This window comes from Lacimicrobium sp. SS2-24, assembly GCF_002201535.1.
Lineage (GTDB): Bacteria > Pseudomonadota > Gammaproteobacteria > Enterobacterales > Alteromonadaceae > Lacimicrobium.
In genome coordinates this window covers 1-57163 of sequence record NZ_NIWW01000002.1, presented here as the reverse complement: position 1 = coordinate 57163, position 57163 = coordinate 1, and the positions used below count along the sequence as shown (strand labels likewise).

The following is a 57163-nucleotide window of genomic DNA, read 5'->3' as shown; positions in this document are numbered from 1 at the left end:
CGATGGTTTCCAGCATGACTGCCATCTGAAACGCATTGAGGCCTGGAGGTGGTTCTGTATACGAACCACAAATCAGGCTAAGCCGGTCTTTTTGTGACACGGTGTTTTTTTCCCGGACGGGTTTGTCGTTCAGGAAATCCTGTAATTTATTTCTGGCCTGGCGGAGCGATTCGCCACATTGCTCGAGACCGACTACTGAGACAAATTGCGGATCCTGCATCAGCTTCCATAAAAACGACCCTGACCCACATCCCAAATCCAGTACGTTGGTGGCCCCTGACGCTTTGACCAGAGCAAAGACTTTATTCAGTCTTATCTCGTGAAGAGCACTGGTCTGTGTATCCTGATGCATGAACATAAATAGATCTCTTTGACGCGCTCAACGTAGATTTTGAGCCAATATCAAGTGTAAATATTTACACAACGAAATTCTGGGTAGTGAGGCTTAAAGCTCGGCTCATCATCGCAGACCAGATTCTAAGACAGACACATCACCGACAATTAATGACAAATCCCATTGCCGTTTTCCGCGTCCTATCATGCCGCTAATTAGGTTGAATGACTATTGAAAAGTTCTGCGGTGCCTTAACAGCAACCGCCCGCACAATATTACAAAGGAGGCGCGAGGAAAGTCCCTGAAAGTCCGCTTGATAGAGTGACAGAGGGGAAAGAATCGATACCCGGATATTGAGGTGCATAAATTTACACATCGCTTATATAACAATGCATTGAGAGTCGTTCGAAAGCTTAATCAGGTACGATTTAAAGGTTTAATAAAACCGCATCTGAGCCCTTATCAAGCTTTTAGTCAACAACAAACGCTGATACAAAGAGTGTAAAAATTTGCACGAAGTCTGCTATGATCAACAGCGGTGTGAACGGGATATGTTTTTTCGTGCGGTTCACACTTTCTCTTACCCGTGACGAACTGGAAAACCAAAACGTGAAAATTATTGCACACGAAGATGACTACGAACTGATCTCAGCGCTACTTAACAGCTATTACCAGGACGAGCTGACACTGGGACAAATGCTGAAAATACTGCGCAAAGATTTGCTCGAAATGACCCAGGCGGATTATGCCAAGCTGGTCGGTATCAGTCGTCGATCTCTGTCAGATTTAGAGCAGGACAGAAGCCACTCTACCGCTCATATTCTTAATGCCGTGTTTACACCCTTTGGATTAAAAACAGGCCTTGTTCCAGCGAATCAAGTCATGGAAGTATACGCAACACTGAATAAATAGTAAACACTAACTTATATATGTAAGTACTCACTTCAAAATAGCTTTCTCGTTCAAAGATAAAAACTGAGTCAGTATCGATTCAGTTTTGGTTCACATCCTGTCGACCACACTCAACCCTATACCGACATGGAGATGAACAATGAAAACACTCACATTATTGGCATTGTTGTGTATGAGCTCTGTCAGCTTTGCACAAAACTGGCGTGCTGAATCGACTGAACGCCCAGCCCAACAGGCACAAGAGAACAAAGCGGACGCGATACAGAGTCCGGCGCGCGCCACAAATAAAACCCTTGTGTCGCGCACGCAGTACCATGGCAGTGAAAATATCTGGATTTATGATGCCTGGCTGGTGCTGGAACATGACCAGGACAGGGATGGCTATTATTCGGACTTCACTCTGACCTTTGATGCCGACACCGCCTATTCGGGCGCTGCGGTCTATGCGGTTCTATATCTGGGTACGGAAGATGAATTCATGGAATACCATGACTCTTCGGTGTTCACCATTTACGGGGAGTCCAGCGACGACACTTTTGAAGTGAATACACAATTGGTAGAAGGCTTTGCCAGCGACGATTACGAAATCCTGATTGAATTGTATGATGCTGATGATCATTCGTTGGTTGCAGTTTATGACGGCTATGCCGACAGCGACCTGCTCTATGTGCCTCTGGAGAGCTCAGACTACGAATATCAGCCAACCACCGTCGTGGTGAATGCAGAGGGCGGGACGTTCGGTATAGTCGCCCTGATAGCGCTTTTAGTTGCTCTAGTGTGGCGGAAGAGCCGGCGCTGAAACCCGGCCATAACGCCACCATGGCTGTTATTCGCCGGCTTTGGTTGCATGCCAGTTTATTGCCCGCCAATCGCCGTTCTGACGCACGAAGGTGCCACTGTTCAAATAGTATTGAGTGGTGTCACCAGTGCGGGAAACGAGTCTGAAATCCAGTTGTGCAACATCACCAAACAATCTGATGTGAACCTGATCGGCGCTGTACCAGGTTGTTACCTCAGATTCCTTTATCATGCCTGCGTCCTCGACACCCTGCATCAACGATGTTTTTCCGAAGCGATCACCCGCAGAACTGGTATACACCAAATCGGCATGCCAGAAATCATCATGCACTGATGGGTCATTGACGCTGGCCCCATATAAAAAACTGTCGAGTTTAGCGGCCAACTCTTGTTCAGATGCCTGGCTAAAGGAAGCAAACATAAACAACAGGACAAAGAAACAGCAGGAAGTATAGCGGGTCATGATACAGATCCATTTATTGAAACAGAAACCTAGCTTAGCGCTGGCAGGGTAAAATAAGAAGTGTCGATAACGATTTCGTCAGTACCTTAGCCTGTGCAACAGTTCGGACAGATCAGGCTGCCATCGAAAGTCCGCCATCGGAACCCTGTTGTTCAGCACTACAACCCCTTCTTGCTGCAACAAGCCTTGCTGACATAGGGCCATCTCACTGCCGGCAGGAAAGGCCAACTGACCATTGGATTTAATGACCCTGAACCAGGGCAGGTTAAGGTGCGTTGGCGTCTTACCCAGGGCCTTACCCACCAGACGTGCGCGGCCGGGTAAGCCAGCCAGGTCGGCCACTTGTCCATAACTGGCAACACAACCGGATGGAATCAGCTGCACAGTCTCCCATATCCTTTTATACTTGGTGTCGCTGTTAATGACCTGTCTCCAGAATGACCAGCAAAAGACTATATTGCCAAATTTGTCGCTATCCGCAATCTGTGTGCCTGTGCGCGGCCGTCCGACCCTTATCACATGAAACCAGAATTATTATTCTGCGACATCCTAGTGAAAGCAAACAGGCGAAAAACACCGTACCTTTGCTGCAACTGACGCTGCAGCATATCGACGTTTACGATGGTGAGACATCCCAAGACTTCAGGCATCTGCAATACCAATGTGAACAATCAGACTTACCCTGGGCTGTGATTTATCCTAACGCAGCGAGTCAATCAACTGGAGAAGATTAACAGCGAACCTCTGCTGAGTCTGTTGCGTGTGCGACAGCAATATCTGAGGCCAAAACAATAGACCGCCTGTTGGCGGCAAGTAGCGGTCGAGACTTAAGGGGTAAACGGGCAATAAAAAACCCGCCGATGGCGGGTCCTTTTTTAAGCGTATAGCGCTCGCTTACTTGCGACGCAAACTCTTAATCAATCTCAGCTGTGCAATGGCTTCTGCCAGTTCTGCGGCAGCCTCAGCATAATTAAGATCGCTGCTTGGATTGGCAATATGCTCTTCAGCACGCTTTTTGGCTTCCAGCGCGGCCTGTTCATCCAGATCATCTGCACGAACGGCCACATCGGCCATTACCGTAACCGTACCGGGTTGCACTTCAAGCACGCCACCGGCGATATAGATTAACTCTTCGTGACCATGCTGTTTTACCAGCCTGACCATGCCTGGCTTCAGGGTAGTCAATAACGGAGCATGTCCGGGATAGATTCCCAGTTCACCCTCGCTACCAGTAACCTGGATGGTTTCGACCCGACCAGAGAACAGGTTCTCTTCGGCACTCACCACGTCGAGATGTACAGTCATAGCTGCCATTTCACCTCCTAACGGTTAGTTTCTTTCCGCTGCCTGGGCAGCGGAAAACCCTTACATGCCCTTGGCTTTCTCGGCCGCTTCTTCGATTGAGCCAACCATGTAGAACGCCTGCTCTGGCAGGTCATCGTACTCACCATCTAAAATGCCTTTAAAGCCACTGATGGTGTCTTTCAGTGATACATATTTACCTGGCGCACCGGTAAAGACTTCAGCAACGAAGAAAGGCTGAGACAGGAAGCGCTGAATCTTACGAGCACGTGATACCACGCGCTTATCTTCTTCAGACAACTCATCCATACCCAGAATCGCGATGATGTCTTTCAACTCTTTATAGCGCTGCAACACAGACTGTACGCCACGAGCCACATCATAGTGTTCCTGACCGATAACCAGTGGATCCAACTGACGTGAAGTAGAGTCCAGTGGGTCAACAGCAGGGTAGATACCCAGTGAAGCGATATCACGAGACAATACAACCGTTGCGTCCAAGTGAGCGAAGGTGGTTGCTGGTGAGGGGTCAGTCAAGTCATCCGCCGGTACGTATACCGCCTGGATTGAGGTGATTGAACCTGTCTTAGTAGAGGTAATACGCTCCTGCAGAACACCCATTTCTTCAGCCAGTGTAGGCTGATAACCCACCGCTGAAGGCATACGACCCAACAATGCAGATACCTCAGTACCGGCCAGGGTATAACGGTAGATGTTATCGACGAAGAACAGTACATCGCGACCTTCATCACGGAATTTCTCCGCCATGGTCAGACCGGTCAAAGCAACACGCAGACGGTTACCCGGTGGCTCGTTCATCTGACCGTAAACCAGAGACACTTTATCCAGTACGTTTGAGTCGTTCATCTCATGGTAGAAGTCATTACCCTCACGAGTACGCTCACCTACACCGGCGAATACTGAGTAGCCGCTGTGCTCGATGGCGATGTTACGGATAAGCTCCATCATGTTTACGGTTTTACCTACACCGGCACCTCCGAACAGACCAACTTTACCACCTTTCGCGAAGGGGCAAATCAGATCGATTACTTTGATACCTGTTTCCAACAATTCTACCGCTGTAGACTGTTCTTCGTAGCTTGGTGCCTGGCGGTGAATAGACCATTTTTCTTCTTCACCGATAGGGCCCGCTTCATCAATAGGATTACCCAGAACGTCCATGATACGACCCAGGGTGGCTTTACCCACGGGTACTTCAATTGGACGACCGGCGTCTTCTACTTCGAGACCACGACGCAAACCGTCGGTGGTACCCATAGCGATGGTACGTACGACGCCACCACCTAATTGCTGCTGAACTTCCAGTGTCAGCCCCTCCAGTTCACCGGAGGTCACTTTCAGTGCGTTATAGACTTTAGGTACCGAATCCTGTGGAAATTCGATATCCACAACGGCACCTATAATCTGGACGACCTTACCTTTACTCATAATTTGTCCTCTTAATTTTAAACCTTTGCCTACACAGCTGCGGCGCCGCTGACAATCTCACTGATTTCTTGTGTGATTGCCGCTTGTCTGGCTTTGTTATAAACCAGTTGCAGTTCATCGATCAGGTTTCCGGCGTTATCTGTTGCTGCCTTCATCGCCACCATTCGGGCGGCTTGCTCTGAGGCCAGATTTTCTACCACACCCTGATACACCTGAGATTCAATGTAACGAACCAGAAGGGTATCCAAAATTGGCTTTGGATCTGGTTCATACAGGTAGTCCCAGCTGTGCTTATAATCTTCTTCTTCAGACTTAGGCAAAGGAAGTAACTGATCAATTCTGGGTTCCTGAGTCATGGTATTCACAAAGTTGTTAAATACCAGATACAGGCGGTCGATCTCACCCTCATCAAACGCGTTCAGCATGACCTTTACCGGGCCAATTACGTCGCTGACGCTGGGGCTGTCACCCAGTCCCGACTCAGCTGCCATTACCTTTCCACCAAAACGGTCAAAGAAACCACAAGCTTTGGAGCCCAAAGCAGCGAAATGAACTTTGACATCTTTGCCCTGCCATTCGCGCGCTTCTTTCACTACCGCTTTGAATTCGTTGGTGTTTAGTCCACCGCACAAGCCTCTGTCTGTGGAGATAACGATGTAGCCTACAGCCTTAACATCTCTCTCTTCCAGATAAGGATGACGGTATTCCAGGTTGGCATTGGCTAAGCGGCCGATCACGCTACGCATGTTCTGCGCATAGGGGCGGCTTGAAGCCATACGTTGCTGCGCCTTTTTCATTTTTGACGCGGCAACCATCTCCATTGCGCTGGTGATCTTCTGAGTATTTTTAATACTCCCGATCTTGCCTTTTATCTCTTTACCACCGGACATGACACTCTCCCGATTACTCAACGACAGATGCGCCTAGGCGCATCTTGTGATTACCAAGTTTGCGTTTCCTTGAACTTCTTCAATGCTTCGTTCAGAGACGCTTCGATTTCGTCGTTGTAGTTACCCGTGTCATTGATGGTTTTCATCAAATCGGCATATTCACTTTCCATGAAAGACTGTAAAGCAGATTCAAAGTCGAGGACTTTGTTCAGCTCGATGTCTTTAAGGTAACCTTTTTCAACGGCAAAGAGTGAAACAGCCATTTTCGCCACAGACATAGGCGAGTATTGTTTCTGTTTCATCAGCTCTGTGACGCGCTCACCATGCTCCAGCTGGGCACGGGTTGCATCATCAAGGTCAGAAGCAAACTGCGAGAAGGCCGCCAGTTCACGGTACTGAGCCAGGGCCAGACGGATACCGCCACCCAATTTCTTGATGATTTTAGTCTGTGCTGCACCACCTACACGAGATACCGATATACCCGCGTTAACGGCAGGACGAATACCGGCGTTGAACAGGTTGGTTTCAAGGAAGATCTGACCATCTGTGATTGAAATCACGTTGGTCGGTACGAACGCAGACACGTCACCGGCCTGAGTTTCGATAATTGGCAAACCAGTCAGTGAACCGGTTTTACCTTTTACTTCACCGTTGGTGTACTTTTCAACGTAGTCCGCATTAACCCGGGCAGCACGCTCCAGCAAACGGGAGTGGAGGTAGAAGACATCACCAGGGTAGGCTTCACGACCAGGTGGACGACGCAGCAGCAATGAAATCTGACGATAAGCAACAGCCTGTTTAGACAGGTCATCGTAAATAATCAGTGCATCTTCACCGCGGTCACGGAAGTATTCACCCATGGTACAACCAGAGAAAGGCGCCAGGTACTGCAATGCAGCAGATTCTGAAGCCGAAGCCGCAACAATGATAGTGTGGTCAAGGGCACCGTGCTCTTCCAGCTTGCGCACAACGTTTGCGATAGTAGAGGCTTTCTGACCCACCGCAACGTAAACACACTTAATGCCGGAATCTTTCTGATTGATGATGGTGTCGACAGCGAGTGCGGTCTTACCGGTCTGACGGTCACCGATGATCAACTCACGCTGACCACGACCAACCGGAATCATCGCATCGATAGATTTATAACCGGTTTGCACGGGCTGATCGACTGACTGACGTTCGATAACACCAGGAGCGATCTTTTCTACCGGCTCAAAACGGTCGGCATCAATAGAACCTTTACCGTCGATGGGTGCACCCAGGGTGTTTACCACACGGCCCAGTAGCTTTTCACCAACAGGGACTTCAAGGATACGGCCAGTAGATTTAACCTTTACCCCTTCCTGCAGATCCGCGTAAGGGCCCATAACAACGGCACCTACTGAATCTCTTTCCAGGTTCAGGGCGATAGCATAACGGTTGCCGGGCAGGGCGATCATCTCACCTTGCATGACATCAGCCAAACCGTTTATGCGAATGATACCGTCGGTAACACCGACAATAGTACCTTCGTTTCTTTCTTCGTTTACAACATCAAACTGCTCAATTCTTTTTTTGATCAGTTCTGCAATTTCTGTGGAATTCAGTTGCATGCTCTTTTCCCCATTATGCTTGCAACGCGTCGGCTAGACGGGTCAATTTGCTGCGGATGGAACCATCAATCACATTGTCACCGGCCTGGATTACCATGCCTGCCACCAATTCTGGGTCCACCTTACAATTCAGCTGTACTTTTCGTGCAAGACGTTTTTCAAGAGACGCGCTGAGATCAGCGATTTGTTTGTCGCTCAATTCTGTTGCCGAAGTCACTTCGATCGTAACTTCTTTTTCATAGTCAGACTTGAGCTGATTAAACATGGCCAATACATCAGGGAGCGTATTCAAGCGTCCGTTTTCAGCCATGACCTTTATCAGGTTCTGACCGTGCGGGTCGAGTTGTTCGCCACATACATCAATAAACAGCTGTGACAGCCTGTTGGCTGCCATGGCACTTTTCAATACCTGCTGCATCGAGTCGTTTTGTGCGACAGAAGCGACAAAACCCAGCATGTCTTGCCACTGGGCAATCGCCTTGTTGTCCACCGCATATTCAAACGCTGCTTTGGCATAGGGGCGAGCAATATTTGCCAGTTCAGACATAGGCCCAATACCCCTTAAAGTTCAGCGACCAGTTTTTCAACTATGTCACTTTGTGCCGCCGCATCAATCTGGCGCGCTAAAATTCTCTCTGCACCCGCAATGGCCAAGGTCGCAACCTGCTGACGCAGTTCTTCCTTAACACGATTACGCTCTGCTTCGACTTCGGCCTGACCGGCAGCAACGATTTTCTCGCGCTCCTGGTGAGCTCGCTGTGTTTCGCTATCCACGATTTCAGCAGCCCGTTTCTTGGCTTGTTCGATAATCTCAGCAGCCTGATGCTTCGCTTCTTTCAATTGCTCTTTCGCTTTTTCCTGAGCGATCTGCAGATCTTTATCTGCACGCTCAGAGGCAGCCAGACCGTCAGCGATTTTTTTCTGACGCTCTTCAATGGCCGACATCAATGGCGGCCATACAAACTTCATGCAGAACAGCACGAAGACGGCAAAAGCGATTAGTTCTCCAATTAGAGTGGCGTTAAGATTCACAACCCCTCCTCCTTATTAACAGTTGTTCGTAAAGTGACTAAAGTCGTTTTCTTACATTGCGAACAACATGTACATGGCGATACCCACACCGATCATGGCTACGGCGTCGATCAGGCCAGCAAGGATGAACATTTTAACCTGCAGGGAAGGCGCCAGCTCGGGTTGACGGGCACAGGCTTCGAGGAATTTACCCCCCATGTTACCAAAGCCCAGTGCAGTACCGATGGCACCGAAACCGATCAACAAAGCTACAGCGATAAGTTTAATTGCAACTGCGATTTCCATTGTTTTCTCCAATTATCAAAAGTTAAAGTTAAAGTAACGAGTTAAAAAATCAGTGATTGTCCGAACTGGCCATGCTTAAGTAAACAATGGTCAGCATCATAAATACAAAGGCCTGCAACACAATGACCAGGATATGGAACACCGCCCAGACAAAGTGAAGGGGCAACTGCATAAGTCCAATTGCGCCAATCAGGATAAATATCATTTCACCGGCATACAGGTTACCGAACAAACGCAGTGCCAGTGAAAACGGCTTGGCGACCAATGCGATCAGTTCGAGCAGCAGGTTGAAAGGAATCAATACAATCTGCAACGGCAGATTACTGGTGCTAAAGGGATGCAAGGTCAGTTCTTTTACGAACCCCGTTACCCCTTTAATACGAATGGAATAACCGATCATCAGGATAAACACACCCAGCGCTAAGGCGGCGGTCATATTGATATCGGTGGTCGGTACAATCTTCATATAGACGTCATGAGGATCCATACCGAAAGCCTGGGCACCCACCTGCTGTGCAATGAAAGGCAGAATATCTACCGGTACCAAATCCATCAGGTTCATCAGAAACACCCAGACGAAAATGGTCAGCGCCAGCGGTGCAATCAGCTTGCTTCGGCCGTGATAGGTGTCTTTGACGTTGTCAGCAACAAACTCAACGATCATTTCCACAAAGCACTGGAACTTGCCAGGCACGCCAGTAGTGGATTTTTTTGCCGTTGAGCGAAACAGCCATAAAAACAAAATACCCAGTCCAACGGACCAGGCGATGGTGTCGATGTGCCATGTCCAGAACCCTGCCTCACTACACGCTTTGTTAAAGCTGACACCGGCTTCGGTGGTACAGACTTTCGCGTTTGTCAGGTGGTGCTGAATATGACTGGATAAGGTCAGTTCTTCACCTGCAGCCATGTTTCATCCTAATTGTTTAATGTTTAAAGAAAAAAGGTGCTGTCCATTGTGTTAGCAGAGTAATTACAAACCCCGCAATAAAAAAGCCCGGCGCTAATGAAGACTGAGACAACACCAGGGCACACAACACAACAGTTAAAATTATTTTTAAGGTATGACCCCCTAACATCAGGGCCTTTACCCGTTCCGCATGCTCTGACGCAATGTAACGAAAAGCCAGATACGCGAACACAAAATTTGGTATTACCGCAACCAGCCCACCTTTAAGGGCTGATTTTGCTGCCAGTGGATCATAAAGCATCCAAACCACCGCACTGATGATGGCAGCAACCCCGGCCTGAAACAGTATTGCCAGATACGCTGATTTTCTTTCACTGGCCACGCTATTTTTTGTCAATTTGAAACCTTTCAGGCCCTCAAACAGGGGTCAAAAACCTGCCGAAGTATACTGATCTGCCTGGCTTTTGCAACCATATTCGGCCAGCTCAGACAAGGCTGCTGAACAGGCATTTTGCCCCTTTTAGCGGGCCTCTGACTTAAATTTACTGATAATACCATCCAATTCATCAAGACTGCTGTAGTTGATGGTCAGCTTGCCTTTGCCTTTCGCGTTGCAACTGATAGATACATTAGCCCCCAACTGCTCAGCAAGATCATTTTCCAGGCGCTTAATATCGGGATCTGTTTTTGGCTCTGTTTTAGGCGGTGATGGCTCCAGCAGTTTACGCACCAGCTTTTCCGCATCTCTGACCGTCATGCCTTTGGCCACCACAGTTCTGGCAGCCTCGGTCTGATTATCCCCTTCCAGCGCCAACAACGCACGGGCATGCCCCATTTCAATATCACCGTATTCGAGCAATAACTTGACGTCGTCTGCCAGATTGTTCAGCCGCAACAGGTTGGTGACACTGGCGCGGGATTTTCCTACCGCTTCGGCCACTTCCTGATGCGTCAAGTCGAATTCAGTGAGCAATCTCTGAAGCGCCTGGGCTTCTTCCATCGCATTGAGGTCTTCGCGCTGAATATTTTCTATTAGCGCAATGGCCACGGCGGCTTCATCAGGTACATTTTTGACGATACAGGGAACCTGATCCAGGTGCGCCATCTGCGACGCACGCCAGCGACGCTCACCGGCTATTATTTCGAATTTGTGTTCACCGGTCTTGCGTACAACAATGGGCTGGATAACGCCCTGGGAACGGATGGATGACGCCAGATCTTCAAGGGCTTCCGGAGACATGTCCTTGCGTGGTTGATATTTACCCGGATGCAAATACTCAATCGGCAGCTTCTGCAACTCTCCGGCCTGAGCGGAGGCCTGCTCTTCAGAGCTTTGAGTGTGTTTTTGCTGACTGCTGGTTGCCAGCAGGGCATCCAGACCTCTTCCTAAGCCGCGTTTCTTGGTGGACATGGGTTCCTCAACTACAAATTAGATCAACGGGAGACAGGACATCACTCATTGTCACCGGATTCAACGGTTGCCTCCTGACGTCGGTTCTTCACTTCCTGGTCACGACGCCTGAGAATTTCACCCGCCAGCGCCAGATAGGCCTTCGCACCGGTGGATGAACGTTCGTAATACATCGCTGGCGTACCAAAACTCGGCGCCTCAGCCAGACGCACATTACGCGGGATCACCGTACGATAAACCTGGTCTTTAAAGTGGCGCTTCAATTGTTCGGATACATCGTTAGCCAATCGGTTGCGCGGGTCGTACATGGTACGCAGTACACCCTCTATCTTGAGTTCAGGGTTAACCACCGAAGCCAATTTACTGATGGTGTCCATTAATGCGGTGAGGCCTTCCAGTGCATAATATTCACACTGCATTGGCACCAGTACCGAATCGGCAGCTGCCATGGCATTAACGGTTAATTGATTCAGGGAAGGCGGGCAGTCGATAAAAATAAAGTCGTAATAATTGCGCACCGACTGCAGCGCATTGCGCAACCTGACTTCGCGAGCAAATTGCTCCATCAGTTTAATTTCTGCCGCCGTGACGTCACCGTTGGCGGCAATCAGATGATACTTACCGCTGGTTTCAGTGATAATCACTTCATCGGCGGGTTTTTCTTCAATCAACAGTTCATAACAGGTTGCATCGACATTGTATTTGTCAACGCCGCTGCCCATGGTGGCATTCCCCTGAGGATCCAGATCGATAAGCAGAACCTTACGTTTGGTCGCCGCCATGGACGCCGCAACATTTACTGCAGTGGTCGTTTTCCCTACACCACCTTTTTGATTCGCTATGGCAATGACCTTTCCCAAAACCCCGTCACCTGTATTAGTTTTTCATCATTTTAATCAGATGGCGCTCGGCCTCCAGACCCGGCACCTCGAGTCTGAGCGTCTCGCTGATCACAAAGCCCTGTGGCACGTGCTCGATTTCTTCAGCCGGCAACTGACCCTTGAGCGCCAAAAAAGTCCCTTGTGAATCTACCAGATGCTGACACCAGTGCAACATATCTTTTATGCTGGCGAAGGCTCTGCTTAAAACGCCATCAAAGGGGACATCGGGTTGGTATTTTTCCACTCTGGACTGCACCGCAGTCACATTGGTGAGCCCCAGTTCAAATACCGCCTGCTTGATAAAGCGAATACGCTTACCGAGACTGTCGAGCAATACAAATTCCTGCTCAGGCATGATGATGGCCAGCGGCAAACCAGGTAAACCCGGGCCGGTTCCCACATCGATAAAACGCTTGCCCCTGATGTGAGGGGCCACCACTACAGAATCGAGAATATGGCGAATCAGCATTTCCTGAGGATCTCTTACCGATGTCAGGTTATAGGCCTTGTTCCATTTGTGAATAAGCGCCACCAGCGCAACCAGTTGTTGCCGTTGCATTTCACTGATGCTCAGTTCGGTTTGCGCTAGCAACTCACTCAGTTGTTGTTGTAATGCAAGAGTCGTGGTCATCAGGCGCTTTTCTTACCGTCTTTTCGCTGGCCGTTTTTGTGCAATAAGCCCTGTTTTTTGAGGTGCACCAGCAACAAAGAAATTGCCGCTGGTGTTACCCCGGAAATTCGGGATGCTTTACCAATGCTCTCGGGTCTGGCGTCATTGAGTTTTGCAATCACCTCATTGGATAAACCGGATATCTGACTGTAATCAAAATCCATGGGTAACAAGGTATTTTCATTACGCAATGCCCGCTCTATTTCCTCTTTCTGACGTTCGATATAACCGGCATATTTAATCTGAATTTCAACCTGTTCAGCGGCTTGCGGATCTTGCAAACCCGGTCCCAGTTCATCAATCTGCATCAACCTGGCATACGTCATTTCAGGCCTGCGGATCAATTCCTCCAGGGAATGCTCGCGACTGACCGGATTCTTCAACATCTGATTGAGCGCGCCCGTGGCTGCATGGGAAGGATGCACCCAACTGCCAGCCAGACGCTGACGCTCTTGCTCTATGGCTTCAAGCTTCAGATTAAACTGCTGCCAGCGGTAGTCATCGACCAGGCCCAGCTCGCGACCTTTTTCGGTTAATCGCAGATCGGCATTATCCTCACGCAACAGCAAACGGTATTCGGCGCGGCTGGTAAACATACGATAGGGTTCTTGCGTACCCATGGTTGCAAGATCATCAATCAATACACCGATATAAGCCTGGTCCCGACGGGGTGTCCAGCTTTCCTTGTCCTGCACCTGTAACGCCGCGTTCATGCCCGCGATCAACCCCTGTGCACCGGCTTCTTCATAGCCTGTAGTGCCATTGATTTGGCCAGCAAAAAACAGCCCCTGCACATACTTGGTTTCCAGTGATTGTTTCAGATCTCTGGGATCGAAGAAGTCATATTCGATGGCATAACCAGGACGGATAATATGGGCATTCTCAAAACCACGAATAGAACGAACGAGTTCATACTGCACATCAAAAGGCAAACTGGTTGAAATACCGTTAGGGTACATTTCTACGCTCGTCAGGCCTTCAGGTTCTACAAAGATCTGATGTGATGTTTTGTCGGCAAAACGAACTATTTTATCTTCGATAGAGGGACAGTAACGGGGTCCAATTCCCTCGATGACACCGGCATACATAGGCGATTTATGTAAATTGTTACGAATCACCTCATGGGTTTTTTCATTGGTATGGGTGATATAACACGGAATCTGCCGGGGATGATCCTCAACCTTGCCCAGGTAAGAGAATACCGGCAGAGGGGAGTCTCCTGGCTGTTCCTGCATCTTGCTGTAATCGAGACTGCGGGCATCGAGCCTTGCTGGCGTACCGGTTTTTAAACGTGAAATTCTGAACGGCATGGCACGGAGTTTTTGTGCTAATGCATTGGCAGGAGGATCACCGGCCCGGCCGCCCTGATAATTATTCAGACCAATATGAATAACACCACCTAGAAATGTACCCACGGTCATGACCACGGTTTTAGCATGGAATTTCAGACCCATCTGCGTGACTACCCCGGTCACACGATCCTGCTCGATAATCAGATCATCACAGGATTGCTGAAACAGTGTGAGGTTGGGTTGTTGCTCTAAAACACTGCGAACTGCATTTTTGTACAGACTGCGATCGGCCTGGGCACGGGTCGCTCTTACGGCTGGCCCTTTACTGGAATTAAGGGTTCTGAACTGGATCCCGGCACGATCCGCAGCCATCGCCATGACGCCACCTAATGCATCAATTTCTTTAACCAGATGGCCTTTACCAATCCCACCAATTGCAGGATTACAGGACATCTGACCCAGAGTATCGATGTTATGGGTAAGTAATAATGTTTTAACGCCCATCCTGGCACTGGCCAATGCGGCTTCAGTACCAGCATGACCACCACCAATGACGATGACATCAAATTTTTCGTTGTAAAACATCATTACCTCTTAAGTGGCCTGAATCGGGGCGCATATTCTATAGACTTTGTGGGCGAAACGAAACGATTAAAATTCGACCAGACTGAAAAAGGATCCAAGCTTATAGATCTAAGATCTTTATGGATCTATTAGCTTATTGTTATTACTTTTAAGCACGCCAGATCCTTTGGATAAGTGGTTATTATAATTATAAATCAATAAGTTACTATCAAACTAACCTTGTGTGTAAGATCTGATCTAATGAGTATAAGCTGGGATCAAACAGCTGTTTTATCCACAGGCGGATTTGTTTAAAAACTTATAAAGATAACAAACAGAGGTTTACCACAGCTTTAAATTGATTTTATCCACATATAGAAATTTTTTATAAGTTTTTTGTGGATAAACTATGAGTATGATCGGAAGGGAACGGGTGATCGGGTGCCAGATCCTCATGATCAGCGGTGGATAAGATCTGGTCCTGGTTCAAGGACAACGCCTGGTTGTGCAACGACGCTAATTCCTGCACAGAGCATAAAATTAACAGAGGAAACGTCCCGAAATGATGTTCCGGGACGAAACTAACCGGTTTTTAGCGTACCTGATTAGGTACGTAGCCACCGGTTTTGGGGCTGCTGGGAAGGTCATCCTGAACTGTTTTACGTCGGCTCGGGCCACTGAAACGAACCTTGTAGGTGTCGTACTCTTTTATCGACTCAAAGCAATACGGACCAACGGCCTGTTCGAGGCTGGCAAGGTCGTGATTGGTAATAAGAATACAGTTTTTATTCTGACTGTAGCGCTGTCGTAGCAGCGTGCCTAACCAACCCTGAGCGCTTTTTTTCAGCTGAGACTCATTCACACAGACTTCATCTAATATCAACAAATCCACTGTCATCAGTTCCTGTGTTATTTCGCGAAATCGCTGTCCTGCGTCATCTTTGGCATTGAAGTCATAAGAGAAGTAGCGCATTTCAAGCAAGCTGGAAAGCTGCCGGTAAAGCACGGATATTTCATATTTTTCAATCAGCTCATGGGCAATGGCACCTGCAATATGTGATTTCCCGCGGCCGTAATCACCGTAAAATAACATCATGTGTGATCCACTGCGTCGCCAGCTAGGGTCGCCGTGGGCGGCAATAAAAGACCTGGCAATACTGACGGCTTCTTTAACATCGGCGGTGTCTTCAATCAGGTTATTGAAGGTCCAGGCGGGATTCAGGTCTGAACGCCCGTGTATGTTTTCGATACGCTGCTTTTTGGCTTCGAGCTGCATCTGCAACACTTCTTTGTTGGCTTGTTCTTCATATTCTTTGCGCAGCGTTGAATAATCCTTAAGCGGGCCTTGTGGGGCGCTTTTCCCCATGGTTTTGGCCAGTTGGGCAATTTTATCTTTTAGGCTTTGCATGATATTTTTCCACCAGTTTTCGGGCATTATCGTCAGCTGTTATGCCTGCAATGGCGGGCACGACCTGATGTCCAACTCTGTGTTTGTTTGGTGCTGCCTGACGTCGGTTTTTAAGCTGTAATACAAATTTTTGCGTCCACTGAAACAGGGTCAGGTTTGTTTCAGGACGGGTTAACCAGTATGCGATAAACTCTCCGATATCTTCTTCACTGTAGCTTTTATCCAGCAACCCGACCAAAGACGCCAGTTCGTTAAAGAGTTCTTGGTGTGGCTTCCAGTCTGCACTCATGGTTTGCCATTGCAGGTGCAGTTGCTGATAACTTGGTGTCTCTTTTACCAGGTAGGGAAGCAGTAAACACTGTCCGTTAAGACTACGCTCACTGATCGACTCCTGTTCACATACGACCAAGCCGGCCTCGACCAGTTCTTGCAGTAACTGATTGATCTGCCTGCCCAAGGTAAAGGTTTTCTGCGTACTGTTGAGCAAGTTTAGTAGCGTGCGATACTGCAACGGACGGGTAACTCCGGTGCTGTGATCGGCCTCGGGTTTTAACCCCAGCAGGTAAAGTACTCTGGCCTCATTACTGATGGCTGAAGTAAGGGCCTCACGTTCTGCCGGACTCAAGGATTCACCTCAGCATTTTTAATGGCGCTGGCCAGATCTTCTTCCTTAAGCTTTTTGTCCAACCAGGCTGCTGCTTCTTCTTCCGGAATAGGATGGTGCAGTACATCGATAAACAGCGGTTCCTGGATACACTGTGCGCCCCGTTCTTGCATTAACCGGTGTAGGGTTTTCGCGGCCTCGCAAAAGGTGTCATAGCTACTGTCACCAAGGCCAATTATCAGATAACGGATATGCGCTAACTCGGCCTGCTGAAGTTGAGCTGAAAAAGACTGGATATTGTCTGGTAAGTCACCGGCACCATGGGTGGATGTACAGAGCAACCAGGTAGCCTGAGGATTGAGGTCTGCGAGGTCAGCATTCAGATGGATATGGTTGCTGATGTCATAGGAATCGAATTTTTCCGCAAGAGCATCGGCAACATATTCTGTTGCGCCGAGCATGGATCCAACGATGATTTCAACTGCGCTCACGTGTTTGCCTATATCTAAACGGGATACCATTATATCAGCGGATCGCAGGTCAGCGAGCCCGTGCTGAGATTAAATTTGATCTGCCTTTGTACAGGGAGTCTGATTCTCTACTGTCAGCATCAGTGTTTGGGCGCTATAGTAAAAATTCAATAGGTGATGTTTAACGAGGATTTCCACGGCTGATGACTCAATCTGATGAGCAGGACGATATACTCTTTTTTGAAGAAGACAGGCCTTCTGATGAGAAGCAGCAATCAGCGCCGCCCTGGACCATACTGATTGTTGATGATGACGATGAAGTTCATGTTATGACCCGACTGGTACTGCGGGATCTGGTGTTTGAAGACAGACCCGTTGAGCTGCTCAGTGCCAGCAGCGGTGAACAGGCCAAATCCCTGTTGCAACAGAAAAAGAACATCTGTCTTATCCTGCTCGATGTGGTGATGGAATCTGACGATGCCGGATTGCAGCTGGTGCACTATATTCGTCGCGAACTGAACAACAGTGCGGTGAGAATAATCCTCAGAACCGGGCAGGCGGGCCATGCTCCCGAGCAGCGTGTGATTCTTGATTATGATATCAATGACTACAAAGAAAAAACCGAACTGACGTCACAAAAACTGGTGACGGCAGTGATCGCCTCGTTACGCAGCTATGGTTTTATCCAACAGGTTGTTGAGCTGAATCAGCAATTAGAGCGCAAGGTCAGGCAGCGCACTCAGGAGTTGGAGCAGGCAAACCAGCGATTACAATCATCCTTGTCGGAGCTGGAAGAAGGAGAGCAGGCCGGTCGACGAATTCAGTTTAAGATGCTGCCAGATAACAACCTGGAGGTGTTGGGATTTAATTTCAACCACCTGTTACTGCCCTCTGATTATATGAGTGGTGATTTTGTCGATTATTTTGCCATTGATGACAGGTATGCAGGATTTTACATGGCTGATGTGTCAGGGCATGGCGTGTCTTCCGCTTTTGTAACAGTGTATCTGAAACGTTTTATTTCAGCGGCGCTTGAGCAATATACCCGTAAAGAAAGTACCATCATTATTGATCCGGCCGCCTTGCTGGATGAGCTTAATCAGACTCTGATTAAAGAGGATCTGGGTAAACATGTGGCGTTGCTGTATGGCGTACTGGACAGCGAAAAAGCGATGCTGCGTTATACTAATGCCGGGATTTTTCCGTGGCCTTTGTTGTGCCAGGATGGCAAACAGGAAGTGATGGAATGCAAAGGGACACCGGCAGGGTTATTTGATTTTACTCAGTACAACGAAAAACTCTGTATGTTGCAGCCGCATTTTTCTCTGTATGTATTTTCTGACGGTGTATTGGAGAGTATCCAGGCGCAATCATTAGACCAGCAATTGTCACAATTGCAGAAGATGCTTGATCCCATGCCGGTGGATCTGGCTGAACTGGCAAAGCGTGTTGGCGTCGATCAACAAAGCAAATTGCCTGATGATCTGACGTTATTGTCAATCAGCAGGTGAACGGCAATGCCAATCGAGGGTGGAGGGTGAGATGCAAGACAACCAGATACTTTATGCCAACCTGCAAGGAGTATGTTTTTTCAGGTTTGTGGGCGAGGTGAGACACAATCAGAGCAGTGGCCTCGAGGTGTTGATCAATAATCTGTTTAACGATGCAGAAAACGTCTGCGATGATGTGGTAGTGGATCTTAGCCAGGCCCGTTACCTTGATAGCACCAATTTAGGGTTACTGGCGATGATAGCAAGGAAAATGCTGGAGACACATCAACATAAGCCCACGCTCATTTCAACCAGCAAAGACATGACCACGTTGCTGCAGAGCATGTGTCTCGAGCAGGTATTTCACCTTATTGATCGTCCCCTTGATGCACCGGACGCTTTTGTTGAGGTAGCGGATCAGAGTACTGATGAAAAACAAAGGGCGAAAATGATTCTTGCGGCCCACGAAGAGTTACTAAAACTGGGTGACAGTAACCGACAGACATTTCAGCCGGTAGTGGACCTACTCAAGCAGGACCTGCAGGCAAGAGAAGAGCAAGATTAGGGGCTCATTTACCGATGCAGAAACTGGAGAAAATTCTGCCGAGGAGATCATCAGAGCTAAATTCACCGGTTATCTCGTTAAGGTGTTGCTGACACAGCCGCAACTCCTCGGCAACTAATTCACCGGCTTGGTTGTCGGTCAACTGAGTATAGGCCTGCTGCAAGTGAGTATCCGCCTGTTCCAGTGCATCCAGATGCCTTCGGCGAGCGATAAAACGCCCTTCTGATGCCGCATTAAAGCCCATGCTGTCTTTGAGGTGTGTGGCAAGTAATTCAATACCGGTTTTGTGACTGGCAGAGAGCCTGATCACAGTATGATCGGAGCACTTCTCGATGCCCGCAGCCTCACCGGAGAGGTCGATTTTATTGCGAATCACGGTCATTTTCATACCGGTCGGCAGGCGGTCGACAAATTCCGGCCAAATCTTATGGGGGTCGGTTTCCTGGCTTTGCTGACTATCGAGCATAAACAGCACCATGTCGGCACGGTCGATCTCCTCCCAGGCGCGCTGAATACCGATTTGCTCTACTTGATCAGAACTATCTCGTAAGCCCGCAGTGTCAATAATATGCAATGGCATACCGTCAATATGAATGTGTTCTTTGAGCACATCCCGGGTTGTCCCCGCAATATCGGTGACAATGGCAGCGTCTTTACCGGCCAGCGCATTGAGCAGACTGGACTTGCCGGCATTGGGTCTGCCCGCAATGACAACCTGCATGCCTTCGCGAAGAATACTGCCCTGACGGGCATGGTTACGTACCTGCTGAAGTCGCTCGATAATGGCGTTCAAATCACCCTGTACTTTGCCATCGCTGAGAAAGTCGACTTCCTCGTCCGGAAAATCGATGGCCGCTTCCACATATATGCGCAGATGAATCACCTGTTCTACCAACTGGTGGATTTGCGCGGAGAATTCTCCTTGCAAAGAGCGCAGGGCGGATCGGGCAGCCTGCTCAGAACTGGCATCAATCAGATCGGCAATGGCTTCGGCCTGAGCCAGATCCAGCTTGTCATTGAGAAAGGCGCGTTCGCTGAATTCTCCGGGGCGCGCCAGGCGGATATCGTTAATCTCAAGAATGGCACTGATGAGCATGTCCATGACCACCTGGCCACCATGCCCCTGTAGCTCTAGGACATCTTCACCGGTAAAGGAATGAGGACCACGAAAAAGCAGGGCGATACCCTGATCGATGACGCTGCCGTGGTTATCATAAAAAGGCAGGTATTCGGCTTTACGAACAGCGGGTAGGGTACCCAGTATTTTCTCGGCGACGGTGGTCGCGAGGTTGCCTGAGACCCTGACAATCCCCACGCCACCACGTCCAGGAGCGGTGGCTTGAGCGACAATGGTTTGCTGTTGTGCCATGGTATCGCTCAATCCCGGAAATTATTAAACTGGAAGGGCTGGCCGAGATTGGCTTCCTTGACCGCAGCGATAGCCTGCTGCAGGTCATCTCGTTTTTTGCCACTAACCCGAATTTGCTCACCTTGAATGGCAGACTGGACTTTTATTTTGGCGTCTTTGAGTAGCTTGATGATTTTTTTAGCCATGGGCTGGTCGATACCCTGACGAAAGATCAGGGCCTGTTTGTAAGTTTTACCGATATGTTCAATGTCTTTTTCTTCCAATGAGCCCGTGTCTACGCCACGTTTAGCACATTTACCGCGCAGAATGTCGAGCATTTGCTGCAATTGAAAGTCAGATTCGGCGACCATAGTCACCTGACCGTCGTTAAGTTCAAATGAGGCCTCAACACCGCGAAAATCGAAGCGGGTATCCAGTTCGCGATTGGCGTTATCAACGGCGTTTCTGACTTCAACTTTGTCGACTTCAGAGACGATATCGAATGAGGGCATGATCAATCCTTATTAGGCTAGGGTGACGGAATAGGGAAATTCTAACTAACACAAATAAAAAAGGCCCGTTTTTACGGGCCTTTTTACACTTTTATCGGAATTACTTGGTTTTCAGTCCACGCTTTTCCATTGAGGCGTAAATGAGTTTGGCCTGAATCAGGGTGATCACATTACTGATTAACCAGTAAAGCACCAACCCGGCAGGGAACCACAGGAAGAAGATACTCATCATGACGGGCATAAATTGCATAATCTTCTGCTGCATGGGGTCCTGAATCGTCATGGGTTGTAGCTTCTGAATCAGGTACATGCTCGCGCCGGTCAGAACTGGCAGTACAAAGTAGGGGTCTTTGACGGACAGATCAGTAATCCAGAGGAAGAATTCAGCATGACGTAATTCAACGCTTTCCAGCAATACCCAGTAAAGAGCCAGGAAAATGGGCATTTGCAGCAGCAGTGGGAAACAGCCACCCATAGGGTTCACTTTTTCCTTCTTATACATCTCCATCATCGCCTGTGACATTTTCTGACGGTCATCGCCATAGCGGTCTTTCAGGGCTTTCATTTTCGGCTGCAAGGCGCGCAGCTTGGCCATGGATTCATATTGCGCTTTGGTAAGCGGGTACATCAGACCTTTAACGATAATGGTAATGATGATGATCGCCAGTCCCCAGTTACCCACCAGACCATGAATAAACTTAAGCAGTGAAAACAGCGGTTGCGATAGCCACCACAGGAAACCGTAATCAACGGTCAAATCCAGACCGTTAGCCAGTTCAGCCAGTGATTCCTGATCTTTGGCACCGGTGTATAAGGTACTGGACAAGGTTATCGTATTCCCAGGCTGGACAGTGACCGGTGTGCCGGTAAAGCCAATACTGGCATAGCCACCCGGCAACAGACGGCTGTAAAGCGTGTTAGTCTGGTCCTGAGGCGGGATCCAGGCGGCAACAAAATAGTGTTGCAACATGCCTACCCAACCGCCTGGTGTGGCAGTACGCAGGTTTTTATCTGCGATGTCGTCAAAACTGTATTTCGTGTAGCGGTCTTCTTCGGTGGAATAGGCCCCACCACGATAAGTGGGCATAAACATGCTGCCCTCGTCGCCCATAGTGGTTTGTTTCAACTGCGCATACTGTTGCAGCTGGGCCACTTCAGAGCCGGTATTTTCGACGGTATATTCCACACGAAGATGGTGTTCACCCCGAGCGAAATGGAAGGTTTTGGTAACCTTCAAACCCTGTTCGGATTGCCAAACCAGGGGTACTGAAAGAGTGTCACCTTGCATTTCATAGGCCGTATTCTCTGCCTGATAAACCGGGCGACCCTCGGCTGAACCGTCGGGACCCTGTTTACCAATCAAGCCACTCTGTGCGATGTGATAGCGGCCTGGCTCAGGGCTGAGCAGAACAAAACTCTCATCACCGCCCTGTTCAATAGGAAACTGGGGTAACCGGGCTGATATGACATCGCCGCCACGGGTATCGATGCGGATATCAAGACTGTCGGTCTTTACCGAAATCCATTGTCCGGAACTGGCAGTGGCGGTGGCAGGGGCAGATGCGTCGTCAGCTCTTGGAACATCGGCACTTTGGGCTGATGGTGTTGACGATGAATCTTGTGGCGATACTTGGCTGGCAGGCTCAACAGGTTGAGGACCGTAGTCCAGTTGCCATTGTTGCCAGAGTAAGAAACTTACCAGGGCCAGACCGATGAGGAGAAAACTACGTTGGGATTCCATAACAGATTACTTATTCTCTTTGCTTCGGGACGGAACGGGATCAGACCCGCCCGGATGTAAAGGGTGGCATTTTAATATGCGTTTGATGCTTAACCAACAACCAATTATCACACCATGAACCTGAATTGCTTCGACCGCATAATGTGAACATGAGGGGGTGAACCGACATCTGGGCCCCAGTATAGGGGAAATCCACTTTTGATACTGTCGAATTATCCAAATACTTATGGATTGCAACGCTGACTGAGTTTTTTCCACAAGCGTTCCAGCAGACTGAAGAGTTGTTGATTGGATAATTGTGACAGACCTGATTTACCAACTACAACAATATCTGCCTGTGGTAAGTCGTGCTGATTAAGACGAAAGCTTTCTCTTATCACCCGTTTAAGGCGATTTCGGTCATGGGCTTTTTTGACACGTTTTTTGGATATGGTGATACCCAGTCTGGGATGGGTCTGTTGATTGGCTCTTGCAAGCAGGGTTAACTGAGGAGATACAGCCGGTACGGCTTGCTGAAAAACATTTTCGAAATGGGTGGGAGTAAGTAACCTTAGCTCCCTAGAAAACTGATTTTCACCCACTTCGATAAATGCAATTAGGCTGATAGACGTGCACGGCCTTTAGCACGACGACTGGCAAGAACCTTACGGCCATTTTTTGTCGCCATGCGGGCACGAAAACCGTGTGAACGTTTACGCTTTAAATTACTTGGTTGAAATGTTCTTTTCATAACCTAGTCCGCCGCTGTTTGTGACTTTAGTGTAGATCCCGAACACCCATAGGTGCTCAAAAAAGGACGCTGAATTCTAGAGATGCAGACAGCATCTGTCAATGCTTAGTTAGGCATTAGCGCGAATAAAAGCAAAGTTTTTTTACAAGGGCAAGGATAAATGTGGGTAAATATAAGATAGTGCACCGGGTTATCCACATATCAGTGCGATTATTCTGCTAAACGCTTCAATTTCAATAGGCTTTTTATCCACTTCTCGCGCTGGCGTCAGGAGGCTTTTTCCTCCCTCTTTTAAAATAAAACCTGATTTTAATCATATAGATAGCATCTTATTGCAAACAGAGCATAAATCTGAAAAAGATCAAGATTGAAGTTGTGGATAAAAGTGGGCAATATGCTCCTTCGCTGCCACTCAGGCGACATCAAATTTTATTTAAATACACACTATTAGCGCGGAACGGTGCCAGGCGTTCCGAAGAGGTTTTTTATTCATGGCTTTGTGGGAAAAGTGCCTGGAAAGGCTACAACAGGAGTTGCCAACTCAGCAGTTCAGTATGTGGATTCGCCCACTGCAGGCGCAGCACCAGAATTCAACATTAACCCTCTATGCGCCAAACCGTTTTGTACTGGATTGGGTAAAGGATAAGTACATAGGCAGAATCACGGAGCTTTTCGGCGAACTGTGTTTACCTGACGAGATACCCTCCTTACATTTCGATGTTGGGGTGGCCAGCGCGCCAATGTCTGCTAATGTTGCCGGAGAGGCAAACAGACCTTCAGCGACCACGCCTGCGGCACCTCCTTCTTATACCGCAAATAGTCATGCACCCAGTCAGACGCCCCAGCCCCTAAGAGTGGAGCACAAGAGCAACATCAACCGGACCTACACCTTTGATAATTTTGTTGAGGGTAAATCCAATCAGTTGGCCAGAGCTGCGGCGACACAAGTGGCTGATAATCCCGGTGGTGCCTATAACCCCTTATTTATTTATGGTGGTACCGGATTGGGTAAAACCCACCTGCTGCATGCCGTTGGCAACGGATTGCTGGCCAGAAACCGAGATGCAACTGTTGTGTACATGCATTCGGAACGCTTCGTTCAGGATATGGTGAAAGCGCTTCAGAATAATGCGATAGAAGAATTCAAACGTTACTATCGCTCTGTCGATGCCTTATTGATTGATGATATACAGTTTTTTGCCAGGAAAGACCGGTCTCAGGAAGAGTTTTTTCATACCTTTAATGCACTATTGGAAGGCAATCAACAAATCATCCTCACTTCAGATCGCTACCCCAAGGAAATTGATGGTGTTGAAGACCGCCTTAAATCGCGATTTGGTTGGGGGCTAACCATAGCCATAGAACCCCCAGAGCTAGAGACGCGGGTTGCCATTCTGATGCGCAAAGCGGTGGAGAATCGCATTCAGTTACCAGATGAAGTCGCATTTTTTATCGCCAAACGATTGCGCTCTAATGTGCGGGAGTTGGAAGGGGCCCTGAACAGGGTCATTGCGAATGCAAATTTTACCGGACGACCCATTACCATAGATTTTGTCAGGGAAGCATTACGCGATCTGTTAGCCTTGCAAGAGAAGCTGGTTACGATAGATAACATTCAGAAAACGGTGGCTGAATATTATAAGATAAAGGTCGCGGATGTACTGTCGAAACGTCGAAGTCGCAGTGTCGCAAGGCCAAGGCAGGTCGCAATGGCATTGGCAAAGGAATTAACCAACCATAGTTTACCTGAGATTGGTGATGCCTTTGGTGGCAGAGATCACACCACCGTTTTGCATGCCTGCAGAAAGATTGCTCAACTGCGCGAAGAGAGTCATGATATTAAGGAAGATTATCAAAATCTAATTCGGACCCTGTCGTCATAGAAATAATAACGAGTCGCTCATGAAATTTATAATTAGTAGGGAAAACTTCTTGTTGCCGTTGCAACTGGTAGCCGGAGCTGTAGAAAGACGTCACACGTTACCCATCTTATCTAACGTACTGATTAAGGTAAGTGAAGGCACACTATGGCTAACAGGTACGGATTTAGAGGTTGAACTGATTTCTAATGTGGTGTTGTCTGGTTCACAGGAAGAGGGTGAAGTCACCGTGCCAGCAAAAAAATTGCTGGATATTGTGAAAGGCTTTTCAGATAGCAGTGAAATACTCTTCAGCGTTGAGGGCAACAAAGCCATTGTGAAGGCAGGGCGAGGAAAGTATTCCCTTTCAACCTTACCGGCGTCTGAATACCCCAACCTTGAAGACTGGCAAGGTGAGGTAGAATTTGAAATATCTCAGGCTAATCTGAAACGCCTGATCGACAGCACCCATTTCTCTATGGCCCAGCAGGATGTTCGTTATTATCTTAATGGCATGTCCTTTGAGACCGAAGCCAATGTGATACGGACGGTTGCGACAGACGGTCACCGTCTGGCTTTGTGCCGTATAGGTTACGAGAATGGCACACTACCCGAGCGCCAGGTTATCGTTCCGCGTAAAGGGGTGATGGAAATTTCCCGCCTCATAGAGGACGAAGACAAACCACTGAAGGTGCAAATCGGATCCAATCATATCCGTATTTTTTCGACAGAATTTATTTTTACCAGCAAGCTGGTAGATGGTCGTTTCCCTGATTATCGTCGCGTATTACCAAAAGAAGGGGATAAGACAGTGTTGTCGTCGAAGGAGACCCTGAAACAGGCGTTCTCCAGGGTATCCATATTGTCTAATGAGAAGTTTCGTGGAGTACGACTGAATCTTGCCAGCGGCGAATTGAAGCTCACAGCGAACAACCCGGAACAGGAAGAAGCCGAGGAAGTGGTAGATGTTGAGTATCAGGGTGAAAACCTCGAAATTGGCTTTAACGTGGCGTACCTCATTGATGTACTCAACGCGTTGTCCTCAGAGAAGGTGAAGCTGACCATGTCAGATTCAAATAACAGCGCCCTTATCGAAGACGCTGCGGATGATTCCGCTCTGTATGTCATTATGCCCATGAGGCTGTAATTTTTACATTGTGTAGTTTTGTATGAGACTGGACGATGTCCAGATTACCCAATTCAGAAACCTTGCTGCTGTCCAGCTTCGGCCGACAGCAGCGCTTAATCTGATAGTGGGCGATAACGGGAGCGGTAAATCATCGCTGCTCGAAGCAATTCATTATCTCGGTTTTGGACGGTCGTTCCGCACCCTTAAGCATAATCATGTAATCAATAACGATGCGCACCATTTCACGTTATTCTGTCGGGCCACCGACAACGAGGGCCGTAAGATCCAGTTGGGATATCAGCGCGAGCGTAACAGTGAACCCGTAATTAAAATTAATGGCGAGTTGCTGAAGCGGGTGTCAGAACTTGCCCGTGTATTTCCAGTTCAACTTTTTATGCCCAATAGCAGCGACCTCATTACAGGCGCGCCAAGAATGCGCCGACGTTTTTTGGATTGGGGTGTGTTCCACGTGGAACATGGTTTTCTTGAAGCGTCCGTAGGCTATCAGAAGGTACTGAGACAGACTAATGCGCTGATAAGACAGAAGTCCTCCATAAAAGATGATATGTTCGACTATTGGCTGACCCAACTGGGCCAGGTAGGAATGGCGATTCATGAGTACCGAAGCAGGTTTTTTAGCTGCATTGAACCCTTCCTTTTAAGGAATCTGGCGCATTTTCTACCTGAGTTTTCCTTCAAAATCTCGTATCATAGTGGCTGGGAAAAAGGCAGGGATCTGACAGAGACCTTACTTGAACAACAAGAAAAAGACCGGCGATTTGGCCATATTTCAAGTGGCCCACATAAGGCGGACCTCAGGTTAAAAGCGAACGATGTTCCTGTACATGAGGTGCTATCCAGAGGTCAATTGAGAATGCTGGTCGCTGCTTTATTGCTAGCGCAGGCACAGTTACTACAACAGCAACAATCTCGCTCCTGTGTGTTTTTGCTCGATGACATTGGTGCTGAGTTAGACGCTGATCGCAGAAAGATATTTGTCGATGCTCTCTTACAGACATCGGCACAGGTGTTCATTACGGCGATTGAAAAAGAACAAATCAATTTCGTAGAGAATTATAAAGATAAGAAAGTGTTTCACGTGGAACATGGCCAGGTGAGAGAGGAGATAAATTAGAATGTCTGACAATACATATGACTCGTCCAGTATTAAGGTTCTGAAGGGACTGGATGCAGTGCGTAAACGTCCTGGTATGTACATCGGTGACACCGATGACGGTACCGGATTACACCATATGGTGTTTGAAATCGTTGATAACTCAATCGATGAAGCCCTGGGAGGGCATTGCTCAGATATTCGCGTCACCATACATACTGACGGCTCTGTGGGCGTCAGGGATGATGGTCGTGGTATCCCAACAGAAATGCACGAAGAAGAAGGCGTATCCGCTGCTGAAGTCATTATGACAGTGCTTCACGCTGGCGGTAAATTCGATGACAATTCTTACAAAGTTTCCGGTGGTCTGCACGGTGTGGGTGTCTCTGTTGTGAATGCTCTTTCAGAGAAGCTACTGCTGCGTATTCGCCGCAACGGAAAAATATTTGAACAGGAATATCACCATGGTGTCCCTCAAGCGCCGCTAAAGCAAATGGGCGATACGGATGAGAAAGGTACGGCAATCAGGTTCTGGCCAAGTCCGGCAACCTTTACCAATACTGAATTCCACTATGACATTCTGGCTAAACGTTTAAGAGAACTATCATTTTTGAATTCAGGGGTCTCTATTATCCTGCTGGATGAACGTGACGGCAAAACCGACCATTTTTGTTATGAGGGTGGCACCAAGGCTTTTGTCCAATACCTGAATCAAAACAAAACGCCGGTTCACCAAAAGGCATTTCATTTTATCACTGAGCGTGACGATGGCATCAGCGTTGAGGTGGCCATGCAGTGGAATGATAGCTTTCAGGAAAACATCTATTGCTTTACTAACAATATTCCTCAGCGGGATGGGGGCTCTCACCTGGCAGGTTTCCGTGGTGCCCTCACGCGTACACTGAACAGCTTTATGGAAAATGAGGGCCTGAATAAAAAAGCGAAAACCAATGCCAGTGGTGATGATGCTCGTGAAGGTCTGACCGCAGTCATTTCTGTTAAGGTCCCGGATCCAAAGTTTTCTTCTCAGACCAAAGACAAGCTGGTTTCCTCAGAAGTTCGTCCTGCTGTTGAAACCGCAATGAATGAAAAGTTGCAGGAGTTCCTTTTGGAAAATCCCGCAGATGCTAAGGTTATCGTCTCTAAAATCATTGATGCAGCAAGAGCCAGAGAAGCTGCGCGTAAAGCTCGGGAAATGACACGACGTAAAGGCGCCTTAGACCTTGCTGGTCTTCCGGGTAAGCTTGCTGACTGTCAGGAGAAGGACCCGGCTCTATCTGAACTCTATATTGTGGAGGGTGACTCTGCAGGTGGTTCGGCTAAACAGGGCAGAAACAGGAAGAATCAGGCAATACTCCCTCTTAAGGGTAAAATCCTTAACGTGGAGAAAGCCCGTTTTGACAAAATGCTCTCTTCACAGGAAGTGGCCACTCTGATTACCGCTTTGGGGTGTGGCATCGGACGGGATGAATATGACCCCGATAAACTCAGATACCATAGTATTATTATCATGACCGATGCGGATGTGGATGGGTCACACATACGTACACTGTTGCTGACGTTCTTCTATCGTCAAATGCCAGAGATCATCGAACGTGGACATGTTTATATTGCTCAGCCACCTTTGTATAAGATGAAAAAGGGTAAACAAGAGCAATACATTAAAGATGATCCAGCGTTGACGGCCTATCTGACATCTATGGCGTTGGATAACGCGGCCTTGCATGTCAATCCTGATGCTCCGGCCATCACGGGTGTTGCCCTGGAGTCTTTGGTGAAACTCTATCAAAGCACTGTGGCAATGATTGACCGTATCAGCCGTATTATGCCTAAGAACCTGCTTAATCGTCTGGTCTACACCGATGTACTGACCCTCGAGGATCTTAACGATACCACTAAGCTTGATAATCTTGGTCGGGTTCTGGTTGAACGTTTGGAAGAGTTTGAGAATGATGGTGCACTCTACAGCTATCATATTCGTGAAGATAAAGAGCGTGGTAACAATTACGTCGCCATTATTATCAGGCAACACGGTATAGATACAGAATACCGCCTCGACCATGACTTTATTGATTCAACCGAATACAAACGCATCCGAGAGCTGAACCTGGCTATCAATGGCCTTATCGAAGAGGGTGGGTATGTTGCCCGGGGCGAGAAGACTCAGCCCATTACTTACTTTGAAGAAGCGCTTGACTGGCTGCTGACAGAATCGAAGCGAGGCGTTTATATTCAGCGCTATAAGGGTCTTGGTGAGATGAATCCAAATCAGCTTTGGGAGACCACCATGGACCCGGAAGGTCGCAGAATGTTGCAGGTGACCATTGAGGATGCCATCGGTGCCGACCAGCTGTTCACTACGCTGATGGGTGACCAGGTAGAGCCAAGACGGGCATTCATCGAAGAGAATGCCTTACGGGTTGCCAACCTCGACGTTTAGTCAACAAGAAAAAAGAACAAAAAAACCGGGTAATGCCCGGTTTTTTATTTAAAATCAATAAGTTAAGTTAGTTAGCGACGCCGTCTGATTTTAACCCGAGGTGCATCTACATCGCTGAAGTCAATCAGGAACTGATAGACACCGGTTTCTTTTGGCGTGAACTTAAAGTTATTGTTAATGGTATAGCAATCTGCGCCTACTTCACGATTGAGTTTTATCACCTCATCCGTAGCTTTTTCTGCATAGCCACAATTTGCTCCCTTTGACCAATCTGCATCGGCGATTCTGAAGTCATAGGGTTGCCCATCGGCGATGAGTTCCGTTTCTGCGCTGTATAAGCGGTCACTGATCTTATAAAGCTTGAAAGACTCTTCTGCCTCCCACCAATTAAACACGCCCCGCAGATACAACTCTTCGGGGGGGGCCTCAGGCGTGATGACCTGAGGAAGTGAAGAACAGGCCGTAACGGATAATATCAACAGAAGCTGAACGGCGTTTCTGCATAGTGTTTTCATTTAAATGTCCTGAACAATTGCCAGTCCGTGGCCAAGCAACATCCTTTGACTAATTTAAAACAGAAATGTCGGCAACCTGCAAAAACAACCCGCGCAACTGTTGGAGTAGGGCTAGCCTGTTATTTCTGACGGCATCATCTTTATCCATCACCATGACTCGCTCAAAAAAGTCATCAACCGCCTGGTGTAACGCGGAGAGCTTTTCTAATGCCAGCTTATAATCAAGATTTTTCATGGCTTCGTTCACAGCCGTTTCTGTGTTACTTAACTGCGCAGCCAGAGCCAGCTCTGCTGGGTCGGATAAGAGCGTTGAATCGACCTGTATGTCGTGTGATGGCGCATTTTTCGTCAGTATATTCGCCACCCGCTTATTCGCGGCGGCCAGTGCGGCTGCTGAGGGAAGTGACTTGAAGTGCTGTACGGCTGCTATTCTGGCATCAAAATCCACCGGAGAGCTGGGCTGGCGACTTAGCACGGCCTGAATGACATCGGTCTCAATACCCTTTTCCTGGTACCAGGATCTGAAACGACCGAGAATAAACTCAAATACCTGCTGTTCGACGTCCCTATTGTTTAACAGGTCGCCGAATTCTTTAGTAGCGGCATGAATGAGCGCTTTGAGATCCAGTGACAGCCGTTGCTCTACACAAATGCGCAACAAACCAATGGCGGCGCGACGCAGTGCAAAGGGGTCTTTATCCCCTTTAGGTAATTGTCCTATGCCAAATATCCCGACCAGAGTGTCGAGTTTGTCAGCCAGCGCAACGGCACAGCCTACATCGGAATGGGGCAGAGTATCGCCAGCGTAGCGTGGATGATACTGAGTGCCGATGGCGGCTGCCACTTCTTCAGGCTCATTATCGTGCAGCGCATAATGCTGACCCATGGTCCCTTGTACCTCTGGAAACTCCATCACCATCTGCGACATCAGATCGGCTTTAGACAATAAGCCTGCGCGATAAGCGTGCTCCGTATTGGCATGTAGCAAGCCTGCGACAGATTTTGCCAGATTACCAATGCGTTGGGCTTTATCCTTTAGTGTGCCCAACTGCTTCTGGAACAGCACAGAATCAAGACTGTCCAGGCGAGAAGCCAGTGTGTGCTTCTTATCGGTATTAAAGAAGAATTCAGCATCTGCCAGTCTGGGCCGGATAACTTTTTGGTTTCCTTCAATAATTTGCCGAGGATCTTTGCTTTCAATATTGGTGACAAAAGCAAAAATTGGTAACAACTGCCCAGATTTGTCTATCAGCGGGAAATATTTCTGATCGCCTTTCATGGTGTAAATAAGGGCTTCTTTAGGAACCTGCAAAAAGTCTCTGTCAAACTCAGCGGTCAGAACAACCGGCCACTCAACAAGCGCGGTCACTTCGTCTAGCAACGCGTCATCCGTTGCTACTTCCGCGTCATGTTCAGTGCCAACCGCTGCCAGCCCTTCGCTGATTAATTTGCGACGACTAAAAAAGTCCGCTTCAACATGGGCTTTTCTGAGTGTATCCAGGTAATGTTCTGCATGCTCGAGTGCAACGGCTTCACTGTGATGAAAGCGGTGCCCCTGCAGCTTCTGTGAGCTTTGTATACCAAACAAGGTGCCGTCGATAAGTTGCGATCCGTAAAGCATACACAGTGTATGTACAGGGCGAATAAACGCGTGGGAGCTATTACCCCAACGCATCATCTTTGGTACTGGCAGGGCAGCAAGGGCCTTTTCGACGATTTGTGGTAAGACTTGCTCAAGGGTCTGACCTTTGACTTCTGCTTCGTATACCAGCCACTCACCCTTGTCGGTTGTCAGGCGGCCAGCATCCTCGAGATTGATACCCAGACCACGGGCCCATCCTTGCGCAGCCTTGGTGGGGTTACCATCGCTATCAAACGCGGCCGCCACAGCAGGACCGCGCTTTTCAACGGTTTTGTCTAATTGCTGATATTCCAATCGACTGACATACACGGCAAGGCGACGCGCAGAAGCGTAGAATTGTGCACCGTCGAAGTTAAGTTCGGCTTTTTTTAATCCATCACTGACCTGATCACTGAAGGCCTGTCCGAGTGATTTGAGCGCTTTTGGTGGCAGCTCCTCAGTTCCAATTTCTACCAGAAGATCTTCCTGACGCATTACACGGCCTCCTGTTTGCAAAGCGGGAACCCCAATTTCTCGCGGGCCTCATAGAAGCTATTAGCACAGGCTTTCGCCAGTGTTCTCACTCTGAGGATATAACGTTGTCTTTCAGTAACAGAAATCGCGTGACGGGCATCGAGCAAATTGAATGCATGTGACGCCTTCATTACCTGTTCATAGGCGGGCAGTGCCAGACCGGCATCAATAAGTCGCTGACTATCCTGTTCACACTGATCGAAAGTCCTGAACAGCGCCGGTACATCGGCATGCTCAAAATTATAAGCAGACTGTTCCACTTCGTTCTGGTGGAACACGTCTCCATAGGTGACCGTACCCATTGGCCCGTTTGTCCATACCAGATCATAAATACTGTCGACGCCCTGAATGTACATAGCCAGTCTTTCCAGACCATAGGTAATTTCACCGGTAACGGGTTTACATTCTAAGCCGCCAACCTGCTGGAAATAGGTAAACTGCGTCACTTCCATGCCATTGAGCCAGACTTCCCAGCCCAGACCCCAAGCGCCCAGGGTGGGAGATTCCCAATTGTCTTCAACAAAGCGAATATCGTGCACCAGAGGATCAAAGCCCATTTCTTTCAGAGAGCCGAGATACAGCTCCTGGATATCCTTAGGTGATGGCTTAAGCATGACCTGAAACTGGTAGTAGTGCTGCAGACGGTTAGGGTTTTCACCATATCGACCGTCTGTGGGGCGGCGACACGGCTGAACGTAAGCGCTACTCATTGGCTCGGGACCAATCGCCCGTAAAAACGTCATAGGATGGAAAGTACCGGCGCCCACTTCCATATCCAGGGGCTGTATGATGACGCATCCCTGACGCGCCCAGTAATCTTGCAGGGCAAGTATCAGGCCCTGAAAAGTCTTGATGTCGAATTTTTGCATAACATCCCGATTTGCTGGTGATTGCGGAAAAATGCTGCCAAGTATACCTTTTGCGGCGAATTGAATGTAGGCTAAATTGCACACAAATGGTGATGGATTGGTATGAGGAGGAGAAATGCCTGAATTACGCCGCTGTGATTGGGTTACCCCGGATCCGATTTACCTCGATTATCACGATAGGGTGTGGGGCAGACCCGTCACCGACAGTCAGGATCTCTTTGCAAAACTCTGCCTGGATGGTCAGCAGGCCGGACTGAGCTGGCTCACGATCCTGAAGAAACAGGCCAATTATGAACAGGCCTTCTGTGATTTCAATCCCTTTGAAATTGTCCGCTTCAATGACGACGATGTAGAAAAGCTCATGTGCAATACTGGCATTGTCCGCAACCGCTTAAAGATTCAATCCATCATCAGAAATGCCAGGGCGTATGTTGCAATGACAGAGCAGGGCACAGACTTCAGCACATTCCTCTGGCAGTTTACTGAGGGAAGAACCCTTCAGAATCACTGGCAGACTGGCGAAGATATTCCTGTTAACACGCCGGTCTCTGACGCCATGTCAAAGGCGCTAAAAAAACAGGGTTTTAACTTTGTTGGTAGCACTATCTGCTACGCCTTTATGCAGGCGGTGGGCATGGTCAATGACCATTTAGTTTGTTGTCATTGCTTTGATGAAGTGTCTGAACTTGGCAGATGACGCGCCATTAATTGCTCCACCTCTTTAAGGATCTGGCTTTCCAGCTCGGCTTCGTGGGCATCACGCTCGCGCTCCATTTCACGCCGCTGAGCTTTAGGCAGCGCCTTCCAGGCGTCATGAGTCGGCATATGTTTGATGCGGGAATACAACTCATGTAATGCGGGGTAGCTATCCGGGTAATGCTGCTGATCGTTTAGATGATCCAGAAGCACACAAAGACGGATGCTGGCTTCTGAAAGACTGCACTGCTGCTGTGCAGTGGCCATGGAAATGGTATAGATACTTTCATTGAGATAATGCCGGCGTGATGCATCGTTGCGTTTACGCGTTTTTGTCTGCATGTGCAGTAAATACAGCAAACGCCCGGCATAGAAAGCCAGCCCTATAACAATCAGGGCGACGATGATGATCAGGCTAAGGTGTATACCAGTCATTTATCGAGGTCTTTAATGTCGCTGTTAAGGAATTTGTCTAATAACGCGTCTTCATCATCGTTACGCGGTTTAGTGGTTTGAGGATCGCTCTCATCTTCCTCGCTGTGACTGTCAATGCCAAGTAACTCACATAGCTGACGATGTCTCGCCAACTTTTCATCAACATAAGCCTGTTCTTCCTGATTCAGAGGTAACCCTTGCTCAACTTTATCTAACAGTGATTCGAGTCGCGCATCCTGCTCAATGGCAGCCAGTTCTTTGGCCGGTGAAAAATACTTCTGTGGTTCAGCCTTAGGCGCTTCAGGCGCCTTCAGAGGAATCGGCTTCTTACTGCCGAATCTTGGGTCGGTACTGCCACCCTGGGCTTTTTGGCCACCATTTTGTGAAGCTTCACTGTGACGACTTCCGGCGGGATGACCTTTACGTTTTTTTGACTTTTTACTGGCAATGTTTGCCTGATGTTTCTTATCTGGAATACGTTTGTCTCTGGGAGCTTTTGCCATAATTATTTACTCTGACGACTTCGTGAGCCGTTTGTTGATGACCTTGTGTCGCCCTTATTGCGCAGACCAAGGTGCATAATGCATTCTTCCCATGCAGGGAGCTCAAGGATAACCAGGTTTTACTGGAGGCACCGCGGTTGACCTGGGGCAACAGCCTACACTTTGTCGCACACTGTTAACTGGACCCTTCTCTGGCCCATGGATTATAAGTGGCCTCGTTTATCTTTGCGGTTACCTATTCTACGTGAGCTTTTGCAGTAACACTACATCTGCACCCACGACTTCAAGGCGCATGTTAAAGTGCTGTGCCAGCCACGAGAAGGTATGATCACTGAAAAAACACACGTGGGTAGGGTCGTTCTTGTAGTGCCAGGCGGCAAAACGGTTCTTGTCGATAACCCTTTTAGTCATTATGGCCAACCAGCCCTGGTTGTTGAGCATGCTCATCCAGTCCTTCCAGATTGCACCAGGCTGATAAAAGTGTTCTATGGCTTCGGTACAACTGATAAAGTCATAGGGTTGTTGTAATACCTGTTTGTCTGGAAAGTAAAAGGGATCGTACACATGCACATTGTGTCCGGCTTCCCTGAGCATATTTGCCAGCACCGGGTTTGGCCCACAGCCGAAATCGAGGCCTGTACTTCCCGGCGGAAGCACCGCTTTCAGGGGGGTTGCCAGACGGCTGAGAAAGGTCACATAACCACAATCTTCAGAGGTATTCTGGTGCAGGTCATACTCAGCCTTTTCGGCTTGTGCTGATAGCCTTTGCGCAGGAGGGACATAGACCAGTAAGCATTGTTTGCATTGCCAATAGTCTCTGCGCTTATCCTGCCAATAATGCTGACTGGATTGGAATTGACAAAGGGGGCATTGCATTTTTGCTTACCACAAAAAGAAAAGGCGATAGTTTACCTATCGCCTCTCGTATAACCAAGTGCCAGATGACACTTCTCCCGTATTCCGCTTTTCCTTAAACGTGTCGCGACAACCTTATCTTAATGCTTCTCTTTTTCTTTTTGTTTGCGAAGCTTAATTATTATTGGCCTTCCTAGGCGCTTTATTAATGTCATCCCTGCGTTATTCAGAGTAGAGTCAAACACACGGCTTTCGTCTTATTCCCTTCCCGGGATACTGCTTCCCTGTTGTTTGAGGCGAAAGAATACAGCAACGATTTTATTTTACAACTCATTTACAAAAAAAAGTTGAACTTTTGTACCTATTTCTTGCCAGTCGTCGCTGTGCCTGACCTGCGCCAGAGTCAGGGTGTTGGGTTTTAATATAAGCCGACCAGATACTTAGATAAGATTTCAATCTCTTCATCGGTGAGGCGTTTTGCCACATCCCGCATCATGCCATTCATGTCGTTCTGACGCTTACCGGCGCGAAAATCTTCCAGTTGCTTCTTGATGTAGGTGGCGTGCTGGCCACTGATATCAGGGAAGTTAGCCAGGCTCATTCCGTCACCTCTTGGGCCGTGGCAGGCAGCACAGGCAGTCAGTCCACGCTCAACATCGCCGCCGATATACAGCTTATGGCCTTTTTCGATGACGTTCTCTGGTGCGCTACCTGGCTTAGGTTTTTGCTCGTTATAAAACGCGGCCAGATCGAGTATATCCTGGTCCGACAGCGGGGCCGCCATTCCTGACATGACCGGGTCGTAGCGACCTTCTTCACCACCGGTGCGAGAACCCAGGCGGAATTCCTGTAACTGTTTAATCAGATATTTCTGATGCTGTCCGGCCAGAGAAGGATACATGTCTACCGCACTATTGCCATCGGCACCGTGACAGGCTGCGCAACTGGTCGATTTCTCTTTACCTGCTTCTGCATTTCCTGTGGCAAACACAGGCAGTGTGAATAAAAGGCAAAGCATTGTGCATAATTTTTTCATAGTGATTCTCATTGAGCTATGTGTGGCTGGCTACTGGTCATGCAGTATTTTACACATTTAACGCCGAAGGAAAATAATTTCCATGGATTTATAGGGGTTTAGCCTGCACGCGATGGCGAGTTAAGGTGTTACAATGTACCTCAGAAGCAACAGCATAGCGGGTTCATGCCCGGTTGTAGTCAATTAACAAATAAGATGGAGTTACAGTGAGTTATTACAGTCAGGCCAGTTTTGTCATGAGTGCGCCGGATATTCGCCATCTTGGTGCCGATGAAGGCATTGAGGTGGCGTTTGCCGGGCGCTCGAATGCCGGTAAGTCCAGCGCACTGAATCGCATCACCCGCCAGAAAGGGTTGGCCCGAACCAGTAAAACACCGGGTCGAACCCAGTTGATCAATGTATTTGAACTGGATGAAAACAGGCGTCTCATTGACTTACCGGGCTATGGCTTTGCACAAGTGCCGCTGGAAATGAAAAAAAAGTGGCAAAAGTCCTTGGCAGAATATCTGCAAGCCCGAAAAAGTCTGAAGGGGCTCGTGGTATTGATGGATATCCGTCATCCCTTTAAAGAGCTGGATCAGGACTTGATTCGATGGGCAGTGAGCAGCGAACTGCCAGTGTTAGCGCTGCTGACCAAGGCTGACAAGCTAAAATCGGGAAAGCGTAAGGCACAATTATTGATGGCCAGAGAGGCAAGCCTCGCCTTTTGTGGTGATGTGACGGTGCATGCGTTCTCTTCCTTAAATGGAATCGGTGTGGCGGAAACCGAAAGCACATTAAATGACTGGTTTGGCATTACTCCGGCACAAAAAGAAAAGCCCTGACCGAGAAGGCCAGGGCCAAACACACACAGGGACACACATAAACCGTATAGTATGAGTGTGACGAATCCTTAAAGTTCATAAGAAAATAAATTTCTTTTATGAAAGTTTAAAACGATTCTGTGTGACATCACTTTTTCACGCGGGCATAAAAAAACCCCGGCAAATGCCGGGGTCAAAGCAAAGGTTTGAAAGATAGAACATCATACCTCTGTACCCTACGCAGAAAATACTAGAGTCAAACGACTAAAAGTGCAAGCATTTTCGTAATAAAGTTACATTATCGGTTGTGGGTATCAGTGCGCCTGATCCCAGTTATCACCAATTCCAGCTTCTACAAGTAGCGGTACATCTAGCGTAGAGGCTTTTTCCATCAACTCTACGATACGTTGACGATGGGCTTCAACATTCTGTTCTTTTATTTCAAATATCAGCTCATCATGTACCTGCATGATCATCTTCACATCCTGTGACGCGTCTTTTTTAATCCAGTCACTCACTGTTAGCATGGCTTTTTTAATGATATCGGCTGCCGTACCTTGCATTGGCGCATTGATGGCCGCTCGCTCAGCACCCTTACGTCGTGCGCCATTACTGGATTTGATTTCAGGCAGATACAGGCGACGTCCGAACACGGTTGATACATACCCCTGCGATTTAGCCTGCTCCCGCGTATCGTGCATATAGCGAAGGACGCCGGGATAGCGCTCAAAGTAGAGGTCCATGTATGCCTGTGCTTCGTGGCGAGGGATGCTCAGTTGCTGAGATAACCCGAAAGCGGACATGCCATAAATCAGGCCAAAATTGATCGCTTTGGCATTGCGTCTCTGTTCACTGGTGACGTCATCCAGCGGCACATTAAACACCTCCGCTGCGGTGGCTTTGTGGATATCCAGGCCCTTGGCAAAAGCGTTAAGCAAGCCTTTATCCCCTGAAAGGTGGGCCATGATACGCAGTTCAATCTGTGAGTAGTCAGCCGCAACGATTTTACAGCCTTTCGGCGCGACAAACGCCTTTCTGACTTTTCTTCCCTGCTCGGTGCGGATGGGAATGTTTTGCAGATTCGGATCGGTTGAAGACAACCTTCCGGTTGCAGCCACTGCCTGGTGATAGGAAGTATGCACACGACCGGTACGGTGATTGATCATTTTAGGTAACTTGTCCGTGTAGGTGTTTTTCAGCTTACTTAAACCGCGGTATTCCATTAACAGCTTCGGCAGGGGATAGTCCATTGCCAGGGTTTGCAGAACGTCTTCTGATGTTGAGGGGGCCCCTTTCGGTGTTTTCTTAACGACGGGCAACTGCATTTTCTCAAACAAAATCGTTTGCAACTGTTTGGTTGAGCCCAGATTAAACTCCTCGCCGGCCAGTTCGTGTACTTCTTTTTCCAGTTCCATGATGCGTGTGGCAAGGTGCTGACTTTGTTCCTTCAGCTGTTGGCTGTCGATCAGTACACCGGTGTATTCCATATCAGACAATACTGATATGAGCGGAACTTCAATGTCTTTGAGGATATGCTTAAGCCCGGTGTGTGGCTCTATCTTTGGCCAAAGCATCTGGTGCAGACGTAGTGTGACGTCGGCATCTTCAGCGGCATAATGCGCCGCGTGTTCAAGAGGGATCTGATTAAACGTGAGCTGTTTGGCCCCTTTACCGGCAATCTCCTCAAATTTGGTGGTCTGGATACCCAGATAGCGTTCGGCCAGACTATCCATGTCATGACGACCAGCAACACTGTTGTGCACATAAGATTCAAGCATGGTGTCAAAAGCAATACCCTTGAGGCTAATGTCATAGTTTGCCAGCACGTTTTTATCGTATTTAAGGTGCTGACCTACTTTGAGCAGGCTGGGATCTTCCAGTAATGGCTTAAGTTGTTGCAGCACCCAGTTCCGTTCAAGCTGTTCTGGCGCATCGGGGTAGTCATGAGCAACGGGCACATAGGCTGCTTCGTAAGGGGAAACGGCAAAACTCAATCCTACCAGCTCCGCTTCCATGTAATTGAGGCTGGTCGTTTCGGTGTCCAGCGCCACAAGAGGTGCCTGTTTTAGCTTTTCTATCCAGCTCTGTAAGTCGCTTTTGCTTAATACCGTCTGATAGTTCGTGTCCACACTATCCTGTGAACTTGATGCCGCTGTGTCGGTAACGGGTCCCTGACTTTCAACCTCTTCGAGCCAGCGCTTGAAGTTATAGCGACGGTAAAGCTCCGCCAGTTTTTTTGTGTCTGCGGTTGAGGGAACCAGTTCCTGCGGTGCCACGTGCAGGGTGACATCGGTTTTGATGGTGGCGAGTTCATAGGAGAGCCTTGCCTGTTCCTCATACTCTTGCATTTTCGCTGCCATTGTCTTTGCCCCTCGAAAGGAAAGGCTCTCAATCTTGTCCAGGTTTCCGAAGATCTCATCCAGTCCCCCAAGATTCTGGAGCATAGCCAAAGCACTCTTGTCGCCGACGCCGGGTACGCCGGGAATATTGTCTGATTTGTCGCCTTTGAGGGCGAGAAAATCAATAATCAGTTCCGGTGGGACGCCGAATTTCTCTTTTACACCCTCAGGGTCAAGAAGGGTATTGGTCATGGTATTAATCAGTGTGACATGGTCATCCACCAGTTGTGCCATGTCTTTGTCGCCGGTGCTGATTAACGTCGCAATACCGGCTTCACTGGCCTGGCGTGAGAGCGTGCCGATCACATCATCGGCTTCAACCCCTTCTTCAACGATGATAGGTAAGCCTAATGCCTCTATGATTTGATGCAGTGGTGCAATTTGCTCGCGCAGGTCATCTGGCATAGGAGGGCGGTTGGCTTTGTAGTCGGCATAAATCTCGTCGCGAAAGGTTTTCCCTTTTGCATCAAACACCACAGCAATGTGAGTGGGATTAATCTGCTTGATCATACTTCTCAGCATATTGATGACACCGTATATGGCGCCAGTATGCTCACCCTCATCATTGGTGAGATTGGGCATCGCGTGAAAAGCCCGGAAAAGGTAAGACGAACCATCAACTAAAATGAGGGGATTATCGGGAAGTTTTGCCATGTTAATTCGCTTTTCGCTGGAAATATCAATTAGGATGCCACAAGGGGACGTAATCAGCCACGTCACACAGGGATTATGCTTCTTGTGGATAACTTTGTTGATTAACCCTTCAGGCAGGCGCAATTACACCTCGTCAAACTTATCACGAAGTATTTGAAATGCTTGCATATAGCGGTTTTTGGTAACTAACGGATAACTGCGGGACCGTTTATAGTTTTTATTTTCCTTTGTGGATAACGTTTTGCGGCGATGTTTGACCTGCCTCAAAACGAAGCGATACTCTAACACAACCTCGTGATTTGAAAAGCGCCGATTAGTGAAAGCTTATAATTATTGGCTATGACGCTTTTTACCAAACGGCATAAGTAAGTAATCTTAGGAGCTGGAGCGCGATAATGAAAAATGTAGCAATTATTCTCAGTGGCTGTGGTGTATTTGATGGCGCCGAAATCTATGAATCGGTGTTGACGTTGTTGGCCCTTCACCGCAGAGGGGTAAATTACCAATGCTTTGCACCTGATATACCGCAGCATCACGTTATCAACCACCTTACGGGTGAAGAAATGAAAGGGGAGCAACGCAACGTATTGATTGAAGCGGCCAGAATTGCCCGCGGCGAGATCAAAAGCCTGGAGACCCTGAACGCAGACAATTTTGATGCACTGATACTGCCTGGCGGGTTTGGCGCAGCCAAAAACCTTTCTGACTTTGCTGTGAACGGGGCTCAATGTCAGCTCGAGCCTCAGGTGGAAAGCGTATGCAAAGCCTTTGCTGCTAAGCGCAAGCCCGCCGGATACCTTTGTATTGCACCAGCCATGCTGGCCAGAATCTATGGTCGTGGCGTTGAGCTCACCATAGGTAAGGATAAAGACACCGCCGCTGCGATAGAAGCCATGGGTGCCGTGCATCGCGCGTGTGATGTGAGCGATATCGTGGTGGACGCGAAGAACAAGGTTGTCAGTACACCGGCCTATATGTTGGCACAGAATATTGGTGAGGCAGAAAGTGGTATTAACAAGCTGGTGGACAGCGTTTTGGATATGGCCTGACGCTTTCCACAAGGACGGTTGCTTTTGTAACGCTTTGGTTATCTGAGGTAGAGATCTAAATCACGGTGATAGTTGGTTTTTTTCATTTAAGCCTTTTGATCTGAAGTCATACAGTCAATAATTAGGCAACTAACTTATCCGGGTGTCTCATGAATAAGCGTGTATACCTGGCTGGTAAGAATCATTCTTACTGGCTTCAGGAGCTGCAGGCTCAGGCTAAAAAGGCTGAGTTAACTCTCTGCTTTCGCTGTCCGGGGATGATGCCTGAATATGATCTGAACGATGTGGACGCCGTTGAAAAAATCCGCGAGGCCAGGTGTATAGGTGCTCTCAATGATGCGTTTATGAGCGATGCCGACCTGATCGTGGTCTGCGCGGATGGACCGGCGGACCAGGAGGCCAGGGTTGCCGCTGGGCAGGCCATTATTAGTGGCAAACCCGTGGTGTTGTTGCAGGGCCGCGGTTCGGTCGCAGAGCCGGAGGGTCTGGCAAAGGCGGTTACCGCGGTTGCCGCAGATGTGCATCAATTGCTGGCCATTCTGAGGTCCTGGAATAATCTAAAAGCGACAGATAAAAACTAAATGCAGTATCGCACAATCATCCGAATTCTCGGCCTTCTGGTTGCACTGTTCAGTGTCACCATGTTACCCCCGGCACTGGTCTCACTGATTTATGAGGATGGAGGGGGGCTCCCTTTTCTGCTGGCATTTTTTCTATGCCTGATTACCGGGATACTGGCGTGGTATCCCAATCGTCGTCATCGCTCCGAATTGCGAGCAAAAGAGGGTTTTCTCATTGTTGCACTGTTCTGGACGGTACTGGCCAGTTTTGCGTCTTTGCCGTTCATACTGCTGGAGCAGCCGGAGCTCTCGGTCACCGATTCGGTGTTTGAGGCCTTTTCAGGCCTTACCACTACCGGGGCTACCGTCATTGAGGGTATCGATTACTTACCCAAAGCGGTGCAGTTTTATCGCCAGCAACTGCAATGGCTGGGAGGCATGGGGATTATCGTGCTGGCGGTCGCTATCTTGCCGATTCTTGGCGTAGGCGGTATGCAGCTTTATCGGGCAGAAATTCCAGGGCCGGTAAAAGACTCGAAAATGACACCCAGAATAGCCGATACCGCCAAACACCTTTGGTACATCTATCTGGTGCTGACGCTGGCCTGTATGTTCGCCTACTGGCTAGCCGGAATGAGCTGGTTTGACGCGATTTGTCATGCCTTTTCGACGGTGGCAATAGGGGGGTTTTCCAATTATGACGCCAGTATCGGGCATTTTGACAGCTCACTGATCAATGCTATCTGTGTCGTGTTTCTATGGATATCTGCACTCAACTTCGCCCTGCACTTTCATGCAGTGAATAATCGCAGTATTAAGGCGTACCTTAGGGATCCTGAATTGCGCGCTTTCTTTGCGATTCAGGCGGTGTTGGTACTGGTTTGCTTTGTTACCCTGACAGCCCATCAGTGGTATGCAGATGTGGAAACGGCCTTTGATCAGGCATTGTTTCATGCGGTGTCTATCAGTACGACGGCCGGCTTTAGTGCGGACAGTTTCGCCGATTGGCCAGTGTTTTTGCCCATACTGCTAATATTTGCCAGTTTTATCGGAGGCTGTGCCAGCTCCACTGGTGGCGGTTTGAAGGTGGTCAGGGTGGTCTTGTTATTCCTACAGGGTAAACGCGAAGTAGACCGGCTCGTGCACCCCAAAGCAGTCTACTCGGTGAAATTGGGTAACCGCGCACTGCCTGATCGGGTGGTGGAAGCCGTATGGGGCTTTTTCTCCGCTTATGCTCTGATTTTTATAATTATCATGATAGCGATGGTCGCGACAGGCATGGATAACATCACCGCCTTCACGGCGACAGCTGCTTGCCTGAATAACCTTGGACCCGGGTTAGGGGCGGTTGCGGCCAATTTTGCGGATGTCACCGCAGCGGGTAAATGGTGGCTGGTGTTGGCAATGCTGTTTGGGCGTCTCGAGGTGTTCTCGCTATTGGTCTTGTTTTCGCCAACATTTTGGCGTAGTTGATGACTTTGGTAATGAATTCTGCTGGTTTTCTGTGCATCATCTGATACAGTCATCAGGAACTGCCTGGCGCTGTGTCAGGTAGGTTCAGGTCAAATCTCGTCTGAGGGTTACCCCCATGTTTGCTTATGTAGCCAGACATCCCATACTGGACACTGATAAAAATGTCTATGCGTATGAACTGTTGTTCAGGGATGGTCGCAAAAATTGTTTCCCGGATATTAAGCCTGATGAGGCCACATCCAAAATCATCACAGCCAGCCACTTAACCCTGGGTCTGGAAGATATTGCTTGTCATAAGACATCGTTTATCAACTTTCATAAAGAAACGCTGATTAATGGTTTTCCTACGATGCTGGATCCTGAGTCAGTGGTGGTGGAGATCGTTGATACCGTGCCCTCCGACAGTAGTCTGGTAGGGGCTTGTAAGCAGATAAAAGACATGGGCTATAAGCTGGCCCTGGATGATCACAACTTTGATCCCAGGTGGGATGCCTTTTTGCCCTATGTAGACATTATCAAAGTGGACACTTTGAGAAGTGACCTGGATACCATTGCTCGTAATCTGCCTAAGTTTCAGCAGGCCAAAGTGAAACTGGTTGCAGAAAAAGTTGAAACATATGAAGACTTCAACTGCTACCGGGACATGGGTTTTGACTATTTTCAGGGGTTTTTCTTTTCCAAGCCCGAGGTCATACGCCAGCGCAACTTGCCCACATCAAAACTTGCCCTGCTGGAGTTATTACAGGAGAGCTCGAACAGCGAATTCAGCTTTGAACGCGTTAACGCCATTTTTGAGCGTGATGTTGGCCTGTCCTACATGTTGCTGCGCTTTATCAACAACCCCACAATCAATAAACGCTATAAGATTTCTTCTTTGCGTCATGCGTTGAATTACCTGGGCGAATTAGAGCTGAAGAAATTTATCTCGATTCTGGCCCTTGCCAATATGGGTGAGGACAAACCCATTGAATTGTTGCACCTGTCTCTGGTGCGGGCGAAATTCTGTGAACTGGTGAGTGTGGCCAGAAAAGACAAAGATAATCCACCCAAGGGCTTTTTGGTGGGACTCTTTTCATTGCTTGATGCACTGCTGGATCAGGAAATGTCTTCACTGGTTGGTAAGCTACCCATTGATGATGAGATTCGTGCCGCCTTATGTGGCACCGAGGGTCGCCTGAAGAGCTACCTGGGACTGGCAAAGGCTTTTGAGAGTGCCAATTGGCTGGCATTGATAAAGCTCTCCGGACAGCTTGAGCTGAGTCAGAAGATGTTACATGGTCTGTTCAATGAGGCCATAGTATGGGGAAATGGGATAAGACAGACCATTTCGCCTCACTTTCCCAATACGAAGGTCAGAAATTAAGCGCTTGAAACAAAAAACTGTATCAGACCGTTGACTTTTTGCGGGCTAATCACTAAAGTACGCGCTCTTCTTGCCCAGGTGGTGGAATTGGTAGACACGCTAGCTTCAGGTGCTAGTGGGGGAAACCCCGTGGAGGTTCAAGTCCTCTCCTGGGCACCAATTCTTAAAAAAAGCCCTGACGATTTCGTCAGGGCTTTTTTTTGTCTGAATCCCGGCGGTTTTGACGCTGACGTCAACCGAAGAAGAAGGCACTGGGCTGGAACAACTTTTCCACATGATCGATGTACTTTTTATCGACCAGAAACAAAATCACGTGATCATCGGCTTCAATCACCGTATCACCATGGGCAATAATAACTTCGTCTTTGCGCACGACAGCACCAATGGTTGTGCCAGGTGGTAATTTGATGTCATTAATGGCTTTACCCACTACCTTAGACGTGTGCTCATCACCATGGGCGATAGCTTCAATTGCCTCAGCAGCACCTCGTCTAAGTGAGTAAACATTTACTATGTCTCCACGCCTTACATGAGTGAGTAGTGCTGAAATGGTGGCTTGTTGCGGTGAGACCGCAATGTCTACTTCACCACCTTGCACCAGATCCACGTAAGCACTGCGCTGAATTAGCACCATGGTTTTCTTCGCTCCCATGCGCTTGGCCAGCATAGCCGACATGATATTGGCCTCATCGTCATTGGTGACAGCAATAAACACATCGGTTTGATCGACCTGCTCTTCATTGAGCAGTTCCTGATCAGAGGCATCTCCGTGAAACACTGTTGCCTTTTTGAGGCTCGAGGAGAGGAATTTGGCTCGTTCCTGGTTAAACTCGATCAGTTTAACCTGATGCTTTTCTTCCAGTTGAGATGCCAGACCTGCACCAATCAGCCCTCCGCCGGCAATCATGATGCGCTTGTAACTCGACTCAAGTTTCTGCAATTCACTCATCACCGCGCGAATATGCTTGGTGGCAGCGATGAAGAACACCTCATCGTCCGCTTCGATGACGGTTGTCCCGAGTGGTCTTATGGGCCGCCCACGACGATAAATAGCCGCAACACGGGTTTCAACGTTGGGCATATGCTCTTTCAGTGCCGATAAGGCATGGCCTACAAGTAGCCCGCCATAATAGGCCTTTACCGCCACCAGGCTGACTTTTCCATCGGCAAACTCAACCACCTGCAAGGCACCAGGGTAATCGATAAGGCGCTTGATGGAGCGCGTTACTAATTGCTCCGGTGCAATCATATGATTTACTGGAATATCGGAGTGTTTGAACAGCTGCTCCTGGTATGCCAGGTATTGACCAGACCGAATGCGGGCGATTTTTGTGGGGGTTTTAAACAGGGTATGTGCAATCTGACATGCCATCATGTTGGACTCGTCACTGTTGGTGACCGCAATGAGCATGTCGGCGTCTTCTGCACCGGCCTTTTTTAAGACATCGGGGTGTGAGCCAAAACCGGAAATCACCTGAAGATCGAGGCGGTCTTGCAGACCTCTTAAGACATCATAATCTGAATCGATAACGGTGATTTCATTTTTCTCACCGACCAGATTTTCCGCCAGCGTGCCGCCTACCTGACCAGCTCCTACTATGATGATCTTCATATTATTTGATTCTTATCGTTATGCTTTTTTGCCGCCGCGTGGGGCTCGCACAGGGAAATAATAGTAATCCAGCTTTCTTTATTTATCAGCACTTTATCAGTCTGGCGTAATAGAAACCATCCATTTCCATATGACCGGGCAAGATCTGCCAGCCGGGATTCTCTGGTGTTTCCTCGCTACTGACAGGGGACAACTGTGCGTCGTCATGACGGCGCAAGAAGCGCTGGATCTGCTGTCGGTTTTCTTCTGCTAGTATCGAACAGGTTGCATATAGTAGCGTTCCGCCGGGCTTTAGCAGAGGCCACACGGCTTCCAGAATGTGTTCTTGAGTGGCTTGCAATTTTCCAATGTCACTGTCTTTTCGCAGCCACCGAATATCAGGGTGTCGGCGTATGACACCGGTAGCAGAACAGGGGGCGTCAAGCAGTATACGATCAAAGGGGTTACCATCCCACCAGCTATCTGGATGGGCTGCATCGCCTTGTTTAAGTGTTGCGCTGAGCTGTAACCGGGTCAGGTTTTCCGCCACCACTTGCAGGCGCTGAGGATCCACATCCAGGGCGATGCATTCGCTGAGCTTTGGTTGTCTTTCCAGAATATGACAGGTCTTTCCGCCGGGGGCGGCACAGGCATCCAGCACGCGATCGCCCGCCTGTGCATTCAACAAAGGTCCGGCTAGCTGGGCGGCACCATCCTGTGCAGAAAACCAGCCTTGTTGATAGCCAGGCAGGGTGGTGAGGTCATAGCCTTTTCGCAGGATGATGCCATATGGCACCTGCGCAACTTCGCCATCAAAGAGAATTCCGTGGTCGCTGAGAGCCTCACAAAAGGCCTCTTTGCTCACTTGTTGCGTGTTGACCCGCAACCAGACAGGGGGACGCTCGTTGATGGCGGTGACCACCTTGTGCAGATCAGTCGAATAATTCTCGCTCAGACGCTGATACAACCATTTCGGTAAGCCCGAACGAATTTGAGGGTCTTCTGTCAGCTGCTTCGCCAGTTCCTGACGAAGGAAGTTGCGCAGACACGCGTTGACCAGCCCCTTAAGTCCATTACATTTGAGCTTTTCACATGCACCTACCGTCTCTGCCACGGCCGCATGCGTCGATACACGGCTGTAAGCCAGCTGATAGAGCCCCAATAACAATAAGTGCTCAACCACTTTCTGTTTCGATTTCAGTGGCTTTTGCACTAGCTGGCGCAACCAAAGCTGCAATTGCGGCAGGTTACGAAGCACACCGTAGACCATTTCCTGAAGCCAGGCGCGGTCTCGTTCGCTGTGTCGGGCCTGCACCTGAGCAAAACTGTGGCGCAATGACTGACCTTGTTCGAGAACATGGAACAAAGCCAGGGCGCCATCGGCCCGAAGTCTTGCACCACTCATGACAACACTGTTCCGGGTGTGAAATCGTCTCGACGAGCATTCAGTACGTCTGCTGCAGACATGGCTTTTTTACCCGGTAATTGGATGTGCTCTAATCGCAGGCCCTGACGTGCCGTGGCGATTACAATGCCATGCTTGTCAGCGCTGATGATTTCCCCTGGCTGACCTTTTACGTCAGTTACACTGGCCTGCCAGACTTTTATGGCTGTACCCTGGTGCTCAAAATAACAAACCGGCCAGGGATTAAATGCTCTGACGTTACGCGCCAATTGTTCGGCATCCTGATGCCAGTTAAGTTGTGCTTCCTCTTTGCTGAGCTTTTGTGCGTAACTGGCCAGGTTGTCATCCTGGGGCTCAGGAACGATGGTGGCTAACTGTGCAAGGGTTTCCAACAGCACTTCGGGACCCAACTTTGCGAGTTTTTCATAAAGGCTGGCACTGGTATCTGTGGCGGCAATAGTGATGGCGCGCTTGGCGAGCATATCACCGGTATCCAGCCCTTTATCCATTTGCATAATGGTAATACCTGTCTGCGTATCGCCAGCCCATATGGCTCGTTGTATTGGCGCCGCGCCGCGCCATTTGGGTAACAGTGAACCATGTACATTTAAGCAGCCGTTGGTGGGTATATCGAGCACTGACTGGGGCAGAATCAGACCATAAGCGACCACCACCATGATATCGGCATTGAGTTCGGCTAACTGTTGCTGTGCCTCTTCATTTCGCAATGAAGAGGGTTGATAAACGGGGATGTCGTGTGTGCAGGCCAACGATTTTACGGCACTGGCCTGTAGTTTTTTGCCTCGACCAGCGGGTCGGTCTGGCTGAGTATAAACCGCGACCACCGAGTGTTCAGAATCAATTAGGGCCTGCAGGTGCCGGGCTGCAAAATCCGGAGTACCGGCAAAAACAATACGATAAGACTTTTTCAATGGCTGGCCTCAGGCTCGGGTTAACAGGCGGGCTTCTTTTTCCAGCTTCTTGCGAATACGCTGACGCTTCAGCGGTGACAGGTAGTCTACGAAGAGCACGCCCCGCAAGTGATCGAGTTCGTGCTGAATACAAATGGCCAGCAGACCTTCGGCATCTAAAGAAAAGGTCTCTCCATCAGCATTTAACGCTGAAACCGTGACTTTTTCTGCGCGTTCCACTTTTGCGTAGTTGTTTGGTACCGAGAGACATCCTTCCTCGCTAATGGTGCTACCTTCCTTCGCGGTAATCTCGGGATTAATGAAAACCAGGGGGTTACTCTGATCCTCCGAGACGTCCATCACCACAATGCGCAGATGTGTATTGACCTGGGTAGCAGCAAGGCCAATACCCTTTTCCTCACGCATGGTGTCAAACATGTCGTCGATCAGGGTGCGAATAGTATCGTTAACCTCAGCCACTGGCTTTGCAACAGTGCGTAAGCGCTCATCGGGAAAACGCAGAACTTCTAATTTGGCCATGATGTAATCAGCTACACTTAAATTCGTGAAAATGGCGGTTTTAAATATCAATTAACATACTAAAGCGGTTAAAAGACTATTTAATACCTGTGAATAGCCGCTATTCTAGCGCAATTGAGGTAAAAAAATAATAGGCTTCAGGATTGACCGTCTTTGCATCGACTCATAAGCAAGCTGTGCTAAGCCGTCTATTATTAAATGTGATTTCAGGCTGTCGCGGTGTGCAACAGTTGTGGGACCGGAATCGTAAAACACAAACTGCCGGGGGAAATATGCGGTTTACTCGAACGAAATGGCTAATGCTGCTGTTGATGCTGCCCATGTGGTGCATGGCACTGGTGATTAAGCCCGATGCACCACAAATCTATCAGGTCAAAAAAGGCGATACGTTGTGGGATATCTCTGCCATGTATCTTTCCCAGCCCTGGTTATGGCCTGAGCTGTGGCGAAATAATACCCATATCAGTAATCCCCATTTGATTTACCCGGGGGACGAATTACGCCTGGTGATAAACGAAAAAGGCGAGGCCCAGCTTGTGCTCTCCCGGTCCAGTGAAGATAAACCTCACAAGAAACTGAGTCCGCAGGGAAAAATGCTGGATAAAAGTGCTGAGCCCGTGCCGGTCATCCCCTGGTCTACCATTGCCCCTTTCATCAAGGATGCGGTCGTTATGGAAGAAGAGCAATTCAATGCTCTTCCTAAAGTATTGAAAGACTACGACGACACGGTCCGGTTTGCCTCTGAAGACCTGCTGGTGGGCGATCCCGGTCTGACAGAAGACGTCGTGCTGGTGCTGAGAAAACAAGGCGCGGTATTTGATCTTCAAGGTAATCAGATAGGTGTCCAGCTACGTAATCTGGCCAGCGGTACAGTGGTTCCCACGCAGAAACAGGATTTCAGCCTGGTCAAGCTTCACACCTCTCGTATGGAATCGCGCCCCGGTGACCGGATGGCGCCTGCTTCTATTATGCCTCAGCCAGAAGATATTGAACTACAGGCTGCCGACGGCCAGCAAGGGCACATCCTTGGCAATTTGCAGGAACATAACCTGATGGGGCGTCTTGATGTGGTGGTCATTGATCTGGGACAAGGGCAAGTATCACCGGGTACGGTGATGGGCATTTACAAACAAGGACCTAAGGTCCGCACCTCAAAGCCTGATTCCGAAGATGAAGGCTGGTTACCGGCAATCTTTGATGAAGAGGACGGCCCTCAACCCCCGGCAATAAAAACCGGGGAGCTGGTGGTGTTTAAAACTTTTTCTGCAGCCAGCTACGCGTTGATTATCAATAGCTCTGCTGTGGTGCGCCGGGGCGATATCATCGCTAAACCCTAGGCTGGTGGTTGCCCTGGGGTGCTAAACTAGGGAAGAGCAATGTCACAGGATGTGAAACGTAAACAGTGGATGATACTGGAGCAGATGCCGCGATTTGGCGCGGCAACATACCGGGCTCTGTTTGAGCAGACTCACGGCAACCTGCTGGCTGTATTTGAGTCCGATGATGATGAACTTAGACGGGGAGGCTTGACCACAGAGCAGATTCGCAGTCTGCGACATCCCAATGAGACCTGGCTGAACGACGCATTAGCGTGGTCTACCCAGCAGCCAGAACATGAGATTGTCTGCTTCGATAGTGATCACTTTCCGCAACCGCTAAGGCAGCTTTGTCGGCCGCCCTTAGTCCTTTATGTCTGGGGGGACCCACATTGCCTTGATGCGACCCAACTGGCGATTGTCGGCACGAGGAATCCCACTGTGCAAGGGCGCCAGTTTGCCTTCGAACTGGCGGGGCAGCTGAGTCAGGTCGGCTTTACCATTACCAGTGGTTTGGCCCTGGGTATTGACGGCTGGGCCCACAAAGGTGTTTTACAGCAGGGTGGGAAGACCATTGCTGTACTTGGCTCTGGGCTGCAGAAACTATATCCAAAAAGACATGTTCAACTGGCACACGAAATCGTTAAACAAGGCGGCTGTGTCATGACGGAATTTGCCCCCCAGCAAGCCGCAATGGCTGATCATTTTCCACGTCGAAACCGTATTATCAGTGGTATGAGTATGGGCACTATCGTGGTCGAGGGCGCCATTCGAAGTGGATCATTGATTACGGCCAGGTACGCCCTTGAGCAAGGTAAAGAGGTATTCGCGGTGCCGGGCAGTGTTTATAACCCCATGAGTAAGGGGTGTCATTATCTGATTAAGCAGGGAGCCAAGCTGGTGGAGACGGTGGAAGATATTATCGAGGAATATCAAAACCTTGATATAGGCCCCCTTCAAGTAAATGAAAATGATGCCGAAAAAAATAATGACAATGGCTTGGCAAGTGACAAATTGTTAGATAGTGTTGAGTATGAGACCACACCGATTGATGTGATCGCAAAGCGCAGCGGCCTGCCATTGAAGGCGGTGTTGACCGAATTATTAGAATATGAGTTGCGTGGCTTAGTAATCACCGTCCCTGGTGGTTACATAAAATTGAGGGGAAAATAGTATGTTTGACATCCTCATGTATCTGTTCGAAAACTTCATTCACAGTGAAACGGAAATTCGTGTCGACCAGGACGAGTTGACCGATGAGCTTGTGCGTGCCGGTTTTCACCATGATGAAATATACAAAGCACTTTCCTGGTTAGAGAAACTCGCAGCACTGCAGGAATCGGATACCCATCCGTACCTGGCAAATGCGTCGACGTCTGCCTTGACCCGTATTTATACTCAAGAAGAGCAAATGCGGCTTGATGTGGAGTGTCGCGGGTTTCTGATGTTTCTTGAGCAGATTAATGTTCTGGATGCCTGTACCCGTGAAATGGTTTTGGATCGGGTTATGGAAATCGACACATTAGAATTCTGTCTGGAAGACCTGAAGTGGGTCGTGTTGATGGTGCTGTTTAACGTACCAGGTAAAGAGAATGCCTACGCGCAAATGGAAGAGCTGCTGTTTGAGGAGCCGGAAGGCTTGTTACACTAAACGCAGAACCTTCTCTGAAGTAGGTAAAACGCTTGGATACTAAGCGCCGCCTTGTTGTGACATAATTCCCTTATGTCAAAGATCGATCACTCTCTTTTTAACGCCGATGAGCATGCCTTGCAGCATGCTTATGGCACTTGCCCTCAGTGCGAAGCCAAGCTGCAAATCCGGTCGGGGCGCAGTGGTCCTTTTCTGGGATGCAGTCGCTATCCTCAATGCGAGTTCAGCAAGCCACTGCACGAGTATGAGTACCATGAGCTGAAGATCATTGAGTCCTCAGCATGCCCACAGTGCGGTTCTCCTATGGCGGTTAAGAAAGGGCGTTATGGCCTGTTTATTGGTTGTACCCATTTCCCCGAGTGCCACCATATTGAAAAGCTCAATCCAAAAACAGCGACACAGGTTCCCTGTCCCGCCTGTGGTGAAGGGCAGCTACAGGAAAGGACTAACCGCTATGGAAAGCGCTTCTTCGCCTGTGGACGCTATCCGGCGTGTAAGTATCTGCTTAATCATCCACCCGTGTCTCACCCTTGTCCACAATGTGACTGGCCAGTGATGGTATCGAAGCACTCCGGGCAGGATGAATACTTGCAGTGCCCTCAACGTCAGTGCCAGCATAAAATTGTATCGCAATGATGGTCAGGTATATGATTTGCGTTTCGTATAAACAAGGCCTAAATAATGAGTGACTCCACCCCATCGTGGCATGATGAAATTCAGCAGGCTTTTGTGCAGGGACAACTACTTGCTTACCCGACAGAGGCGGTATTCGGACTCGGATGTGATCCCGATAATCAGCAGGCTGTGATGGATTTACTGGCATTAAAGCAGCGTCCTGTAGAGAAAGGCTTGATACTGGTGGCCAGGACCTATTCGCAGCTTTTACCTTATGTCAAAGACACTGCCATTCCCTCAGACCGGCGCACGGCTATCGTATCCAGCTGGCCTGGTCCGGTAACATGGTTGTTACCAAAGTCAGATACGGCACCTGACTGGATAACCGGCGGTTCGGATTTGCTGGCTGTACGGGTTTCAGCTCATCCTGTTGTGGCCCAATTGTGTGAGGTGCTGGGCAAGCCTGTTGTGTCAACCAGCGCAAATGTGAGCGGTCAGCCTCCGATAACGCGCGCCTCAGACATACGCGAAACGTTTGCAGATAAGGTGCTATTGGTACCTGGAAATTTAGGTGGAAGTCTCAAGCCTTCCGAAATTCGACATGGTCTGACAGGTAAGGTCCTCAGGCCCGGAAATTAATGAGTTATGTCTGAAATAAATCTGGATTCAGTAAAACAATTCTTACTTGGCCTGCAAAATAATATTTGTCAGACATTGGAACTGGTCGATGGCAGAGGTAACTTTGCCGAAGACAACTGGCAAAGAGAGGAAGGCGGTGGTGGCAAAACCCGTGTCATGACTGACGGTCGTGTGATTGAACAAGGCGGTGTTAATTTTTCCCATGTACAGGGTGACAAGCTACCTCCTTCTGCGACAGCGGCCAGACCCGAGTTGCAGGGGCGCAGCTTTCAGGCCATGGGCGTTTCATTAGTGATTCATCCGCACAACCCTTATGTGCCAACTACCCATGCCAATGTCAGATTCTTCGTTGCGGAAAAGCCAGGCGAAAAACCTGTATGGTGGTTTGGAGGGGGCTTTGATTTAACGCCTTTCTATCCTTTTCTGGAGGATGTTCAGCATTGGCACAGAGTCGCCAGAGATCTGTGTACCCCCTTCGGTGAAGAGGTTTACCCTGAATATAAAGCCTGGTGCGATGAGTACTTTTTTATCAAGCACCGCAACGAGACTCGTGGTGTGGGCGGGCTGTTTTTTGATGATCTTAATACAGGAGGTTTTGACCGCTGCTTTGCATTTATGCAGGCGGTCGGAAATGGTTTTCTGGATGCCTATGTTCCTATTGTCGAAGCCAGAAAATCCACGGCTTTTGGCGATAAAGAGCGAGACTTTCAGCTATATCGCCGGGGGCGCTACGTGGAATTCAATTTGGTTTATGATCGCGGCACCTTGTTTGGTTTGCAGACCGGGGGGCGTACAGAGTCTATTCTCATGTCGATGCCACCCTTAGCGAAATGGACCTACGCCTATGAGCCGATACCCGGTAGTCGTGAGCATCAATTGTACGAGCATTTTCTGAAACCCAGAGACTGGTTGTCAGAAGATCTGACTCAGTGATTCTTCATATGCCGGGCAAGAGGTAAGAGATTGTTCCATATGAGCTGTCTGAGTTGATGATCAGATACAGTCTCTTCCAGCGCCCGGTTCATACAATATAACCATTGGCTGATCATCAACTCGTCCACCTTCACATGCAAATGTCTGGCTCTGAGCCTGGGATGACCATATTGTTGTTCATATAGCGGCGGACCACCCAGCCAACCGCTCATAAACTGGAAAAATTTTTCTCGGGTGAGGGTGAGATCGGGTGAATGAATGGCCCTCAAATCCACGGCTTTCGGATCACCGTCCATGATGTCATAGAAGCGTTGACATAAAGCTCTGGTGGTTTGCTCACCGCCAATCATGTCATACAGACTGTCAGGTTTGGTTTTTGTGGACTTGTGGTTTAACCTGCTCAGCCAGTCAGTCAGTTTGGTTAGGGTCATGGATCAATACGCCGTCTTTGGTAATCCCATTGCACACAGCAAGTCACCGTTTATTCACGCCATGTTTGCAGCGCAAACGAAGCAATTGCTGAATTATGAGGCGATCCTAGCACCTTTAGATGGCTTTGAAGAAACCGCGCGTCAGTTTTTTGCGGCAGGTGGCAAAGGTGCTAATGTGACGGTGCCTTTTAAAGAGCAGGCATTCGACCTGGCAGATGAATTGTCAGAACAAGCCAGGCTGGCGGGCTCTGTGAATACATTGATGAGCAATAAAGGGAAGCTCTTCGGTGACAATACCGACGGCATTGGTCTGGTCAGGGACCTGCAATTTCATCATGTCGAGTTAAAAGGTAAACGGATTCTGCTGTTAGGTGCAGGAGGGGCGGCCCGAGGTGTGATTTTGCCTCTGTTGAGACAATCTCCGCATCGTTTACACATTGCCAATCGTACCGCAGAAAAAGCCAGTGCTCTGGCGCTACAGTTTAGCGAATATGGTGATATTACCGGCAGTGGTCTGGAAACAGTGCCTGATCAGGCCTTTGACGTCATCATCAATGCTTCCTCATCAGGTTTATCCGGCGAGCGGCCAAATATAGCGGCGACGACGCTACACTCACAGACTACCTGTTACGATATGCTGTATGGCAAAGCGCAGACGCCATTTAACCAATGGGCTGAATACCATGGTGCGGCAGTTTTGTTGGATGGTTTGGGCATGCTGGTGGAGCAGGCCGCGCAGAGTTTCAGCCTGTGGCGAAGCGTGCAGCCTGACACGTCAGCGGTGCGTCAGGCATTGCGACGGCATCTTTATGCACAGGACGGATCCAGGTAATCATTTTTCAGTTCGACGTAATTCAATGCAGATTGTTTGAGAAAGTCGAGTTCTCCCTGTTTAAGAGGTCTCGACTCGGTTACCGGACTACCAACATACAGATAGCCGGACTTCAGGCGCTTAGTGGGAGGTACCAAAGCACCGGCACCAATAAAAACATCGTCCTCTACGATCGCAGCGTCCATAATGATGGCACCCATGCCGACTAGAATCCGGTTACCCAAAGTACAGCCATGCAGCATACATTTATGCCCAACGGTCACATCATCACCAATGATTAGCGGGTAACCGGAAGGATTACTTTGAGAGCGTCGAGTAACATGTAATACCGTGCCATCCTGGATGTTAGTGCGTTGACCGATACGAATATGGTTCACATCCCCTCTTGCTGCTACCAGCGGCCAGACGCTGGAGTCGTCACCCAGAATAATGTCGCCTTTAAGCACAGCACTGCTGTCTATATAGCAGCGCTCTCCAAGAGAAGGTGATTTACCTTTATATGAATTCATAGCTTATCTCCATTATTCAGGGTCGGTATTTTGACGAATAGTATCAAAAATAGGCGTTTAATGCCTATTTGGTGGTCAACACCAAATAATTTGAAAAATTAACCAAAAAGTCATTGATCTTAAAGTTCGTATCTGTAGAATGCGCGCTCTCTTCAGGGGACATCGGCAACGACAAACCTGAACGGTAATAATAGCAAAATAATTTAATTAGGCTGCTTGACATTGCCAAA

60 protein-coding genes and 1 tRNA gene (1 of these 61 cut by a window edge) are annotated in these 57163 nt (G+C 48.8%); 22 read left to right on the top strand and 39 right to left on the bottom strand.

Annotation, left to right across the window (positions count from 1 at the left end; genetic code table 11):
• Positions 1-358: the 5' portion of a methyltransferase domain-containing protein gene (locus tag CCY32_RS04005; protein ID WP_088329309.1), read on the bottom strand. 302 nt of this gene lie to the left of the window's left edge; the window shows 358 of its 660 coding nt (coding positions 1-358); it begins with the start codon at positions 356-358; the stop codon falls past the left edge of the window.
• Positions 359-943: 585 nt separating this feature from the next.
• Here CCY32_RS04005 and CCY32_RS04000 point away from each other — a divergent pair.
• Both CCY32_RS04000 and CCY32_RS03995 read left to right on the top strand, forming a co-directional pair.
• Positions 944-1246, top strand: a complete 303-nt coding sequence (locus CCY32_RS04000) for a helix-turn-helix domain-containing protein (protein ID WP_210401678.1) — start codon at positions 944-946, stop codon at positions 1244-1246.
• Positions 1247-1385: 139 nt separating this feature from the next.
• Entirely contained in the window at positions 1386-2045 is a 660-nt protein-coding gene (locus tag CCY32_RS03995; protein ID WP_088329307.1) for a choice-of-anchor H family protein, read from the top strand.
• A gap of 27 nt (positions 2046-2072) precedes the next feature.
• On the opposite strand, the gene CCY32_RS03990 is transcribed toward CCY32_RS03995, so the two are convergent.
• The 18 genes from CCY32_RS03990 to mioC form a co-directional block, all read right to left on the bottom strand.
• The gene (locus tag CCY32_RS03990) at positions 2073-2507 is read right to left on the bottom strand and encodes a nuclear transport factor 2 family protein (protein WP_088329306.1); all 435 of its coding nucleotides are present in this window, start codon (positions 2505-2507) and stop codon (positions 2073-2075) included.
• A 78-nt stretch (positions 2508-2585) separates the two neighbouring features.
• The gene (locus tag CCY32_RS03985) at positions 2586-2930 is read right to left on the bottom strand and encodes an MGMT family protein (RefSeq protein WP_088329692.1); all 345 of its coding nucleotides are present in this window, start codon (positions 2928-2930) and stop codon (positions 2586-2588) included.
• Positions 2931-3401: 471 nt separating this feature from the next.
• Positions 3402-3821 carry a F0F1 ATP synthase subunit epsilon gene (locus CCY32_RS03975; RefSeq protein ID WP_088329305.1) on the bottom strand — a complete coding sequence of 140 codons (420 nt, stop codon included), beginning with the start codon at positions 3819-3821 and terminating at the stop codon, positions 3402-3404.
• A 51-nt stretch (positions 3822-3872) separates the two neighbouring features.
• On the bottom strand, positions 3873-5258 hold the full coding sequence (atpD, locus tag CCY32_RS03970; RefSeq protein ID WP_088329304.1) for a F0F1 ATP synthase subunit beta: 1386 nt from the start codon (positions 5256-5258) through the stop codon (positions 3873-3875).
• 29 nt (positions 5259-5287) lie between these two features.
• Positions 5288-6148: a F0F1 ATP synthase subunit gamma gene (gene atpG, locus CCY32_RS03965; RefSeq protein ID WP_088329303.1), complete on the bottom strand. Its 861-nt coding sequence runs from the start codon at positions 6146-6148 to the stop codon at positions 5288-5290.
• 50 nt (positions 6149-6198) lie between these two features.
• Positions 6199-7740, bottom strand: a complete 1542-nt coding sequence (gene atpA / locus CCY32_RS03960) for a F0F1 ATP synthase subunit alpha (protein ID WP_088329302.1) — start codon at positions 7738-7740, stop codon at positions 6199-6201.
• A 13-nt stretch (positions 7741-7753) separates the two neighbouring features.
• The gene (atpH, locus tag CCY32_RS03955) at positions 7754-8287 is read right to left on the bottom strand and encodes a F0F1 ATP synthase subunit delta (protein WP_088329301.1); all 534 of its coding nucleotides are present in this window, start codon (positions 8285-8287) and stop codon (positions 7754-7756) included.
• Positions 8288-8301: 14 nt separating this feature from the next.
• The gene (gene atpF, locus CCY32_RS03950; protein ID WP_088329300.1) at positions 8302-8772 is read right to left on the bottom strand and encodes a F0F1 ATP synthase subunit B; all 471 of its coding nucleotides are present in this window, start codon (positions 8770-8772) and stop codon (positions 8302-8304) included.
• Positions 8773-8823: 51 nt separating this feature from the next.
• Positions 8824-9057, bottom strand: coding sequence for a F0F1 ATP synthase subunit C (gene atpE, locus CCY32_RS03945; RefSeq protein WP_062483651.1), 234 nt, complete (start codon positions 9055-9057; stop codon positions 8824-8826).
• A 49-nt stretch (positions 9058-9106) separates the two neighbouring features.
• Complete coding sequence (gene atpB / locus CCY32_RS03940) at positions 9107-9967, bottom strand: F0F1 ATP synthase subunit A (RefSeq protein ID WP_088329299.1); 861 nt, start codon at positions 9965-9967, stop codon at positions 9107-9109.
• Positions 9968-9983: 16 nt separating this feature from the next.
• Positions 9984-10364: an ATP synthase subunit I gene (locus CCY32_RS03935; protein WP_088329298.1), complete on the bottom strand. Its 381-nt coding sequence runs from the start codon at positions 10362-10364 to the stop codon at positions 9984-9986.
• Positions 10365-10487: 123 nt separating this feature from the next.
• Positions 10488-11378 carry a ParB/RepB/Spo0J family partition protein gene (locus CCY32_RS03930; protein WP_088329297.1) on the bottom strand — a complete coding sequence of 297 codons (891 nt, stop codon included), beginning with the start codon at positions 11376-11378 and terminating at the stop codon, positions 10488-10490.
• A gap of 41 nt (positions 11379-11419) precedes the next feature.
• The gene (locus tag CCY32_RS03925; RefSeq protein ID WP_088329296.1) at positions 11420-12238 is read right to left on the bottom strand and encodes a ParA family protein; all 819 of its coding nucleotides are present in this window, start codon (positions 12236-12238) and stop codon (positions 11420-11422) included.
• 16 nt (positions 12239-12254) lie between these two features.
• On the bottom strand, positions 12255-12890 hold the full coding sequence (gene rsmG / locus CCY32_RS03920; RefSeq protein ID WP_088329295.1) for a 16S rRNA (guanine(527)-N(7))-methyltransferase RsmG: 636 nt from the start codon (positions 12888-12890) through the stop codon (positions 12255-12257).
• Positions 12890-14806, bottom strand: a complete 1917-nt coding sequence (gene mnmG / locus CCY32_RS03915; protein WP_088329690.1) for a tRNA uridine-5-carboxymethylaminomethyl(34) synthesis enzyme MnmG — start codon at positions 14804-14806, stop codon at positions 12890-12892. The genes rsmG and mnmG overlap by 1 nt, the downstream gene beginning before the upstream one ends.
• Before the next feature lie 571 nt (positions 14807-15377).
• Positions 15378-16193, bottom strand: coding sequence for an ATP-binding protein (locus CCY32_RS03910; RefSeq protein WP_088329294.1), 816 nt, complete (start codon positions 16191-16193; stop codon positions 15378-15380).
• On the bottom strand, positions 16174-16818 hold the full coding sequence (locus tag CCY32_RS03905; protein ID WP_088329293.1) for a DnaT-like ssDNA-binding domain-containing protein: 645 nt from the start codon (positions 16816-16818) through the stop codon (positions 16174-16176). The genes CCY32_RS03910 and CCY32_RS03905 overlap by 20 nt, the downstream gene beginning before the upstream one ends.
• A complete protein-coding gene (gene mioC / locus CCY32_RS03900; RefSeq protein WP_088329689.1) occupies positions 16815-17288 on the bottom strand; it encodes an FMN-binding protein MioC in 474 nt (157 codons plus the stop codon). The genes CCY32_RS03905 and mioC overlap by 4 nt, the downstream gene beginning before the upstream one ends.
• A 182-nt stretch (positions 17289-17470) precedes the next feature.
• On the opposite strand from mioC, the gene CCY32_RS03895 reads away from it, so the two are divergent.
• Positions 17471-18778 carry a SpoIIE family protein phosphatase gene (locus CCY32_RS03895; RefSeq protein WP_088329292.1) on the top strand — a complete coding sequence of 436 codons (1308 nt, stop codon included), beginning with the start codon at positions 17471-17473 and terminating at the stop codon, positions 18776-18778.
• A gap of 31 nt (positions 18779-18809) precedes the next feature.
• Complete coding sequence (locus CCY32_RS03890) at positions 18810-19322, top strand: STAS domain-containing protein (RefSeq protein WP_088329291.1); 513 nt, start codon at positions 18810-18812, stop codon at positions 19320-19322.
• 4 nt (positions 19323-19326) lie between these two features.
• Here CCY32_RS03890 and mnmE read toward each other — a convergent pair whose 3' ends face one another.
• From mnmE to rpmH, 6 genes are all read right to left on the bottom strand, one after another.
• Positions 19327-20691: a tRNA uridine-5-carboxymethylaminomethyl(34) synthesis GTPase MnmE gene (mnmE, locus tag CCY32_RS03885; RefSeq protein WP_088329290.1), complete on the bottom strand. Its 1365-nt coding sequence runs from the start codon at positions 20689-20691 to the stop codon at positions 19327-19329.
• Positions 20692-20699: 8 nt separating this feature from the next.
• Entirely contained in the window at positions 20700-21182 is a 483-nt protein-coding gene (locus CCY32_RS03880; RefSeq protein WP_088329289.1) for a YajQ family cyclic di-GMP-binding protein, read from the bottom strand.
• A 100-nt stretch (positions 21183-21282) separates the two neighbouring features.
• Positions 21283-22923 (bottom strand): membrane protein insertase YidC, encoded by a 1641-nt coding sequence (gene yidC / locus CCY32_RS03875; protein ID WP_088329288.1) that lies wholly within the window; start codon positions 22921-22923, stop codon positions 21283-21285.
• Between the two features lie 6 nt (positions 22924-22929).
• On the bottom strand, positions 22930-23181 hold the full coding sequence (gene yidD / locus CCY32_RS03870; protein ID WP_210401677.1) for a membrane protein insertion efficiency factor YidD: 252 nt from the start codon (positions 23179-23181) through the stop codon (positions 22930-22932).
• Positions 23148-23504, bottom strand: a complete 357-nt coding sequence (rnpA, locus tag CCY32_RS03865; RefSeq protein ID WP_088329286.1) for a ribonuclease P protein component — start codon at positions 23502-23504, stop codon at positions 23148-23150. The genes yidD and rnpA overlap by 34 nt, the downstream gene beginning before the upstream one ends.
• 14 nt (positions 23505-23518) lie before the next feature.
• Positions 23519-23653, bottom strand: a complete 135-nt coding sequence (gene rpmH, locus CCY32_RS03860; RefSeq protein WP_082633349.1) for a 50S ribosomal protein L34 — start codon at positions 23651-23653, stop codon at positions 23519-23521.
• A 491-nt stretch (positions 23654-24144) separates the two neighbouring features.
• Here rpmH and dnaA point away from each other — a divergent pair, with 491 nt between their 5' ends.
• Genes dnaA through gyrB form a run of 4 tightly spaced genes read left to right on the top strand, consistent with a single transcriptional unit; the run spans position 24145 to position 30195 of the window.
• On the top strand, positions 24145-25536 hold the full coding sequence (gene dnaA, locus CCY32_RS03855) for a chromosomal replication initiator protein DnaA (RefSeq protein ID WP_088329285.1): 1392 nt from the start codon (positions 24145-24147) through the stop codon (positions 25534-25536).
• A 19-nt stretch (positions 25537-25555) separates the two neighbouring features.
• The gene (gene dnaN, locus CCY32_RS03850; RefSeq protein ID WP_088329284.1) at positions 25556-26659 is read left to right on the top strand and encodes a DNA polymerase III subunit beta; all 1104 of its coding nucleotides are present in this window, start codon (positions 25556-25558) and stop codon (positions 26657-26659) included.
• A gap of 22 nt (positions 26660-26681) precedes the next feature.
• The gene (gene recF, locus CCY32_RS03845) at positions 26682-27776 is read left to right on the top strand and encodes a DNA replication/repair protein RecF (protein WP_088329283.1); all 1095 of its coding nucleotides are present in this window, start codon (positions 26682-26684) and stop codon (positions 27774-27776) included.
• A gap of 1 nt (position 27777) precedes the next feature.
• A complete protein-coding gene (gene gyrB, locus CCY32_RS03840; protein WP_088329282.1) occupies positions 27778-30195 on the top strand; it encodes a DNA topoisomerase (ATP-hydrolyzing) subunit B in 2418 nt (805 codons plus the stop codon).
• A gap of 71 nt (positions 30196-30266) precedes the next feature.
• Here gyrB and CCY32_RS03835 read toward each other — a convergent pair whose 3' ends face one another.
• The 3 genes from CCY32_RS03835 to glyQ are packed head-to-tail and all read right to left on the bottom strand — an operon-like array spanning position 30267 to position 33734.
• Positions 30267-30710, bottom strand: a complete 444-nt coding sequence (locus CCY32_RS03835; protein WP_088329281.1) for a hypothetical protein — start codon at positions 30708-30710, stop codon at positions 30267-30269.
• A 49-nt stretch (positions 30711-30759) separates the two neighbouring features.
• Positions 30760-32826 carry a glycine--tRNA ligase subunit beta gene (gene glyS / locus CCY32_RS03830; RefSeq protein ID WP_088329280.1) on the bottom strand — a complete coding sequence of 689 codons (2067 nt, stop codon included), beginning with the start codon at positions 32824-32826 and terminating at the stop codon, positions 30760-30762.
• Positions 32826-33734, bottom strand: coding sequence for a glycine--tRNA ligase subunit alpha (glyQ, locus tag CCY32_RS03825; protein WP_088329688.1), 909 nt, complete (start codon positions 33732-33734; stop codon positions 32826-32828). The genes glyS and glyQ overlap by 1 nt, the downstream gene beginning before the upstream one ends.
• Positions 33735-33849: 115 nt before the next feature.
• Between glyQ and CCY32_RS03820 the strand changes: the two genes are divergently transcribed.
• Positions 33850-34431: a DNA-3-methyladenine glycosylase I gene (locus CCY32_RS03820; RefSeq protein ID WP_088329279.1), complete on the top strand. Its 582-nt coding sequence runs from the start codon at positions 33850-33852 to the stop codon at positions 34429-34431.
• Here the strand turns inward: CCY32_RS03820 and CCY32_RS03815 are convergent.
• The 4 genes from CCY32_RS03815 to CCY32_RS03800 all read right to left on the bottom strand — a co-directional run bounded on the left by CCY32_RS03815 (position 34395) and on the right by CCY32_RS03800 (position 37259).
• Complete coding sequence (locus CCY32_RS03815) at positions 34395-34865, bottom strand: DUF2489 domain-containing protein (protein WP_088329278.1); 471 nt, start codon at positions 34863-34865, stop codon at positions 34395-34397. The genes CCY32_RS03820 and CCY32_RS03815 overlap by 37 nt on opposite strands.
• Positions 34862-35368, bottom strand: coding sequence for a Der GTPase-activating protein YihI (gene yihI, locus CCY32_RS03810; RefSeq protein WP_088329277.1), 507 nt, complete (start codon positions 35366-35368; stop codon positions 34862-34864). The genes CCY32_RS03815 and yihI overlap by 4 nt, the downstream gene beginning before the upstream one ends.
• 240 nt (positions 35369-35608) lie before the next feature.
• Entirely contained in the window at positions 35609-36244 is a 636-nt protein-coding gene (locus CCY32_RS03805) for a class I SAM-dependent methyltransferase (protein ID WP_088329276.1), read from the bottom strand.
• Positions 36245-36641: 397 nt separating this feature from the next.
• Positions 36642-37259: a c-type cytochrome gene (locus CCY32_RS03800; RefSeq protein ID WP_088329275.1), complete on the bottom strand. Its 618-nt coding sequence runs from the start codon at positions 37257-37259 to the stop codon at positions 36642-36644.
• Between the two features lie 206 nt (positions 37260-37465).
• Here CCY32_RS03800 and yihA point away from each other — a divergent pair, with 206 nt between their 5' ends.
• Positions 37466-38083: a ribosome biogenesis GTP-binding protein YihA/YsxC gene (gene yihA, locus CCY32_RS03795; RefSeq protein ID WP_088329274.1), complete on the top strand. Its 618-nt coding sequence runs from the start codon at positions 37466-37468 to the stop codon at positions 38081-38083.
• A gap of 293 nt (positions 38084-38376) precedes the next feature.
• Here yihA and polA read toward each other — a convergent pair whose 3' ends face one another.
• The gene (gene polA / locus CCY32_RS03790) at positions 38377-41115 is read right to left on the bottom strand and encodes a DNA polymerase I (RefSeq protein WP_088329687.1); all 2739 of its coding nucleotides are present in this window, start codon (positions 41113-41115) and stop codon (positions 38377-38379) included.
• A gap of 395 nt (positions 41116-41510) precedes the next feature.
• On the opposite strand from polA, the gene elbB reads away from it, so the two are divergent.
• The 5 genes from elbB to CCY32_RS03765 all read left to right on the top strand — a co-directional run bounded on the left by elbB (position 41511) and on the right by CCY32_RS03765 (position 45719).
• The gene (elbB, locus tag CCY32_RS03785; protein WP_088329273.1) at positions 41511-42164 is read left to right on the top strand and encodes an isoprenoid biosynthesis glyoxalase ElbB; all 654 of its coding nucleotides are present in this window, start codon (positions 41511-41513) and stop codon (positions 42162-42164) included.
• A 149-nt stretch (positions 42165-42313) separates the two neighbouring features.
• Positions 42314-42745 (top strand): YtoQ family protein, encoded by a 432-nt coding sequence (locus CCY32_RS03780; protein ID WP_088329272.1) that lies wholly within the window; start codon positions 42314-42316, stop codon positions 42743-42745.
• Entirely contained in the window at positions 42746-44197 is a 1452-nt protein-coding gene (locus tag CCY32_RS03775; RefSeq protein WP_088329271.1) for a TrkH family potassium uptake protein, read from the top strand.
• A 115-nt stretch (positions 44198-44312) separates the two neighbouring features.
• On the top strand, positions 44313-45560 hold the full coding sequence (locus CCY32_RS03770; RefSeq protein WP_088329270.1) for an EAL domain-containing protein: 1248 nt from the start codon (positions 44313-44315) through the stop codon (positions 45558-45560).
• A gap of 72 nt (positions 45561-45632) precedes the next feature.
• Positions 45633-45719 (top strand) — tRNA-Leu (locus CCY32_RS03765).
• A 73-nt stretch (positions 45720-45792) separates the two neighbouring features.
• Here the strand turns inward: CCY32_RS03765 and trkA are convergent.
• From trkA to def, 4 genes are all read right to left on the bottom strand, one after another.
• The gene (trkA, locus tag CCY32_RS03760; protein ID WP_088329269.1) at positions 45793-47172 is read right to left on the bottom strand and encodes a Trk system potassium transporter TrkA; all 1380 of its coding nucleotides are present in this window, start codon (positions 47170-47172) and stop codon (positions 45793-45795) included.
• 85 nt (positions 47173-47257) lie between these two features.
• The gene (gene rsmB, locus CCY32_RS03755) at positions 47258-48556 is read right to left on the bottom strand and encodes a 16S rRNA (cytosine(967)-C(5))-methyltransferase RsmB (protein ID WP_088329268.1); all 1299 of its coding nucleotides are present in this window, start codon (positions 48554-48556) and stop codon (positions 47258-47260) included.
• On the bottom strand, positions 48553-49488 hold the full coding sequence (fmt, locus tag CCY32_RS03750) for a methionyl-tRNA formyltransferase (RefSeq protein WP_088329267.1): 936 nt from the start codon (positions 49486-49488) through the stop codon (positions 48553-48555). Before fmt ends, rsmB begins: the two co-directional genes overlap by 4 nt.
• A gap of 9 nt (positions 49489-49497) precedes the next feature.
• Positions 49498-50007, bottom strand: coding sequence for a peptide deformylase (gene def / locus CCY32_RS03745; RefSeq protein WP_088329686.1), 510 nt, complete (start codon positions 50005-50007; stop codon positions 49498-49500).
• Between the two features lie 272 nt (positions 50008-50279).
• On the opposite strand from def, the gene CCY32_RS03740 reads away from it, so the two are divergent.
• The 6 genes from CCY32_RS03740 to hemF all read left to right on the top strand — a co-directional run bounded on the left by CCY32_RS03740 (position 50280) and on the right by hemF (position 55161).
• A complete protein-coding gene (locus CCY32_RS03740; protein WP_141096167.1) occupies positions 50280-51344 on the top strand; it encodes a LysM domain-containing protein in 1065 nt (354 codons plus the stop codon).
• A gap of 39 nt (positions 51345-51383) precedes the next feature.
• A complete protein-coding gene (dprA, locus tag CCY32_RS03735; RefSeq protein WP_088329265.1) occupies positions 51384-52496 on the top strand; it encodes a DNA-processing protein DprA in 1113 nt (370 codons plus the stop codon).
• Between the two features lies 1 nt (position 52497).
• Positions 52498-52974: a DUF494 family protein gene (locus CCY32_RS03730; RefSeq protein ID WP_088329264.1), complete on the top strand. Its 477-nt coding sequence runs from the start codon at positions 52498-52500 to the stop codon at positions 52972-52974.
• Positions 52975-53046: 72 nt separating this feature from the next.
• The gene (locus CCY32_RS03725; RefSeq protein ID WP_088329263.1) at positions 53047-53610 is read left to right on the top strand and encodes a topoisomerase DNA-binding C4 zinc finger domain-containing protein; all 564 of its coding nucleotides are present in this window, start codon (positions 53047-53049) and stop codon (positions 53608-53610) included.
• Between the two features lie 45 nt (positions 53611-53655).
• Positions 53656-54228 carry a Sua5/YciO/YrdC/YwlC family protein gene (locus CCY32_RS03720; RefSeq protein ID WP_088329262.1) on the top strand — a complete coding sequence of 191 codons (573 nt, stop codon included), beginning with the start codon at positions 53656-53658 and terminating at the stop codon, positions 54226-54228.
• A 6-nt stretch (positions 54229-54234) separates the two neighbouring features.
• Positions 54235-55161 carry an oxygen-dependent coproporphyrinogen oxidase gene (gene hemF / locus CCY32_RS03715; protein WP_088329261.1) on the top strand — a complete coding sequence of 309 codons (927 nt, stop codon included), beginning with the start codon at positions 54235-54237 and terminating at the stop codon, positions 55159-55161.
• Here hemF and CCY32_RS03710 read toward each other — a convergent pair.
• Positions 55155-55592, bottom strand: a complete 438-nt coding sequence (locus CCY32_RS03710; RefSeq protein ID WP_088329260.1) for a group II truncated hemoglobin — start codon at positions 55590-55592, stop codon at positions 55155-55157. The two genes, hemF and CCY32_RS03710, sit on opposite strands and share 7 nt — an antisense overlap.
• Here CCY32_RS03710 and aroE point away from each other — a divergent pair.
• Positions 55591-56424, top strand: coding sequence for a shikimate dehydrogenase (aroE, locus tag CCY32_RS03705; protein WP_088329259.1), 834 nt, complete (start codon positions 55591-55593; stop codon positions 56422-56424). The genes CCY32_RS03710 and aroE overlap by 2 nt on opposite strands.
• Here aroE and CCY32_RS03700 read toward each other — a convergent pair.
• Positions 56400-56933 (bottom strand): gamma carbonic anhydrase family protein, encoded by a 534-nt coding sequence (locus CCY32_RS03700; protein WP_088329258.1) that lies wholly within the window; start codon positions 56931-56933, stop codon positions 56400-56402. The genes aroE and CCY32_RS03700 overlap by 25 nt on opposite strands.
• Positions 56934-57163: the final 230 nt, after the last annotated feature.

Bases quoted from the DNA above. Each gene is read 5' to 3' on its own strand.
- atpB (WP_088329299.1), bottom strand. From the start codon at position 9,967: ATGGCTGCAGGTGAAGAACTGACCTTATCCAGTCATATTCAGCACCAC.
- recF (WP_088329283.1), top strand. From the start codon at position 26,682: ATGAGACTGGACGATGTCCAGATTACCCAATTCAGAAACCTTGCTGCT.
- dprA (WP_088329265.1), top strand. From the start codon at position 51,384: ATGTCACAGGATGTGAAACGTAAACAGTGGATGATACTGGAGCAGATG.
- CCY32_RS03815 (WP_088329278.1), bottom strand. From the start codon at position 34,865: ATGACTGGTATACACCTTAGCCTGATCATCATCGTCGCCCTGATTGTT.
- elbB (WP_088329273.1), top strand. From the start codon at position 41,511: ATGAAAAATGTAGCAATTATTCTCAGTGGCTGTGGTGTATTTGATGGC.
- CCY32_RS03800 (WP_088329275.1), bottom strand. From the start codon at position 37,259: ATGAAAAAATTATGCACAATGCTTTGCCTTTTATTCACACTGCCTGTG.
- glyQ (WP_088329688.1), bottom strand. From the start codon at position 33,734: ATGCAAAAATTCGACATCAAGACTTTTCAGGGCCTGATACTTGCCCTG.
- aroE (WP_088329259.1), top strand. From the start codon at position 55,591: ATGGATCAATACGCCGTCTTTGGTAATCCCATTGCACACAGCAAGTCA.
- CCY32_RS03975 (WP_088329305.1), bottom strand. From the start codon at position 3,821: ATGGCAGCTATGACTGTACATCTCGACGTGGTGAGTGCCGAAGAGAAC.
- mnmE (WP_088329290.1), bottom strand. From the start codon at position 20,691: ATGGCACAACAGCAAACCATTGTCGCTCAAGCCACCGCTCCTGGACGT.
- CCY32_RS03710 (WP_088329260.1), bottom strand. From the start codon at position 55,592: ATGACCCTAACCAAACTGACTGACTGGCTGAGCAGGTTAAACCACAAG.
- CCY32_RS03995 (WP_088329307.1), top strand. From the start codon at position 1,386: ATGAAAACACTCACATTATTGGCATTGTTGTGTATGAGCTCTGTCAGC.
- CCY32_RS03890 (WP_088329291.1), top strand. From the start codon at position 18,810: ATGCAAGACAACCAGATACTTTATGCCAACCTGCAAGGAGTATGTTTT.
- CCY32_RS03775 (WP_088329271.1), top strand. From the start codon at position 42,746: ATGCAGTATCGCACAATCATCCGAATTCTCGGCCTTCTGGTTGCACTG.
- atpE (WP_062483651.1), bottom strand. From the start codon at position 9,057: ATGGAAATCGCAGTTGCAATTAAACTTATCGCTGTAGCTTTGTTGATC.
- atpH (WP_088329301.1), bottom strand. From the start codon at position 8,287: ATGTCTGAACTGGCAAATATTGCTCGCCCCTATGCCAAAGCAGCGTTT.
- atpA (WP_088329302.1), bottom strand. From the start codon at position 7,740: ATGCAACTGAATTCCACAGAAATTGCAGAACTGATCAAAAAAAGAATT.
- CCY32_RS03770 (WP_088329270.1), top strand. From the start codon at position 44,313: ATGTTTGCTTATGTAGCCAGACATCCCATACTGGACACTGATAAAAAT.
- polA (WP_088329687.1), bottom strand. From the start codon at position 41,115: ATGGCAAAACTTCCCGATAATCCCCTCATTTTAGTTGATGGTTCGTCT.
- CCY32_RS03910 (WP_088329294.1), bottom strand. From the start codon at position 16,193: ATGCAAAGCCTAAAAGATAAAATTGCCCAACTGGCCAAAACCATGGGG.
- glyS (WP_088329280.1), bottom strand. From the start codon at position 32,826: ATGCGTCAGGAAGATCTTCTGGTAGAAATTGGAACTGAGGAGCTGCCA.
- rpmH (WP_082633349.1), bottom strand. From the start codon at position 23,653: ATGAAAAGAACATTTCAACCAAGTAATTTAAAGCGTAAACGTTCACAC.
- hemF (WP_088329261.1), top strand. From the start codon at position 54,235: ATGTCTGAAATAAATCTGGATTCAGTAAAACAATTCTTACTTGGCCTG.
- CCY32_RS03720 (WP_088329262.1), top strand. From the start codon at position 53,656: ATGAGTGACTCCACCCCATCGTGGCATGATGAAATTCAGCAGGCTTTT.
- CCY32_RS03930 (WP_088329297.1), bottom strand. From the start codon at position 11,378: ATGTCCACCAAGAAACGCGGCTTAGGAAGAGGTCTGGATGCCCTGCTG.
- gyrB (WP_088329282.1), top strand. From the start codon at position 27,778: ATGTCTGACAATACATATGACTCGTCCAGTATTAAGGTTCTGAAGGGA.
- dnaN (WP_088329284.1), top strand. From the start codon at position 25,556: ATGAAATTTATAATTAGTAGGGAAAACTTCTTGTTGCCGTTGCAACTG.
- rsmG (WP_088329295.1), bottom strand. From the start codon at position 12,890: ATGACCACGACTCTTGCATTACAACAACAACTGAGTGAGTTGCTAGCG.
- CCY32_RS03895 (WP_088329292.1), top strand. From the start codon at position 17,471: ATGACTCAATCTGATGAGCAGGACGATATACTCTTTTTTGAAGAAGAC.
- CCY32_RS03990 (WP_088329306.1), bottom strand. From the start codon at position 2,507: ATGACCCGCTATACTTCCTGCTGTTTCTTTGTCCTGTTGTTTATGTTT.
- dnaA (WP_088329285.1), top strand. From the start codon at position 24,145: ATGGCTTTGTGGGAAAAGTGCCTGGAAAGGCTACAACAGGAGTTGCCA.
- CCY32_RS03880 (WP_088329289.1), bottom strand. From the start codon at position 21,182: ATGCCCTCATTCGATATCGTCTCTGAAGTCGACAAAGTTGAAGTCAGA.
- mnmG (WP_088329690.1), bottom strand. From the start codon at position 14,806: ATGTTTTACAACGAAAAATTTGATGTCATCGTCATTGGTGGTGGTCAT.
- yidC (WP_088329288.1), bottom strand. From the start codon at position 22,923: ATGGAATCCCAACGTAGTTTTCTCCTCATCGGTCTGGCCCTGGTAAGT.
- atpG (WP_088329303.1), bottom strand. From the start codon at position 6,148: ATGTCCGGTGGTAAAGAGATAAAAGGCAAGATCGGGAGTATTAAAAAT.
- CCY32_RS03730 (WP_088329264.1), top strand. From the start codon at position 52,498: ATGTTTGACATCCTCATGTATCTGTTCGAAAACTTCATTCACAGTGAA.
- rsmB (WP_088329268.1), bottom strand. From the start codon at position 48,556: ATGAGTGGTGCAAGACTTCGGGCCGATGGCGCCCTGGCTTTGTTCCAT.
- CCY32_RS03820 (WP_088329279.1), top strand. From the start codon at position 33,850: ATGCCTGAATTACGCCGCTGTGATTGGGTTACCCCGGATCCGATTTAC.
- CCY32_RS03805 (WP_088329276.1), bottom strand. From the start codon at position 36,244: ATGCAATGCCCCCTTTGTCAATTCCAATCCAGTCAGCATTATTGGCAG.
- CCY32_RS03780 (WP_088329272.1), top strand. From the start codon at position 42,314: ATGAATAAGCGTGTATACCTGGCTGGTAAGAATCATTCTTACTGGCTT.
- CCY32_RS03740 (WP_141096167.1), top strand. From the start codon at position 50,280: ATGCGGTTTACTCGAACGAAATGGCTAATGCTGCTGTTGATGCTGCCC.
- atpD (WP_088329304.1), bottom strand. From the start codon at position 5,258: ATGAGTAAAGGTAAGGTCGTCCAGATTATAGGTGCCGTTGTGGATATC.
- CCY32_RS03700 (WP_088329258.1), bottom strand. From the start codon at position 56,933: ATGAATTCATATAAAGGTAAATCACCTTCTCTTGGAGAGCGCTGCTAT.
- yihI (WP_088329277.1), bottom strand. From the start codon at position 35,368: ATGGCAAAAGCTCCCAGAGACAAACGTATTCCAGATAAGAAACATCAG.
- def (WP_088329686.1), bottom strand. From the start codon at position 50,007: ATGGCCAAATTAGAAGTTCTGCGTTTTCCCGATGAGCGCTTACGCACT.
- CCY32_RS03835 (WP_088329281.1), bottom strand. From the start codon at position 30,710: ATGAAAACACTATGCAGAAACGCCGTTCAGCTTCTGTTGATATTATCC.
- trkA (WP_088329269.1), bottom strand. From the start codon at position 47,172: ATGAAGATCATCATAGTAGGAGCTGGTCAGGTAGGCGGCACGCTGGCG.
- CCY32_RS03725 (WP_088329263.1), top strand. From the start codon at position 53,047: ATGTCAAAGATCGATCACTCTCTTTTTAACGCCGATGAGCATGCCTTG.